The following is a 55671-nucleotide window of genomic DNA, read 5'->3' on the forward strand; positions in this document are numbered from 1 at the left end:
GCGACACGATGATCGCGGCGAGTTGCATTTCGGGGCTCCTCGGGCCTGCGAGGGGTCTTCGAGAGGATCGTCGAGAGGATCGGCCTCTCGAGACTACTAAGCGGTAACTTAGGTAGTCCGTTTGAGACTACCCCCATCTTCCGTCGCACTGTAGCCAGCCGCGGGGTGATCTGAGTCGCTGAGGGTTGCCTTAAGATCCGATCGTGTTATTCATCTCGTAATGGGGCATACGGCACTAACCTAGCTCCGTGCTGTACGGGATCGCCGCCGCCACCACCGCCCTCCTCCTCGCCGCCTTCCTTGCGGCGCTGTTCCGGCTGCCCGCGCTGCGCCTCGGCATCATCGACCGTCGGCGGCAGCGGCCGCTGCCGTTGCTCGGCGGTGCGGGTGTCGTCCTCGCGACCTGTCTGGTCGTCGCCGGCTGGGAGTGGGCGGGGGTGGCCCCGCTGGGGTACGAGATCAGGCGGCTGCTGATCGCCGGCGGCGCCGTCGCCCTCCTCGGGCTGATCGCCGACGTGCGGCGGGTGAAGGCGCGGTTCGTGGTCGGCGGTACGGCCGTGGCGGCGGCCTGCGTGGTGCCGTACGGCGAGACGGGCTTCCTGCTGGGGGTGCCGGCCGTCGGTTGGATCGTCCTCGTCGCCGTCGGCTTCAAGGCCCTCGACCATGCGGACGCGGTGGCCGGCACCGTCGGGGTCGTCACCGCCTTCGGTGTCGGTGTCCTCGCGGCCGCCGAGATGATGGACGAACTCGCCGTGCTGCTGAGCGTGCTGGCCGCCGCCCTGACCGGTTTCCTCATGCACAACTGGCCCCCCGCGCGGATCGGGCTGGGTGCGTGCGGGTCCCTGTTCGTCGGGTTCGTGCTGGCGTCGTCGGCCGTGATGACCCGTGCCGGGCACGATCCGGCGTCGAGCGCGGGCATCCTCTACTCGCTCAGCGCGCTCGCGGTCGCCGACGTGCTCCTCGTGACGCTGTCCCGCCGGCTGGCCGGACGGCCGCTGCTGCGGGGCGGACCCGATCACCTCGCCCACCGGCTGCGCCGGTTGGGCCTCACTCCGCAGGCGGTGACCGTCCTCCTGGGGGTGGCGGGGTCCGCCGGGGTGGTCGTCGGCGTCCTCGTGCACATGGCCTGGATTCCCGTGTCCGGGGTGTACTGGGTGGGGGTGGGCGCCCTCGTCGTCGTCCTCGGACTGCTGCGGATCAAGGTCCACGGGCCTCGGCGTCAACCCTCGTTTCCCGTGGGGGATCCCTTTCGGACGGTCGGCCACTCCACATCTACGCAGGTCAGCGCGCAGTTGCGTGTAAGGAACGGATAAGAGTTGAGTGCGGTCGACTCAGCTCTGTTGACCGGGCGTGGGGCGTCATGCACACTTGAGTCCGTTCCACTCAAGTCAGCTGGAGGAATCAACCATGGCACGTGCGGTCGGCATCGACCTGGGCACGACTAACTCCGTCGTCAGCGTTCTGGAGGGCGGCGAGCCCACCGTCATCACCAACGCCGAGGGCGCCAGGACCACGCCTTCCGTCGTCGCCTTCGCCAAGAACGGTGAGGTGCTCGTCGGCGAGGTCGCCAAGCGTCAGGCGGTCACCAACGTCGACCGGACCATCCGGTCCGTGAAGCGTCACATGGGCACCGACTGGAAGATGGAGCTCGACGGGAAGCCCTTCAACCCGCAGCAGATCTCCGCCTTCATCCTCCAGAAGCTGAAGCGGGACGCCGAGGCCTACCTGGGCGAGAAGGTGACCGACGCGGTCATCACCGTCCCGGCCTACTTCAACGACTCCGAGCGCCAGGCGACGAAGGAGGCCGGCGAGATCGCCGGTCTGAACGTCCTTCGTATCGTCAACGAGCCCACCGCGGCCGCGCTCGCCTACGGCCTCGACAAGGACGACCAGACGATCCTCGTCTTCGACCTCGGTGGCGGCACCTTCGACGTGTCCCTCCTGGAGATCGGCGACGGCGTCGTCGAGGTGAAGGCCACCAACGGTGACAACCACCTCGGTGGTGACGACTGGGACCAGCGCGTCGTCGACTACCTGGTGCAGCAGTTCAAGTCCGGTCACGGCGTGGACCTCGCCAAGGACAAGATGGCCCTCCAGCGCCTCCGTGAGGCCGCCGAGAAGGCCAAGATCGAGCTGTCCTCCTCCACCGAGACCTCGATCAACCTGCCCTACATCACCGCCTCCGCCGAGGGCCCGCTGCACCTGGACGAGAAGCTCACCCGGGCTCAGTTCCAGCAGCTGACGGCCGACCTGCTGGAGCGCTGCAAGACCCCGTTCTTCAACGTCATGAAGGACGCAGGCGTCTCCATCAACGAGATCGACCACGTCGTCCTCGTCGGTGGCTCGACCCGTATGCCCGCCGTCGCCGAGCTCGTCAAGGAGCTGACCGGCGGCAAGGAGGCCAACAAGGGTGTGAACCCGGACGAGGTCGTCGCCATCGGCGCCTCGCTCCAGGCCGGTGTCCTCAAGGGCGAGGTCAAGGACGTCCTGCTCCTCGACGTCACCCCGCTGTCCCTCGGTATCGAGACCAAGGGCGGCATCATGACCAAGCTCATCGAGCGGAACACCACGATCCCGACGAAGCGTTCGGAGATCTTCACCACCGCCGAGGACAACCAGCCGTCCGTGCAGATCCAGGTCTACCAGGGCGAGCGCGAGATCGCGGCGTACAACAAGAAGCTCGGCATGTTCGAGCTGACCGGTCTGCCGCCGGCCCCGCGTGGCGTCCCGCAGATCGAGGTGTCCTTCGACATCGACGCCAACGGCATCATGCACGTGACCGCCAAGGACCTGGGCACGGGCAAGGAGCAGAAGATGACCGTCACCGGCGGCTCCTCGCTGCCGAAGGACGAGGTCGACCGCATGCGCCAGGAGGCCGAGCAGTACGCGGAGGAGGACCACCGCCGCCGCGAGGCCGCCGAGACCCGCAACCAGGGCGAGCAGCTCGTCTACCAGACGGAGAAGTTCCTCAAGGACAACGAGGACAAGGTCCCCGGCGAGGTCAAGACCGAGGTCGAGGCCGCCGTCGAGGAGCTGAAGGCCGCGCTCAAGGGCGAGGACACCGCCGAGATCCGCACGGCCACCGAGAAGGTCGCCGCGGTCTCCCAGAAGGTCGGCCAGGCCATGTACGCCGACGCCCAGTCCGCGCAGGCCGCGGGCGGCCCCGAGGGCGCCACGGCGGGCGGCAAGGCCGCTGACGACGACGTCGTCGACGCCGAGATCGTGGACGACGAGCGCAAGGACGGTGTCGCGTAATGACGGAGGAGACCCCGGGCTTCGAGGAGAAGCCCGACGTCCCCTCCGGCGCGACCCCCGACGACGCCGAGTCGAAGGCCGCACCCTCGCCGAACAGCGAGGGGGCGGCCCCGGCCGGGGACGGCAGTGCAGACGCGGGCCTGGTGGCCCAGCTGGACCAGGTGCGTACGGCGCTCGGTGAGCGCACGGCGGACCTCCAGCGGCTCCAGGCCGAGTACCAGAACTACCGCCGCCGCGTCGAGCGCGACCGGATCGCGGTCAAGGAGATCGCCATCGCGAACCTCCTGACCGAGCTCCTGCCCGTGCTCGACGACATCGGCCGCGCCCGGGAGCACGGCGAACTCGTGGGCGGGTTCAAGTCCGTGGCGGAGTCCTTGGAGACCGTGGCCGCCAAGATGGGCCTGCAGCAGTTCGGCAAGGAGGGCGAGCCCTTCGACCCGACGATCCACGAGGCCCTGATGCACTCTTACGCGCCGGACGTCACCGAGACGACCTGCGTCGCGATCCTCCAGCCGGGGTATCGCATCGGCGAGCGCACCATCCGCCCCGCGCGGGTGGCCGTCGCCGAGCCCCAGCCGGGCGCGCAGACCGTCAAGGCCGAAGGGGCCGACGAGAAGGCCGCGGCAGCCGACGACAAGGAGAGCGGTGGCCCGGACGAGGGCTGAGCTTGACCCAACGAGGAACCACGGAAAGGGGGTACGTCGAGGATGAGCACCAAGGACTTCATCGAGAAGGACTACTACAAGGTCCTCGGCGTCCCCAAGGACGCCACCGAGGCCGAGATCAAGAAGGCGTACCGCAAGCTCGCCCGCGAGTACCACCCGGACGCCAACAAGGGCAACGCCAAGGCGGAGGAGCGGTTCAAGGAGATCTCCGAGGCGAACGACGTCCTCGGTGACCCCAAGAAGCGCAAGGAGTACGACGAGGCGCGCGCCCTCTTCGGCAACGGCGGCTTCCGTCCGGGGCCGGGCGGCGCGGGCGGCTCCTTCAACTTCGACCTGGGCGACCTCTTCGGAGGCGGCGCCCAGGGCCAAGGGGGAGCCGGCGGCTTCGGCGGCGGACTGGGTGACGTCTTCGGGGGCCTGTTCAACCGCGGCGGCACGGGCACCACGCGTACCCAGCCCCGGCGCGGCCAGGACATCGACACCGAGGTCACCCTCAGCTTCACCGAGGCGATCGAGGGCGCGACGGTCCCGTTGCGCATGTCCTCCCAGTCACCGTGCAAGGCCTGCGCGGGCACCGGCGACAAGAACGGCACGCCCAGGGTGTGCCCGACCTGTGTCGGCACCGGGCAGGTGGCCCGGGGCTCCGGTGGCGGGTTCTCCCTCACCGACCCCTGCCCGGACTGCAAGGGGCGCGGCCTGATCGCCGAGCACCCCTGCCTGGAGTGCAAGGGCAGCGGCCGGGCCAAGTCGTCCCGCACCATGCAGGTCCGCATCCCGGCCGGGGTGTCCGACGGGCAGCGCATCCGCCTGCGCGGCAAGGGCGCGCCCGGCGAGCGCGGCGGCCCGGCCGGCGACCTGTACGTCACCGTGCACGTCGACGCCCACCCCGTGTTCGGCCGCAAGGACGACAACCTCACGGTGACCGTCCCCGTGACCTTCACGGAGGCGGCCCTCGGCGGCGAGGTCAGGGTGCCCACCCTGGGCGGACCGCCGGTCACCCTGAAACTGCCGCCCGGCACGCCCAACGGCCGCACCATGCGGGCGCGGGGCAAGGGCGCGGTCCGCAAGGACGGCACCCGCGGAGACCTGCTGGTCACCGTGGAGGTGAGTGTCCCGAAGGACCTTTCGGGGAAGGCTCGTGACGCGCTGGAGGCGTATCGCGAGGCGACCGCGGGCGAGGACCCGCGGGCGGAGCTGTTCCAGGCCGCGAAGGGAGCTTGATCGAGATGGACGGCCGTCGACGCAATCCGTATGAACTGACCGAGGAGACCCCGGTCTACGTCATCTCGGTGGCGGCCCAGCTCTCCGGCCTGCACCCGCAGACGCTGCGCCAGTACGACCGCCTGGGCCTGGTGTCTCCGGACCGCACCGCGGGCCGGGGCCGCCGTTACTCGGCCCGCGACATCGAACTGCTGCGTACTGTCCAGCAGTTGTCGCAGGACGAGGGCATCAACCTGGCCGGCATCAAGCGCATCATCGAACTGGAGAACCAGGTGGCCGCGCTGCAGTCCCGCGTCGCGGAACTGCAGTCGGCCCTGGACGGCGCCGCGGCGGCGATGCAGCAGCGCGAGGCGGCGGTGCACGCGTCGTACCGCCGGGATCTGGTGCCGTATCAGGAGGTGCAGCAGACCAGCGCGCTGGTGGTGTGGCGGCCGAAGAAGGCCAAGGACTAGGCGGGCGCGTAGGTGTGCGAAGGGCCCGGAGGTGCGATCTCCGGGCCCTTCGCATGTCAGCGGCCGACGAAGAACTCCAGCGACGAGCTCTGCGTGCCCTGACGCCCATAGGCGTCCACGGCGTACACGGTGACCGCGCACGGGCCGTTCCACGGCGGGGTCCACTCGATGGCGCCCGTCGTGCTCAGGTGGACACCGCTGTCGCCGCAGGCCCCCGAGATCTCCCAGGAGTAGCCCTTCAGCAGACGGCTCTCGTCACCCGCGCCGGGGGCGGCCGTCACCTCGACCGGGGACCGGGCGGGAATGCCCGTCGAGACCAGCGTCAGCTTCGGCGCGGCCGGCCCGAACGCGGTGGCGGGCGTGAGCCGGTCCACGACGAACTCGGCGGAGGGCGCCGACTCGGTACCCGTGCCGTCCATGGTGACGACGTAGTAGTAGGCCCTGCCCGCCGGGGCGAGCCGGTCCTCCCACCCGTTGTCGCCCACGCTGCCGATGTGGGTCCAGGCGCCCGTGGCGGTGGTACGCCGGTACACGCGGTACCCGCCGACCTCGTCGGGCGACGCCGTCCACGACAGACGCGTCATCTCGTCGGAGGTCTCGCCCGCCAGTCCGGTCGGCGCCGCCGCGCCCGACGCCGCGGGCCGGCTCGCGGTCACCGCGCCGGACACCGGGGAGATGTTCTGCGCGGTGTCGACGGCGTGCACGGTGTAGGTGTAGGGCACGTTCACGTCGTCCTCGGGCACGACGTGCTGGTACGACGTCCCGGTCACGAGTTCGGGCCCGTCGGGGTCCGGGTCGCCGCCCCGCGAGGCCCACACCTCGTAGTGCTCGACGTCCTTCGACGCGGAGGCCTCCCAGGTCAGCGCGACACCGCCCGTGGTGCCGACCGCCGTGAGGCCGGTGGGCGCGTCGGGGGCGGTGCGGTCGACGGTGGTGACGAGCATGTCGGCGGTGCCGGCCGACTCGTTGCCTGCCTTGTCGACGGCGCGGATCTCGTAGTAGTAGGCATCGCCGGTCGGCCCGAGGGTGGCGTCCTTGTACGAGGTGGAGGTGGTCGTCGTGAGCGGCGTACTGCTGTACGGCGTTCCCTTGAGCCGCCGGTAGACGCGGTACCCGGCGAGGTCCATCTCCTTGTTCTTCGCCCAGGCCAGCTGGATGTTGGTGGACTCCGGGTCGTACGTGGCGGAGGCGCCGGTCGGGGCGAGGGGCTTGACGGTGTCGACGGTGGCCGCCGTGCGGGGGGCGTAGGTGAACTTGACCTTGGCGGAGCCGGTCCAGTTGACGTAGTCGACGCGGAGGGTGTGGCTGCCGGAGGGGATGGTGAGGTTGACGGTCTTGGCGACGGTCGTGGAGGTGTTCTTCCACAGGTCGATCTTGCGGGTGCCGTCGAGGTAGACGCGGATGCCGTCCAGTCCGGAGGCGGCGAGGGAGAAGGGGCCGCCGGAGCCGAAGTCCCGGGTCACGGACCACCGCACACCGAAGTAGTTGCTGGGCAGTCCGGAGGCCGGGGCGCCGGTGCCCCAGTTCTGGTCGATGACCGAGTCGCAGTCGGTCTTCTTCGGCGTTCCGGAGAAGGTGGTGTTCGCGAAGAACTGCCGCTTGAAGACCGGCGACGTGCAGGTCGTGGCGGCGGACGCGGGCACGGTCGCGAGCAGGGTGCCCGCGGTGGCGAGGACCACGGCGGGTGCCGTGGCCCGTACGACACGGGTCGTTCGCTTGGTCACGCTCAGTCTCCGCTCGGGGCGACCACGACGGGGGCGAGACCGGAGTAGGCCTCGGAACCGTCCGCGGCGACGAACGAGATGACGTAGTAGCTGGTGGTCCCGGCCGGCGTGGTCGCGTCGGTGTAGCCGCGGGCGTCGGCGGCCAGCGGCACGTCGGTCAGCCGAACGTACTGCTGCGCGGCGCGGTCCCAGCGGTACACGTGGACGCCGGTGATCGCGCAGCCGGAGCCGCAGCCCCACGACAGCGCCGCGTGGCCGGACTCGTCCGCCTGGGCGGAGAGGTTCGTGGCCGCGGTGTTCGGGGGTGTGTAGCCGGGGGTGAGGTCGAACTCGTTGACGCTCACGTTGGCGGAGACGCTCTCCGGGTAACCCCTCAGCGTGTAAAGGGAGTTGTGGCTCGTGTCCACCGAGTCCACGAAGTAGAACCAGTTCTCGTCGTTCGGGACGTTGAGGTCGGTGAACCGGGTCGTGCCGGGCTGGAGCGTGGCGAGGTGCTCGTATGTGGCGGTGTCACGGAGGTCGGTCGCCCGGAAGACGTTGTACGACTCCAGGTCCGGGGCGGGGTTCTCGTCCCACTCCAGGACCGTGCCGTACTCGGTGCTCGTGTGGGTCAGGCCGGTGACGGCGGGCGGCGGGGTGGTGTCCACGAGGCCCGCGTAAGCCGTGCGTGAGGGAGCCGACTCGCGGCCCGCGCTGTCGACGCTGGTAACGTAGTAGCCGTAACTCGTGCGCCGCTCGGCGGAGAAGTCGGTGCAGCCGTACTGCGGGTAGTAGTCGGCCTCGTTGCCCACCCGGTACGACTCGCAGGTCACCCGCGCGGGGACGGCGTTCGGGTCGGACTGGTCCCAGCGGTAGACGCGGAAGCTGGTCGGCGCCGCCTTCGACGTCGTCCAGCGCACCTCGATCCCGGTCTCCGCGTCGTTGGTGCGCGGGGTGTCCATGAAGGGCACGGCCAGCGGCCGGGCGAAGGCGAGGACCTGCGAGGTGGCGGTGTTGCCGGCGGCGTCCTTGGCGACGACCTTGTAGTACGAGGTGTCGCCGTAGGGCGCGGTCTCGTCGACGCGGCTCGACCCGTACGAGATGCCCAGCTTGACGAACTCCCCGTCGGCGGCGGCCGCCCGGTACACGTCGTAGGTCACGTCGTAGGTGTCGTCCTGCCAGTCGAGGCTGACCCCGCGCACGGGGTCGTCGCTCGCCGACAGCACCGGCGTCAGCGGGGCGGTGCGGTCGACGGTGGTGACGAGCTTGTCGGCGCTGCCCGTCGACTCGTTGCCGGCCTTGTCGACGGCCCGGACCTCGTAGTAGTAGGCGGCGCCGGTGGGCGCGAGCGTCTCCGTGAACGACGTCGTGGTCAGCGGGTCGAAGCCGCCGACCCTGCGGTAGTCGCCGGTCCCCTTGAGCCGCCGGTAGACGCGGTACCCGGCGAGGTCCATCTCCTTGTTCTTCGCCCAGGTGAGCTTGGCCTTGCCGGTGGCCGGGTCGTAGGTGACCGCGGCGCCGGTCGGGGCGAGGGGCTTGACGGTGTCGACGGTGGCCGCCGTGCGGGGGGCGTAGGTGAACTTGACCTTGGCGGAGCCGGTCCAGTTGACGTAGTCGACGCGGAGGGTGTGGCTGCCGGAGGGGATGGTGAGGTTGACGGTCTTGGCGACGGTCGTGGAGGTGTTCTTCCACAGGTCGATCTTGCGGGTGCCGTCGAGGTAGACGCGGATGCCGTCCAGTCCGGAGGCGGCGAGGGAGAAGGGGCCGCCGGAGCCGAAGTCCCGGGTCACGGACCACCGCACACCGAAGTAGTTGCTGGGCAGTCCGGAGGCCGGGGCGCCGGTGCCCCAGTTCTGGTCGATGACCGAGTCGCAGTCGGTCTTCTTCGGCGTTCCGGAGAAGGTGGTGTTCGCGAAGAACTGCCGCTTGAAGACCGGCGACGTGCAGGTCGTGGCCGCGGAGGCCGGGGCGGCGGAGGCGGTGAGCAGGCCGCCTGCGGTGGCGAGCACGACGGCGGCCGCGGCCGCGGCGGTCGTGCGTCTCGGTGGGTTCATTCGGTCCTCGGAGTCTGAGCAGGACAGCCGGGAGCAGGGCTGTCGTGATCACGACTCACGGGGGGCGGAGTTGGTTGTACGGGTCAGCGCACCGAAGTTCTCTCCGGTGTACTCACCGGTTCCGTCACCGTGACGTACGAGAAGTCCTCCTCGGTGTCGCGCTGCCGCCGCAGTTCTGGGCGCCCTCCGCGCCCACCGGTCTGACGGCCGTACCGGCCGCGGTCGCGGTGGTCGTGCGTCTGGCTGGGTTCATTCGATCCTCTGATCGATTAGGGGAGGGCGGGGCAGGCGGCCTTCGTGATCACGACTCGTAGGGATTGGGCTTGGTTGTGCGGATCTTGGCCGACTGTTCGATCAAGGTTCGACGGAGAGGGTGTAATGGGTGTTTGGAGAGGTTCCGTCATGTCTTCACATATGCTGCGGAGCGTGGTGTTGCGCACTCGTTAAGTGGTTCCGCTTGACGCTGGGGGCCGTCGGCGCGTTGGCTTTTCAGTCATCTGGGCGCAATGGCGCGCCCATGTCCCGATGGCACCAGAAGTGAGCTCCTCATATGCGTCCCATGCGCCCCACGCGTCGTATCGCCACCGCCGTGGCCGCCGCGTCCACGATGACCCTTTCGCTCGCCGCGTGCGGGGTGCTGGGCGTCAGTGGGGACAGCGCTGAGGCGAGCCCGACCAAGGGCAACGACCTCACGGTGGGGCTGCTGCTGCCGGAGACCGCGAACACGCGCTACGACAAGTTCGACTACCCCATCATCAGGAGCAAGGTCCTCGAGCTCACCGACAAGCAGGGCAAGGTCAAGTACCTGAACGCCGGCGCCAACGCGGCCAAGCAGGCGACCCAGCTGCAGCAGATGATCGACGACCAGGTCGACGTGATCCTGCTGGACGCCGTCGACTCGCACGCCATCGCCGACGGCGTGCAGAAGGCCAAGGAGGCCGGGATCCCGGTCATCGCCTACGACCGCCTGGCCGAGGGGCCGATCGACGCGTACGTCTCCTTCGACAACGAACTGGTCGGCGAGGTCCAGGGGCGCAGCCTCCTGGAGGCGATGGGCGAGGTCGACTCCTCCGACAAGATCGTCATGATGAACGGCTCGCCCACCGACCCCAACGCCAAGCAGTTCAAGGCGGGCGCCCTCTCCGAGCTCAACGGCGCGGTGGACATCGCCAAGTCGTACGACACCAAGGACTGGAAGCCGGAGAACGCCCAGGCCAACATGGCCCAGGCGATCCAGTCGATCGGCGTGAGCAACATCAAGGGCGTCTATGCCGCCAACGACGGCATGGCCGGCGGCGTCATCAAGGCCCTGGAGGCCGCGGGCGTCACCAAGCTGCCGCCGATCACCGGGCAGGACGCCGAACTGGACGCCGTCCAGCGGATCGTGACCGGCGAGCAGTACATGAGCGTGTACAAGTCGTACCCGCAGGAGGCCGAGAGCGCCGCGCAGATGGCGGTGGCCAAGGTCCAGGGCAAGGACATCCAGTTCGACTCCCTCACCCAGGACCAGGTCGACAGCCCGACCGACAAGGACATCCCGGCGCTGCTGGTCCCCGTGGTCGCCCTGACCCAGGACAACATCAAGAAGACCGTCGTCGCGGACGGCATCCACCAGCTGTCCGACATCTGCACGGCCGAGTACAAGGCCGACTGCCGGCGGATCGGGCTCAGCAAGTAGGCCGCCCTCCCGGTCAGGCCGCCCTCCCGTTCAGGCCACCCTCGTGAACTCCACCGTCACCTCCGGCGGCCCGCCCGGCACTCCCCGGTAGATGCCCTTGTGCGGGGTGACGTCGTCGTAGTCCCGGCCACGGCCGACCACGACGTGGGACTCGTCCGCCCGGGTGCGGTTGGTGGGGTCGTAGCCGCACCAGTCGCCCGCCCAGTACTCGATCCAGGCGTGGGACTGCCCGGCCACGGGGCGGTGCAGCTCCGCCTCCCGCTCGGGGTGGAGGTAGCCGGAGACATAGCGGGTCGGCAGCCCCAGGCCGCGCAGCAGCGCGATGGTGAGATGGGCGATGTCCTGGCAGACACCCGCCCCTTGCTCCCAGGCCTCGGCGGCGGAGGTGTTCACGCCCGTGGCGCCGGGGAGGTACCCGACCCGGTCGGCGACCAGCGCCGCCACCGCCACCGCCGTCTCGTGCGGGTCGAGACCGGCCGCCGCCTCGCGCGCCTTGTCGACCAGCGCGGCGGGGACGGTCGTACGGGCGGTGGCGCCCGCGAACTCCAGCAGGCGCGAGCCGGCGACGCTTTCGGCCACCTCGGCCCAGGTGGGCGCCGGGGGCGGCGGGCCCGGCGGGGACGTCTCGACCAGGCTGGACGCCGTGATGGTGAGGTCGGCGTGCGGGTCGATGAGGTCGAAGCCGGTGACCTGGGTGCCCCAGTAGTCCCAGTACGACCAGGTGGGCGTCGACGGGCTGACGGTGACCCGGGCGTCCAGCGTGGTCTGGCCCGGCAGGGTCAGCGGGGTCATGCGGACCTCGTTGTGGGACGAGGCCGCCGGCTGGGCGTACGAGACCTTCGTGACGTGCTTGATGCGGAGGCGGCGGGACACTGCGGTGGCCATGCTCACGCTCCTTCCTGGGCCCACTCGACGGGCCCCTGGTACGGGAAGAACCGGTCCGCCACGGCGTCCGCCGAGGTCATGCAGGCTTGCTGCAAGTCCCGCAGCAGCAGCGGCAGTTGGTCCTCCAGGGCGTGGGTGTCCAGGTATTCGAGGCGGGTGCGCATCCGGCCGATCGGCCGGCGCGCCGGGTCCTGACGGGGGCGGCCGAGGGCGGTGAGGCACTCCTCCGCCGTGGTCAGTGCGTGCAGTGCCGAGCGCGGGAAGTCACGGTCCAGCAGCAGGAATTCGGCCACCCGAGGGGTGTCGCCGAAGCCGCCGTACACCCGCGCGTACGCCTCGTCGGCGCCGGACGCGCTCAGCAGGGTCGGCCAGTCGGGCGCGTGAGCGGCGTCCAGCACCCGCACCGACAGCAGCCGTACGGTCATGTCCACCCGTTCCAGGCTGCGGCCCAGGACGACGAAACGCCAGCTGTCGTCCCGGCTCATCGTCGAGTCGGCCAGCCCGAAGAACAACGCCGCCCGCCTGCGCACCAGCTCCAGATACGCGTACGGGCCCGTCCGCCGGGCCGCGAGCCGCTGGTCGGCGAGGGCATGCCACGTCGAGTTCAGGCACTCCCACATCTCGGAGGAGACCGCCTCACGGGCACTGCGCGCATTGAGCCGGGCGGCACCCAGCGCGCCCTCGATCGACCCGGTCGAGCGGGCGTCGAAGGCCAGCTGGTCGAGCACCTGTTGCATGTCCACCGGTGCGCCGCCGGCGTCCATCCCGAGGATCGCGTACAGCGACCGGCAGGCCACGTCCTCGTCGCGCCAGGGGTCCTCCAGCATGCGGTGGAGATAGGCGTCGAGGATCCGGCCCGTGGCGTCGGCACGCTCGACATAGCGTCCGGTCCAGGTCAGGGCCTCGGCGATGCGGGAGAGGATCACGTCGTTCACTGCTGCTGCGCCCCTTCCTGTACGACGGTGGGGGTCCCGTCGGGTCCGAGCTGACGGGGGGCGACCGCGAGGGGATCGCCGGCGCTCAGCGGCGCGGGGGACTCCGCCGGCCCCTCGGCCAGCACCCAGGTGTCCTTGGAGCCGCCGCCCTGGCTGGAGTTGACGATCAGGTTGCCCTCCTGGAGGGCGACGCGGGTGAGGCCGCCGGGCAGCACCCAGACATCGTTGCCGTCGTTGACGGCGAAGGGGCGCAGGTCGATGTGGCGCGGTGCCATGCGTTCGCCCGCGAGGGTGGGGGAGGTGGACAGGGCGACGGGCCGCTGGGCGATGAAGCCGCGCGGGTCGGCGATGACGGCTTTGCGAGTGCGCTCGATCGTCTCGCGGTCGGCCCGGGGCCCGATGACGATGCCCTGGCCGCCGGCGCCGTCGACGGGCTTGATGACGAGCTGTTCGATCTGGTCGAGCACGGCATCCAGCTGACCTGGCTCGTCGGGGCGGTAGGACTCGACGTTCGGGAGGACCGGCTCCTCGCCGAGGTAGTACCGGACGAGGTCCGGGACGTAGGTGTAGAGGAGCTTGTCGTCGGCGATCCCGTTCCCGACGGCGTTCGCGAGTGTGACGTTGCCGGCCATGGCCGCGCTGAGGATGCCGGGGCAGCCGATCACCGAGTCGGGCCGGAAGTGGAGCGGATCCAGGAAATCGTCGTCCAGCCGCCGGTATACGACGTGGACGGGGACCTCGCCGCGGGTCGTCCGCATCCACACCCGGTTGCCGCGGCAGACGAGGTCGTGCCCCTCGACGAGCTGCACACCCATCAGCCGGGCCAGCAGGGCGTGTTCGAAGTAGGCGGCGTTGTTGGGCCCGGGGGTCAACACGACGACGCGCGGATCATCCGTCCCGTCGGGTGCGGCGGCGCGCAGGGCGGCGAGCAGCTTCTGCGCGTAGCCGTCGACCGGCAGGACGTGCTGTTCGGCGAAGAGGGAGGGGAAGATCCGGGTCATGGCCCGGCGGTTCTCGATGACGTACGAAACGCCGCTGGGCACCCGGACGTTGTCCTCCAGCACCCGGAAGTCGCCCGCCTCGTCGCGCACCAGGTCGATGCCGGCGACGTGGATCCGGACCCCGCCCGGTGGCTCGATGCCGTGGGCCGCCCGGTGGAAATGGGGGGAGTTGAGCAGCAGCCGCCAGGGCACGACGCCGTCCTCGAAGGCGCGGGCGTGTCCGTAGGCGTCGGCGAGGTAGGCCTCCAGGGCGCGCACCCGCTGAGCGACGCCGCGTTGTATGAGATCCCATTCGAGGGCGTCGAGAATGCGGGGCACGAGGTCCAGCGGCCAGGGCCGCTCCTCGCCCGCGAAGGCGTAGGTCACGCCTCTGTCGGTGAACGCCCGCGCCATCTGGTCGGCCCTGAACCGCAGTTCACTCGGCTCGATCGGCTGAAGCGCAGCCAGCACCGGCTCATAGGCGGTCCTGACCTCACCCGGCCGCTCAAACATCTCGTCCCACGCGTCGGCCAACGCGTACGCGTCAAATATGTCCGCCATGGGCTGACGTTAAGTGCGGGGTGTAACGCGGTGATCACTGGGGGATTTCCGGGAGATGCACGCGGAAGGGAGGCGTCCGGGGTGGTCGAGCCGCCGAACAGCCCAAGGGAGGGAGGGGGCGAGGTGCTTTGCTGCGCACACGGCAAAGGCCGGGCCGACACCCCCAGCTTGTTGCAACTCGGCGGACGGAGGCCAGGAAATAGCGGGAGTTATCGGTGGTTTACGACGCCCGTCCCGGCGGGAGCCGTGTTGCGGAGCACGGCCGGTCCGCGCATAGTTGCGCTGCGGAAGCGCGAGTGAACCGTAGGCCCGAAGGGTGTGCACGGTGGGTCCCTGGACCAGGACTGGGCCGGCGAATGAGGCGAGGACCGGGGGTGGATGGGCGATGGCCGGGCACGGGGCGGAGGAACATCCGCACGGTGCCGACCGGCTGTGCGAGGCCGGGGACCGCGTGTATTCCCGGGCCGTACGGCGTGGTCGTGTGCCGCGCCGGGACGCCGAGCCGGTGCCCTGCCTGCTGGAGCTGGCGCTGCTGCACCCCGACCCCGACGACATGGACTGGCTGGTGCCGACGTCCCCGCAGGAGGTCATGACGCGGCTGCTGCGCGGGGTGTACGACGAGGTCAGCGCGAGTCAGCGGCGGGTGGGGTCGGCGGTGGCGGCGTTCGAGTGGTACGCCGGTCTCGGTCCGCAGCAGCCGCAGGCGTCCGGCGCGGAGGGCACGGCGATCCGGGTGCTGGACGGCGCCTCCCGTATCCAGGGGGCCCTGGACGCGGCGACGGAGGCCTGCACGACGGAGGTGCTGACGGTGCAGCCCGGCGGCATCCGTCCCGAGCACGAGCTGACCGAGGGCCTGCACCGGGCGCTGGCGTTGCGCGGGCGGGGTGTGCGGATGCGGGACCTGTACACCCACGTGGCCCGGCACGGACAGGGCCTGCTCAACTACCTGGAGCTCATGGGCGATTCGGTCGAGGCCCGCACGCTCGACGAGGTGATCGACCGGCTGATCCTCTTCGACCGCACGGTGGCCTTCGTCCCGGCGAACGCGGACCGCACGATGGCCCTGGAACTGCGGCATCCGGCGCTGGTGCACTATCTGGTGACGGTGTTCGAGCGGCTGTGGCGGCTGGCGATCCCGCTGACGGCCCCGCTGCCGGACACGGGGATCGAGGGCATCTCCCATCGCGAACAGTCCATCGCCGCGCTGCTCGCCGAGGGGCACCAGGACGCCGTGATCGCGGAGCGCCTGGGGATAAGCGTCCGTACCTGCCGGGCGCACATCGCGCGGCTGTCGGAGACGCTGGGGGCGGCGAGCCGTACGCAACTCGGGGTCCGGATAGCACAGGTGGGCCTGGACCGGCCGCGGGCGTCGTCTTCCGGGGACGGGGTGATCACAGTGGCCGGGGTGCCTGGGGGGCCCGGAGCGACGGGGGTGCAGGGGATGCCGGGGCTTCCTGGTCAAGAATCCCCGACCGGCCGATGAGATAGCCGAGTTGGGCACGGCTCTCGCTGCCCAGCGTCGCGGCGAGTTTGGCGATGTGCACCCGGGCGGTGCGGATGTTCATGCCGAGGCGGTCGGCGATCACGGCGTCGGTGTGGCCTTCGACGAGGAGGCTCGCGATGGCGCGCTGGCGGGGGGTGATGCCGTTGAGAGTCGGGCGCTTGACGGTCTCGGGGTGCATGGGCGTGGCCAGGCGCCAGAGGCGGTGGAAGGTGGTGACGAAGTAGTCGACCAGAGCCGGGTTGCGGACGTCGAGGGCAAGCGTGCGGTCCTTGCTCGCCGGGATGAAGGCGACGGCGTGGTCGACGACGATGAGTCGTTCGGTGACCTCGTCGAGGGTCCGTGCCTCGACATCGCCCCTCAACTGCTCGTACCGGGCCATGACCAGGGGCGCGTGGCGTTGCGTGTGCTGGTACAGGGTGCGGATGCGACCGCCGCGGTCGAGGAGGGCCTGATCGCGTTCCAGGGCGACGGCCGCTGCGGCCTCGCTGCGTGCGTTGTTGTAGGGCTGGATGGAGAGCACTTCCTGCGTTGCGTCGGCCATGGCCTCGGTGATGACCTGGTTGATGCGCTCCATGCCGCTGAGCACCCTGATCGTCGCCGAGCCCTCGATCTCCGCGGGCCGGCCCTGGATCCGCATCAGCCCCGCGAAGGTCTCCGCCAGCCGTTCCTCCCGTCGCCGCTCTTCGGCGATCCGGTCCTCGGACGCCCTCAGCAGCCGGTGCAGGGCGACGGCGGGTGCGACCGGCTCCAGCCGGTTCAGGTCGTCGACGGCCGGGTGCAGCAGGCCGAAGTCGATCAGACAGGGCGCCGCGGCGGCCTCTTCGCCGGATACGCGGCCTTCGCGCAGGGCTCGTTCGTAGATCTGCGTCCCCGCATCACACAGTTCCTCCCTGTCGTGGCCGTGCCTCCGCGTGGTCACGGGCCGTTCTCTCCGCCCGATGACCGCTGGTCCTGGTCCAGGATCCCCGACTGGGCTATGAGGTAGCCGAGTTGGGCACGGCTGCCGCTGCCGAGAGCGGTGGCCAGCTTGGCTATGTGGGCCCGGCAGGTGCGGACGTTCATGCCCAGGCGGCGGGCTATGGCCTCGTCGACGTGGCCTTCGACGAGGAGCTTGGCTATGGAGTGCTGGATGTCGGTTATGCCGTCGGGGGCGGTCTCGTAGGGGGCGCCGGCGCTCAGCGGCACGGCGCGGTTCCACATGAACTCGAAGACTTTGATCAGGTAACGGACAAGGCCGGGGTGGCGTAGTTCCAGGGCGACCTGCCGGTCGTCGCGTGTGGGGATGAACGCGACCGTCTCGTCGCAGATGATGAGGCGCTCGACAAGTTCGTCGATGGTGCGGTACTCCGCCTTGCCGTCGGGGAAATGATCCACCCACGCGAGCCTCTCGGGGCTGTACCTGGCGGTGTGCTGATACAGGGTCCGGATCCGTACCCCCCGTTCGATGAGGGGCTTGTCACGCTCCAGCGCTTCGATGAGCCTGCGCTCCGGATGGCGGTGGCTCGGCTGAACCGTGAGCATCTCGTTCTGACACTGCGCCGTCGCCAGGTCGAGCGCCTCGTTGATGCGGTCGAGCCCTTCCAATACGGTGATCGAATGCGTGGACGCCGTCACCTGGGCGCTGAGCGCCATGAACGGCTCGAATGCGTTGGCCAGCTCGATGGACAACTGCCTGCGTTCGGTGATCTCGCGCTCTATGGGATTGAGCCGCTGGGCCAGGGCGACTGAGGGAAGAACCGGGCGCAGCAAGGTCGCGTCGTCAGGATCGGGGTGGAGCAGGGCCAACTCCATGAGGCAAGGGGCGGGCTCAACGTCCTCGCGGGCGATACGTCCCGTGCGGAGGGCGTTCGCATAAAGACGGCGACCTTCCTCACACAGCTCCGTAGCAGCATGGGGATGCGTCCCTTTTGCCTGATTCGTTGCCAAATCTCCACCCCCCAGGGTCCTGAACATGCAGGAACATGATGCATCGATTGTGTGGCCATGACGTGCCTGAATGAGCCATCGTCTTACTCGACGGGGGAAGAGGGGACCTTCAAGTGAGGACGAAGCCGACTATGCGTAAGAGAATGCTTCGCACGGTGCTTGTCGCCGCCTTCTCCGCCGTTGTGGCATTCGGATCCCTGAGTGGCCTCTCTGGCGCGAAGGGTGACGCTCGAGCGGACAGTGCCTGGTCGTTGGCGGCCGTCACCGAAACTGGAACTGGTGGGCCTGTCGCCCCGGATGACAGTGCATGGAGCTGACGTGACCACCCCACCCGACGACCGCTCCTTCCGCAGAGAAATGGCCACCGCCTACCGCTCCGGCTGGCACTTCATCGACCTGGTCACCGCGATCCCCCACCCCGGTGACTCGCTGATGGTGACCGTCTTCGGTGAGCCGGTCGTCGTCACGCGGGACGAGGAGGAGGACGTGCGGGCGTACCGGTGTCTGCGGCGGCCTCGGGGGGCGCCGCAGCCTGTGCGGTGTGCCATCCGGTACGGAATGATCTTCGTCAACCTCGATCAGCGCGACCACCGGCTGGTGGAGCCGGAGGCCCCGGCCCCAAGGACCATCTCAGCCACCCCCCGCAGTGCCTGACGCGATTCCCCCGTCGTAACAGATCGCTCAGGTGCTTCCCCCCGCAGCGGCGTCACCGTGACCTGAACACGGTGACGCCGCTGCAGTTTTCGGGGACATTTCCCGGTATCCGCCCGTTCCGCCGGTGGCTGAAACCGGGCGACCGGTATCCGGCCACTCGGCGGCCCCTCCGGGTCACCCACGCCCCATCGCCCGCGTCAGCTCGATCTCGATCACGACGCGATGCGGATTCGGCGAAGGGGTCCGCCCGTACCGCACCGCATACCGCCGCTCCGCCTCCCCGACCCGCTCCGGCTCCGTGCGGACGTACGCGAGGCCCTCCAGCGTCGCCCAGCGCCCCCCGTCGACCTGGCACGCGGCGACGCGCGCCCCGTCGGGCCCGGCGGCCAGCACGTTGCCCACCTTCTTGCTCGACTTGTTCGTGATCACCCGAGCCAGCCGCGCCTCGGGGTCGTATGTCACTCCGACGGGTGCGACGTGCGGGGTGCCGTCCGGGCGCAGGGTCGTCAGGGTGCACAGGTGCCGCTCCTCCCAGAAGGTGAGGTACGCGGGGTCGGGTGCGCCGGGGTCCTGAGGGTAAGCCGCCATGCCGGGAACCTAGCGGCAGCACGGTTCCCGGGACTACCTTGAGCGGAATAGACTCAACTTTGTGTACGCTGACTCAGTCAGTACTGGGAGACGCTGACGCCAGGAGGAGAACGGACACGTGGACGCCGAGCTGACCAACAGGAGCCGGGACGCGATCAACGCGGCAAGCAACCGGGCCGTGACCGAGGGGCACCCGGACCTCACCCCTGCCCACCTGCTCCTCGCTCTGCTCCAGGGGCAGGACAATGCGAACATCATCGATCTGCTGGCGGCCGTCGACGCCGACCAGGCCTCCGTGCGCGCCGGCGCCGAGAAGGCGCTCGCCTCGCTGCCCAGCGTGACCGGATCCACCGTCGCACCCCCGCAGCCCAACCGTGAGCTGCTCGCCGTGATCGCGGACGCCCAGGCGCGGGCCAAGGAGCTCGGGGACGAGTACCTCTCCACCGAGCACCTCCTCATCGGCATCGCGGCCAAGGGCGGACCCGCGGGTGAGGTGCTCGTGCAGCAGGGTGCCAGTGCGAAGAAGCTGCTGGACGCCTTCCAGAAGGCGCGCGGCGGGCGCCGGGTGACCACCGCCGACCCCGAGGGGCAGTACAAGGCCCTGGAGAAGTTCGGGACGGACTTCACCGCCGCCGCGCGGGAGGGCAGGCTCGACCCCGTCATCGGGCGCGATCAGGAGATCCGGCGGGTGGTGCAGGTGCTCTCCCGCCGCACCAAGAACAACCCCGTCCTCATCGGTGAGCCGGGTGTCGGCAAGACCGCCGTCGTCGAAGGGCTCGCCCAGCGGATCGTCAAGGGGGACGTGCCCGAGTCCCTCAAGGACAAGCGGCTCGTCGCGCTCGACCTGGGCGCCATGGTCGCCGGGGCCAAGTACCGGGGCGAGTTCGAGGAGCGGCTGAAGACCGTGCTCGCGGAGATCAAGGACTCCGACGGGCAGATCATCACCTTCATCGACGAGCTGCACACGGTGGTGGGCGCCGGGGCCGGCGGTGACTCCGCCATGGACGCCGGCAACATGCTCAAGCCCATGCTCGCCCGCGGTGAGCTGCGCATGGTCGGTGCCACGACCCTCGACGAGTACCGGGAGCGGGTCGAGAAGGACCCCGCCCTGGAGCGGCGCTTCCAGCAGGTGCTGGTGGCCGAGCCGACCGTCGAGGACACCATCGCGATCCTGCGCGGGCTCAAGGGGCGGTACGAGGCCCACCACAAGGTGCAGATCGCGGACAGCGCGCTGGTCGCGGCCGCCACCCTCTCCGACCGGTACATCACCTCCCGCTTCCTGCCCGACAAGGCCATCGACCTCGTCGACGAGGCCGCCTCACGCCTCCGTATGGAGATCGACTCGTCCCCCGTCGAGATCGACGAACTCCAGCGCGCCGTCGACCGGTTGAAGATGGAGGAGCTCGCGCTGGAGAAGGAGACCGACCCGGCCTCCCGCGAGCGCCTGGAGCGGCTGCGCCGCGACCTCGCCGACAAGGAGGAGGAGCTGCGCGGCCTCACCGCCCGCTGGGAGAAGGAGAAGCAGTCCCTCAACCGCGTCGGTGAGCTGAAGGAGCGCCTCGACGAGGTGCGCGGACAGGCCGAACGCGCCCAGCGCGACGGCGACTTCGACACCGCCTCCAAGCTGCTGTACGGCGAGATCCCGGCCCTGGAGAAGGAGCTTCAGGCCGCCTCGCAGGCCGAGGAGGCGCTGACATCATCCGCCTCCGGCGGGGGCGCCAAGGACACGATGGTCAAGGAGGAGGTCGGCTCCGACGACATCGCGGAGGTCGTCGCCTCCTGGACCGGCATCCCCGCCGGGCGCCTCCTGGAGGGCGAGACGCAGAAGCTGCTGCGGATGGAAGAGGAGATCGGCAAGCGGCTCATCGGGCAGACCGAGGCCGTACGGGCCGTGAGCGACGCCGTACGCCGCAGCCGTGCCGGGATCGCCGACCCCGACCGGCCCACCGGGTCCTTCCTCTTCCTCGGCCCGACCGGCGTCGGCAAGACCGAACTCGCCAAGGCGCTCGCCGACTTCCTCTTCGACGACGAGCGGGCGATGGTCCGCATCGACATGTCCGAGTACTCCGAGAAGCACAGCGTGGCCCGGCTGGTCGGCGCGCCTCCCGGGTACGTCGGCTACGAGGAGGGCGGGCAGCTGACGGAGGCGGTGCGGCGGCGGCCGTACAGCGTGATCCTGCTGGACGAGGTCGAGAAGGCGCATCCCGAGGTCTTCGACATCCTGCTTCAGGTGCTGGACGACGGGCGGCTGACGGACGGTCAGGGCCGTACGGTCGACTTCCGCAACACGATCCTCGTCCTGACGTCGAACCTGGGCAGCCAGTTCCTGGTCGACCCGATCACCAGCGAGGCGGAGAAGAAGGAGCAGGTGCTGGAGGTGGTCCGGACCTCCTTCAAGCCCGAGTTCCTCAACCGCCTGGACGACCTGGTGGTCTTCTCGGCCCTCGCGAAGGACGAGCTGGGCCGCATCGCGAAGCTCCAGATCGACCGCCTGGCCCAGCGGCTCGCGGAACGCCGCCTCACCCTGGAGATCACCGACGAGGCCCTGGCCTGGCTCGCCGACGAGGGCATGGACCCGGCCTACGGCGCCCGCCCCCTGCGCCGCCTGGTCCAGACCGCCATCGGCGACCGGCTCGCCAAGGAGATCCTCTCCGGCGAGATCAAGGACGGCGACACGGTCCGCGTCGACCGCTTCGGCGACAGTCTGCTGGTGGGCCCGGCCACCGGCAAGACCCTCTGACGGGCCGCGCAGACCCGCGGCGTCCAGGTCCCTTCCCCCCGGCCCGCCCCGTATCCCGGGGCGGGCCGGTTTGTGTCACGCAGGCGGTAGGGGTGATCAGTTCCGGCCAAACACAGGAGTCACTCGCGCAACTCCTGCCCTTCCACTTCACGGGATCTCCATGAATGGCGCAGCGGGACCGCAAGGTCCCGGCCCCCGCGCGGAGCCGTTCCGCTTCGGACGGCGATTCTCGGCCACGCCCCTAAATCCGCTGTCCGGCGTGTTCATGCGGTGCTTACAGTGACCCGGCGCCCGAGAAGCGGACCTGACCAGTCCGGCTGGGCGCACGCTTCACGGGGGAACGTTCACGCACATCGCCTTGCGCGGCTCCGCGCCCCCGCATGCCTGTTGTGACACTCCAGCAGAGAAGGAATGTGCATGCGCAAGATCATGACCGCAGCCGGTCTCGCCGCGTCCGCCGTCGCCGCGGGCGTCCTGATGGCCAGCCCGGCGGCCGCCTGGACCGCCAACTCCCAGTTCGACGTCACCTTCCCCAACCAGCGGCCGAAGACGACCTACATGGTCGAGCAGAACGGCGCGGTGAAGGGCGACATGACCGGAAAGTCGGTGGTCTACTGGCAGCTCGTCCCCGGCGCCACGCTCGGCGACGGGACCCGGTTCACCAGCTTCAAGATCACGACGCGGATCGAGGAGCGCCTCACCCCGGACGGCGAGGACCACGTCGCCACCAAGAAGACGTGCGACATGACCGAGATCATCAACAACTACTACAACTGGTCCTTCGACACCGCGCAGAACACCTGCGTCGCCCCGTCCACCACCTACGACGGTGAGCTGTACTGGTCCTCGGACGCCACGATCGTCTACGACATCGCGGGCGACGACAAGGGCGCTATCACCCAGGAACTCCAGGGCACCACGCTGATCCACGGCTGACCCACCCGCGTACGACCGGCCGGATCCTGTCAGCCGACGGCTGACAGGGCCCGTCTGGGGTTGCCACCCCCCTCCCCGCATGGGGGAGGATGGCGGAATCCGTACGAAGGGAAAATCACGGTGAGCATCGACCCGTCCTCGATTCCGAACTTCGGGGGCCAGCAGCCGCAGCCCGGGCCGCCGCCCGGCCCCGTAATCCCGGATCAGGACCTCGTGAAGCAGCTCCTCGACCAGATGGAGCTGAAGTACGTCGTCGACGACGAGGGTGACCTCGCGGCGCCGTGGGAGCAGTTCCGTACGTACTTCATGTTCCGTGGCGAGGGCGACCAGCAGGTGTTCTCGGTGCGGACGTTCTACGACCGGCCCCACAAGATCGACGAGAAGCCCCAGCTCCTGGAGTCGATCGACGACTGGAACCGCCGGACGCTGTGGCCGAAGGTGTACAGCCACACGCACGACGACGGCACCGTCCGCCTGATCGGCGAGGCCCAGATGCTGATCGGCACCGGCGTGAGCCTGGAGCACTTCGTCTCGTCGACGGTCAGCTGGGTGCGGGCCGCCATCGAGTTCGACAAGTGGCTCGTCGAGCAGCTCGGCCTCGAGCAGGAGGTCAACGAAGCGGAGAAGCCCGAGGAAGACGGCGAGTAGAGCCGCGCGGGACCAGGCGTCCCCGCACGCGGCAGCAGACGTACCTACAGCGGCGTATCGGCGATCACGACCAGATACGCGCCGTAGGCGAGGGAGAGCCCGGCCAGGGCACCGGTCACCACGGCCGCGTGCCAGGGCCGGGCTCTCGCCGTACGCACCAGCGCCCGCGCGAGCGGCAGGAGGAGGGGGAAGGCGGGGAGCAGGAAGCGGGGCTTGGACTCGAAGAAGCCCGAACCGCCGAGCACGATCAGCAGCAGGACGCCGCTGTGGACGAGGAGCGGCAGCGGGGCGCGGTCGGCGAGGAGCAGCCCGTACAGGACGACCGCCGTCGCGACGATCACCATCGTCATGGGGAAGACGAAACGGTCGCCGTGCAGCAGCACGTGCCGCACGAAGTGCGCCGAACCCCGGCCGAAGTCGAACGTCGATCCCCACCGGCGCTGCACCTCGAAGTAGCCGCCGAGCAGGTCGCCCTCGCGGCGGCCCACCCACAGCACGTAGGCCACCCAGCCGAGCGGCGCGAGCGCGGCGCCCGTCCACAGCCTGTGGGTAACCCCGCCGATCTGCCGGCGGTTCCGCCACACCTCGCATCCCGCCGCGGCCAGCACCGCCGCCGCGACCGCGAACCCGTTGGGCCGCGCCAGCCCCGCCAGTGCGGCCAGCGCCCCCGCCCACAGCCAGCGGCCGCCGAGCACGGCGTACAGCGACCAGGCGGCGAAGGCGGTGAGCACGGGCTCGGTGTACGCCATCGACAGCACCACCGAGTGCGGGAGGAGGCCCCAGAGCAGCACGAGTGCGGTGCCCACGGCCCGCCCGTGCAGCCGGGCCCCGACGGCGTAGATCCCAGCCGCCGCCACGCCGGCCGCCGACCACGACACGAGCAGTCCCGACGCGCCCGCGCCCAGCGGGGTGAGCGCGGCGACGACCCGCACCAGCGCCGGGTACAGCGGGAAGAACGCCAGGTCGCTCTGGACCACCTCGGGCCCGAAGTGCAGGGTGCGGCCGTATCCCCGGCCCGCGATCCCCAGGTACCACAGCGAGTCCCAGGACCGCGCCAGCAGCCCGAGCGGATGCCGGTCGTGCCGGCCGGTGGCCCAGGCGGTCAGGACCACGACGACGACGCCCAGCAGCCGGGCGGCAGCGAACACGCCGAGGGCGGCAGCCATCGCCGCCGTGGTCCTCGTCGGCCGGCCGGCGGGGCGTTCGGAGCGGGCCTTGGTGACGGGGCGGGGTACGAGGGTCCTTGTGTGGGCCACATGCGTACTGTGCGGCGAAGTGCCGGGGAGAGCGGGTATTGAGGGCCCCTGCGCGCGCCTTGTTCACCTGCCGGGTGGGGGCCCGCGCGAGGGCCGGGCGCCTCACATCGCCCGCAGCCGCTTCACCGCCTCCTCCAGCACCCCCGTCTGCTTGCAGAACGCGAACCGCACGAACGGCGCCCCCGCCTCCCGGTGGTCGTAGAAGACCGCGTTGGGGATGGCGACCACCCCGGCCCGCTCCGGCAGGGCGCGGCAGAAGGCGAAGCCGTCCGTCTCGCCGAGGGGGCGGATGTCGGTCGTGATGAAGTACGTGCCCGCGGGCTTGAAGACCTCGAACCCCGCCTCCGCCAGCCCCGCCGCCAGCAGGTCCCGCTTGGCGAGCATGTCCGCGCGGAAGGCCGCGAAGTAGCTGTCGGGCAGCGCGAGCGCCTCGGCGACCGCGTACTGGAACGGCCCGGACGACACGTACGTCAGGAACTGCTTCGCCGACCGTACGGCCGTGACCAGGCCGGCCGGCGCGGTCACCCAGCCGACCTTCCAGCCGGTGAAGGAGAACGTCTTGCCCGCCGACCCGATGGTCACCGTCCGCTCCCGCATGCCCGGGAAGGTGGCGAGCGGCCGGTGCTCGGCGTCGTCGAAGACCAGGTGCTCGTACACCTCGTCGGTCACCACGAGGAGGTCCCGTTCGACGGCCAGCTCGGCGATCGCGGCCAGCTCCGCGCCGGTGAGCACCGTGCCGGTGGGGTTGTGCGGGCTGTTGATCAGCAGCAGCCGGGTGCGGTCGGTGACGGCGGCGCGCAGCTCGTCGAGGTCCAGGCGGAAGCGTCCTTCGTGCGGGCGCAGGGTGACCGGCACCCGTGTCCCGCCCGCCATCGCGATGCAGGCCGCGTAGGAGTCGTAGTACGGCTCGAAGGCGATCACCTCGTCGCCGGGCTCCAGCAGCGCCAGCAGCGCCGCCGCGATGGCCTCGGTGGCACCGGCCGTGACCAGGACCTCCGTGTCCGGGTCGTACGACAGCCCGTAGCGCCGCTCCTGATGCGCGGCGACGGCGGTGCGCAGCTCGGGGATGCCGGGACCCGGCGGGTACTGGTTGCCGCGCCCGTCCCGCAGCGCCCGCACCGCCGCCTCCCGGACCTCCTCGGGTCCGTCGGTGTCGGGGAAGCCCTGGCCGAGGTTGATGGACCCGGTCCGCAGGGCCAGCGCGGACATCTCGGCGAAGATCGTCGTCCCGAACTCGGCGAGCCGGCGGTTGAGCAGGGGGCGGGAGGTGGAGGTCATGCCGGTCATCCTGCGCCCAAGCTCTGGAGTTCCTCAACTTACCTTCGGGGATGAGCACCTGCGCCGGCATCCAGGGCGCCGTATCTGAGCAGGGGAAGCGCTGTCGTGGACTGTCGTCATCTGTCGTCGTTGGCCGCCCTCGGACGGCCCACAGACGGCCCAGCCCGCTGGAGGGTGGGCCGTCCGTGGCGTGTGGCGTCCCTGCCATTGCCGTCCCGAGCCATGGCGCACACGGCTCCGGAGGGCGATTCAGTGCGAAGCGTATGCGCAGGTCACGGGCTTCTCAGTGCATCGCAGGGCGGTACTCGTCCGCAAATAGTCCACAGTCCTCGGCCGTGACGAGGTGGCGAGGATCAGCCGTCAGCTGTGGCGTTTTGTGCCCACGGTTCATTCGCCTTGCGGCGGTTCTCGTCGCAGCGTTTGAAGAGGTAGTAGCCGACCGTTTCCCCCTTGATCGCGACGTTCTGACCGGAGGACATGAACTTGTCGCGGCTCTGCTGCCCCTGCTCGACGAACACGAACGAGCCGTTGACCAGTTCCCACCCCTCATGGCAGACCGCGTTGAGGACGACCACCGGGTCGCTGGTTTTCTGCGCTGTGGTGCTGCCAACCATCGCGACGATGATGGCTTGTTGACTCATTACGTCTATTGAGCACTGGAACACAAGATCGCCGCGCTCGAATGACTGGCGAGCCTGCCCCACCGGCGTGTTCATGAACGTCTGTCGTTCGCGTTCGAGCTGATCAGCGCGCCGCTTGTCTTCGGCCTCTTGCTGCTTCCGTGCCTTCTCGGCGGCTGCTTGAGCTTGCTGCTCAGGACTCTTCTTCGAGATCAGTGCCACGCCTACCCCCAGAGTGTGATGCCGGTCACACTACCGCTCAATGGTGGGCCGTGAGAGCAGGATGCGTTCACCTCCGCAGCCGTGACCCCGCACGTCCACCCTTGAGGGAAACCCGTAAGGGGCTCTGACCTGGGGCTTCACTGCATGCGGCGGTGGTTCGACTGTCAATGCCGGTCGTCGTTGAGCGGCTTCGCGAGGCCTCGGACGGCCCCGAGATGATCGCTCCGAATCGAACTTCACTCGTCGAGCTCCCCTCGCGCGGGCGACGCCCCTGGACGTCTGGGCGTGGGCGCCTCGCATGGTCACGGGTTGATTCAAGGCTTTGACCTACGGTTACCAGCTCGCTGGCTAACGGAATCGTCGCTACAAATCCAGAGACGGGTGCCACAGGGCCAAAGCCTTGCGCTGCCCGCAGGAAAGCCATTTACTGCTGCAAGTGCGCACGGCTGGGCGGCAGCGACGCCGACCGGGCCCGCATGTTCGAGTTGCGCCCTCCCGGCGCTCCGTCACACTAGACAGTGAGGGGTAGTACACCTGCTGGAGGGTAGCCATGACCCAACCAGATAGTGGCCCCGACCTCGTAGCCGTCCTGGAAAAGCTGAGAGCCGACCTAACCGAGGCGAAGCTCAATGCAGAAGAGTCATCTGACGGCCCCATGCTCAGTCTCAGCAAGGCTGAGATTGAAATGGAAGTTGCCGTCCAGGATACGGCCGAGGGTGGCGGAGGAATTAAGTTCAGCGTGCTCACACTCGGAGCCAAGAAGTCCCGGTCGAAGGGCGCCACTCATAAATTGAAGATCGAGCTCAGCCCTTTGGGGCTAGTGGCAGTGGCACCCAGCGAAAGCGGCAGATTCGAGCCCCCGCCAGGAAGGTAAGAAGGATATATGACGGACGGCGACATGAAGAAAATAGTCCAGGCGATGCACCTCTGGGTGGAGAGGCATCCCAGCCCAGACAAACCCTTCATACAACTCGGCTTTGGTGAGGCACTAACACCACGCCAGATGGCCGATGCAGTCGCTGACCACTCAAACAATGAAGCCGGGCAGCTTCTCCTCAGAATGATAGAAGCAGGTGCAGAAAAGTACTCACTAGAGGACATATTGCACGATTTGGCACCTGAGGGGCAGGGCGATGTGTTCGATAGTGCTGGTGACGCCAGCAAATGACCTTTGGGCGGGGACGCTAGCCGCCTGGGCCGAAGACCTGCGCAGAAGAGCCAAGGGGCGGCACAATATGGTCTCTTCGGCGCTCTCTAAAGAACTGGCAGATCGAACGCGTCTCGAAAATTATCTTGAGACAGAAGAAAACGAAGCCTTCTTCTTCTTCGGTCACGGTTCATGGAGGAGCCTCGATGGTAAAGACCCTCTGCTTGATCAGCAGAACATCGGGCTCCTTTCGGGCAAGCCCGTCGTGGCCATAGCCTGTCGGTCGGCTCAGACTCTCGGCAAGGAAGCGGTTGAGCCCCCACTGGGGGTGCGCAGCTACCTGGGGTTCAGTGATGACCTGGCATGGCTACCCGAAAGGTCATCTCTATTCGGCAATGCCGTCGTGTCCGGGCTGGAGCCGCTGCTGAAGGGGCAGACGAGCGGCGCAGCCAGGGACCAGCTCAAGTCCAAGCTTGAGGGATTGGTCCATCGCTATAAGTACGATGAACCTCGGACGGATAAGTTCGGCCCTTTCATATGGCTCGTCGCTTTTTGGGACTCTGAACATGTGAGGCTTTGGGGTGACCCGTCCAGTACGCTGCATACCGAGGAATATTCGGAAGTAATCCAGTCTGCATCTGACGTGTAGATCAAAACAGAGTGCGGTTCGAGGTTAGCCCCGGTGAGCGTCACACCCCGCTGCAGTTTGCAGGAATCGCAAGGTCGGTGGAGCGGCTTTGGCCTGGAGCTGCTTTGGCGCGAGTGATCATGGCCCCGTAAGCTTCCGGTGCGTCGGGTGGACCTGCCCGCTTAAGCACGACGTTTGGGGCCATGATCGTCGAGGCTCGCGCCAAAGTGGCCGCTGTGGAGCCGAGCGCCCCAGCCACAGAGGCTGTCTCCCACTTCATGCCCGCAGCCGCCGAGCGCGCCGCAGAGGCGGCGCGCGCCCGCGCCGTGCGCGGGCCTTGATGAGGTGGGGAAATCTCAGAAGGACTCAGGGCGGGCTGATCCTCGCCCCGGCATCAGGTGCCGGGGCGGGGAGCAACGTCAGCTGGCATGAGTCGGCTCGTGAAGCCTCCGATGCACAGCCGCTCAAAGGCGGCTACAACGGTGTCTGGTACGTCCTGCTCGATGGCCAGCCCCAACCTCGGGAAGACGAGCACTCGTTGCAGGGCGCCTACGATCATGTCGATCACCATGCGAGCGTCTCCGATGGAGTCGGCGTACTCCTCCAGGCCCATCGGCGTGGACGCGCACACGACTTCGACCTCGGGCCACATCTTCCGCATCATGGCGTACGAGCGCCGCTCTTCGTACGGCTTGCTCACGAGCAGGACGGACGAGACCTTGACGTCGGCCTCCGCCAACACCGCTTTCGTGAACTCGATGTTCTCCCCGGTGTTCGTCGCACGCGGTTCCAGGAGTACCGCGGACTCGGGCACCCCTAGCTGCAATGCCCGCTCCCGGTAGTGCACAGCTTCCCCGCGCGGCATGCGCGCCCGGGTCGTGGGGCTGGTGGCCCCCGTGAAGACGATGACCGGCGTCATGCCCTGGTGGTACAGCTCCGCTGTCACGTCAGCCACACCAAGGTCGTGACTGCCCAGCCCCACCGCCACCGAACACGGCCGTGGGTCATGGTGCATGAAGTGGTAGTCCCACAGGAGTCGAGCATCCGCCCATGCCTGTGCCGAGATCATTCCTGCCCCTTCCTGCCCTGCGCCGAGTCGGGAACTTCGAAGTCGTACTCCCACGCGAAGCGAGAAGCCGCGTGGATGCCCACCGCGAACTCAACCACCGTGCCATCTGCGGTGTACGTGGTCCGGTGCAGCTCTACTACGGGCTCACCGGTGGGAAGCTGTAGGAGCTGCACCTCGGCCGCAGTCGGGACGCGGGCGAACAGTGCCTCTCGCATGTGGTCGATCTCGTATCCGGCGTCGTAGAGGACCCGGAAGCCGCCGCCGCGGCCGGCCGGGCCCGGGGTGGGGTCGACAATGCGTGTCCCCTCGACGTGCTCCGGCCTGTAGTAGCTGGTCAGGGTATGAGTCGGCTGCACCCCTTCCTTTACGAGTCGGGCGCGTGCGTAGACCTCGGCGCCAACTGGGACACCCAGTCCCTCCGCTACAAGGCTGTCCGCCTGCACGCGGCTCACAGTCTGCGTCTGCTCGTTGCGCTTGTACGCGCGTCCCGATGCGACGCGGTCAGCGATGAACGCGACCTCGTCACCGTCGCGCCACTTCGCTTTGTCGTACCGGGCGATGCCCAGCCGCTTGAGCGGCGTACGCGGACGCACGGCGGTGCCATGTCCGCGCGTCGACGTCACAAGCCCTTCGGTCTCCAGGGCCTTGTAGGCCTTGTGGACGGTCTCCTTTGAGCCTTCCCCCGCCTCAACCAGCTCTCTGATCTGGGGCAACTGGGCGCCCGGCGGATACTCACCGCTCTTGATCTGCTCCGCAAGCCTGTCCGCCAGCTCGCGCCACTTCGGTGCCACGCAGAACTCCTCTCGACACGCTCCAGTGAATCACAGTCCTAGGACTGTTGACAGTCCCAGGACTGCGTGCCATCTTCATCTCAGGTCGCCCGCAGTCCTAGGACAGCGGGTTGGAGGGGCCTTCTTTGGGCTGCCTTCGGGCCGTGGCGGTTCGGGATAGCTCGCTTACGCACGGGGCCCTGAGCTGCTGGTTCCTTGACAACTCAACAGCGCGCCGAGGAAGCCCGTCCCCCTCCGCAAGCAAGAGGGCGGGCGCGCACGGGTTCTGTCCCGTGCGCGGTACAGCGCAACCCGACCTTTCCGCAGCTCAACGGCTGCGGCCGGTTGCCTCCGCCGCTCGTCTCGTACGAGCGGCGCTGAGGGGAGCCGGACCTACCGACTTCAACGGCGCGCGGCCCCGGGTGGCTAGACCCGGGGCCGCTGTTCGGGCCGTTCACCTGTGGAAGGACCACGACCCTATGAGCCCCATCGTCACTGTTCAGGACGCTGTTACCGCGTTCGCCGATTGGATTGAACCGACGGATGCGGAGCTGGATGCGATCGAGCAGGAGATGCCCGCCATCCTCGCGGAGGTCGACCTGCTGGACGCGCAGATCGTCACCCTTGACCGCATCCCGTCCGAGCTTGACGCGCGGCGCATCCGCCGCGCGCACCGCCGGGTGCTGGCCGCGCGTCGGGCGCTGGCCAACCGCACGGCCGGTGTGACGCTGCCGGGGGGTGCCGCATGACCTCCCCGACCCCGACCCCGACGGGCCGCGCCCTGGCGCTGATCTGGACGGGCGTTGTTCTCGCGATCGCCGGTTCCATCGCCAGCATAGCGACCGGTCACCGGTCGCTGATGGGCATCGCCGCCGTCGGTTTCGCCCTGCAGGTCGCCGGATGGATGGCCAACCGGCGGAGTGCCGAGTCGTCTGCTGCGCTGGCGGTCGGGCCGGACCGCGGCGACACCGAGGAATGGATGGGGGAGCGGTTCACCTGGGAGCCGGGCGACCTCGACGACGAGGGAGCCGGCCGATGAACCGCACATCCCTGACGCGTGCGCAGAAGACCGTGCTGGGTGGCGCCTTCGGCATCATGGTGGCCGTTGGCGTGGCCGGCGGTATCGGCACGTTCAGCAACATCAACCACGCCTACGGCAAGGGCACGGCCCTGGGTGCGGTCGCGGCCGGTGAGGGTGCCACCGCTGTCCTGGCCCTGGTGCTGCTGGGGCTGACCATGCTGGGTCAGTCCTCGCCGTGGCCGGTGCGTGCCGGGTTGTGGGCGCTGCCCGCCGCCGCTGCCGTCATGGCCGCGATGGCCGGTCCGGACGCCAGCCGGACTGTCATCTACGCCGTGACCCCGATGGGTATGTGCGCGTCCGCTGAGGGCATGGCGTTCCTCGCGAGGCGGATCGTCGTGCACACCGACGGCCGTGACGCGGAGGCCGAGCGGCGTGCCGTCGCGGTCGTGCAGGCCCTGGCCTACCACCGGGCCCGCGCCGCCAACCACCCCGCCAAGGGCGCGCGGAAGCGGTCCGAGCGCAGGTCATGGCGGCTGGCCCGCAAGGTCGGTGTCGGCGATGCGACGCTCGGATCGAGGCTGCTGGACGTCCAGCGCGATCGGGTCACGATCGGCGCGGATGCCGCTCTGTCGGCCATGTTCACCGGGATCACAAATGTGGAGGAATCCACCGAGACCGAGAGGATTCGGTCTACGGCTGACCTGCCGGAATCGACCCCCGAGCCGATCACGGCGACGGTCGTACGCGTGCCCGATCCGGTGCCGGTCGACTTCGGGAAGTCGACCCTGCCGCTCAAGCCCGTCCCGGCGATTGCCGTGCCGATCGAGTCGGGCAAGCGGCGGACTGTGGCGGCCGATTCTCCCCGCCCGCGTAGTGCGACGGGTCGGGTGCCCGACGCGGCCCGATCGCCCCGAGTGAAGCGCACCCCGGATCAGTTGCTCGATGAGGCGCGCAAGGCGACGGCCGATTGGGCGGACACGAAGGTTACTGCTGAGGGCATCCGCCGTGCGATCCACACCTCTCCGGCGAACGCGCGGATACTGCGGGACACGCTGCTTGCGGAGCGGGCCCGCGCGGTCGCGGTGGGGGTGGCGGAATGACCACACCCACCACGGCTGCGGTGAAGTCGTTCAGCTTCGGCGGGGGTGTTCAGTCCATGGCGGCCCTGGTCCTCGCGGCCACGGGTGAGCTGGACTATCGCACGTTCCTGATGGCGAACGTCGGGGACGACTCCGAGCACCCCGGCACCCTCGCCTACCTGCACAAGTACGCCATCCCCTACGCCGAAGCGCACGGCCTTGAGCTGGTCGTGCTGGACCGGGTGATGAAGCGCTCGGGTGAGGTCCGCACGCTGTATCAGGACCTCACCCGGGAGGGCTCGCGGTCGCTGAAGATCCCGGTGCGGATGTCGAACGGGGCCCCCGGCACCCGCTCGTGCACGGCCCAGTTCAAAATCAAGGTCGTCGGGGACGAACTCAAGCGCCGTGGGGCGACGAAGGAAGCGCCGGCCACGGTCGGGATCGGCATCAGCCTCGATGAAATCGGCCGGGCCAACAAGCGGCGCTGCGAGCCGCACGAGCGCATCGAATACCCGCTGCTGGAACGCGGGATCCGCCGTATCGACTGCGCGCGCATCATCCGCGAGGCCGGTTTGCCGGTGCCGCCGAAGTCGTCGTGCTGGTTCTGCCCGTTCCACCGGCCAGAGACCTGGCACGACATGCGCCGCAACGAACCCGAGCTGTTCGAGCGCGCGTGCCAGCTCGAAGAACTCCTCAACCGCCGCCGTGACGAACTCGGCAAGGACCCCGTGTGGCTGACCCGGTTCAACCGGCCGCTGCGCGCAGCGATCCCGGACGGCGTGGACACACTGCCGTTCGACGACTGGGACTCCGGCTGTGATTCCGGCTGGTGCATGACCTGACCAGGCTCGCAGCCCCTTACGTCTCTCCAAGGAGTAACGGCGATGAGTAACGCCGACATCCGCCGCCTGGACAAGGAGATCCGGCGGACCACGAAGAAGCTGGAAGCCGTGCAGCGGGGCGAGTGGTGGCCGCTGACCAGCCGTGAACGGCTCGACATGACCCGTGCCATGGCCGGAGGCGCCCGCAACATCCACCGGGGCCGCAGCACGACTGGCGCGGAGGACCGGATGGACTCCATCGGTTCCGCCGCCGAGAGGCGGCTGAACGCGGAGCTGACCGCCCTGCACGGCGAGCGGCAGCGGCTCATCACGGAGGCCGCCCGCGCCAAGGCCGCCAAGAAGTCCTCGGGGTGGTGGTGACCATGGCCCACCGGGAGACGCCTCCTGGCCAGTGCCCGCAGTGCTGGCGGCACGCCCACGACCGGCGCGCACACCGCCACCTCAGGCCGCGCGAGGACTGCCCGCAGTGCGTGGACCACATGATCAACGGCCACCCCTACATCGTGCCCAAGAAGAAATCCCGCTGGTGGTGACCGCGCCCACCAGCGCCATTCCCGCCGCCTGACGCGCGGCTCGTACGTCTCGGCTGCCGGGGCGGCCGTCCCTGCCACGGATCCGGCCCCCCGGCAGCCCTTCCTCAACTCCCGCCCTACTTGGGGCAGTCAGGAGCACTCGCAGCATGTCCGAGAACGTCGTACGCCTCCACAAGGACCCCGAACCGCCCGCCGATGCGGGCACCGTGACCACGCTGACCGTGGTCCCCGACCCGGCACCGGCCCCGCCCGTGCCGTTGTGGGTGCGCTCCGGCCGCGCCATCAAGACCGCCGCCACCCACGAGCGCACAAAGACCACCGTCCGCGCTGTGGCGCGGCATGGCCTCTACACGTTCAACGGGGGCCGGATCGTGGCCCGTCGCACGTGGGACGGTCGGACCGGGGCCCGCTACGAGCGCATGATTCGTGCCGCTGAAGCCGCGGGGAACAACGAGCTGGCGGAGGAGTGGGAGGAGCGGTTGCAGCGCTTCCGCGAGGCCCGTCACCGCCGCCGCATGGACCTGTTGCACTCCCCCGTGGAGGTCGCCAAGGGAGTCGCGGTCGGAACCGGGATGGGCATCGGGACCCTGGTGGCCCTCGGGGTCGTGATGGCCATCAACAACGGTGACGTCAAGGACGTCATCACCCCGCTCGCGGCCACCATCGACTTCATCGGCCTGCTGATCCGGATCGTGCAGGTCGTGTGGGGTCCGGCCCTCACGATCGGCCCGTTCCTCGCCCTGCTCGCCCTGTGGGCCGTCGGCAGCAAGCAGCAGGCCGCCCCGCAGTGGGCGCTCCCGGCCAGTGCCCGATCGAGCGAGGGTGAGCCGATCACCCCGTCGATCGTGGTCAAGGCCCTGCGTGACCTCGGTATCGCGCCGCTGAAGAACGCCATCAAGGAGATGGGGGATGCCGGCGCGTCGATGCTCGGGCCGATCACGATCGCCGGGTGTGGCGTTGAGGTCGATGTGACCCTGCCGTCGGGGGTGTCGACGATCGAGGTGCAGAAGCGGCGGCGCAAGCTGGCGGAGAACCTCACCCGGCATGAGCACGAGCTGTTCATCACCATCCCCGAAGCGGCCCGCACCGTGCGGCTGTGGATCGCCGACAGTGGTGCTCTCGATGAGCCGATCGGGCCGTCCCCGCTGGTCACCGACGAGACGCTGACCGCCAACTACAAGACCGGCAAGGCGCCGTGGGGTCAGGATCTGCGTGGGGACGCCGCAGCGCTGAGCCTGTATCAGCGCCACCTGCTCATCACCGGCCTGTCCAACCAGGGCAAGACCGCCGCCGTTCGCTCCCTCGCCCTGTGGGCCGCACTCGACAAGACGGTGGAGTTCCGCATCGCCGACCTCAAGGGCGCCGGCGACTGGAACATGTTCGACGGCCTGGCCACGGTACTGATCCAAGGGCCGACCGATGAACACGTCATCGAGGCGACCGAAATGGTCGAGGGCCTGGTCGCGGAGATGGAACGCCGTATGGACCAGCGCCGCCGCGACCCGAACACCGTCTTCACGCCGCTGATCGGGATCGTGGACGAGGCACAGGTCGCGTTCATGTGCCCGGCCAAGGACGAGGACAAGCGCCCGTATGGCGGCTCCGCGGCTACCTCCCGCTACTTCATGGCCGTGCGCAAGGTCCACAACCAGGGCCGCGTGGTCGACGTGCTGCTGTGGGAGGGCACCCAGGACCCCACCGACCAGAACCTTCCCAAGCTGGTGCGCGAGGGTGCCCACACCCGCGCCTCGCTCGTGGTGGGCACCGAATCGCAGGCCAAGATGGCGCTCGGGGACAAGGCCGTCGACGGTGGCGCCGCCCCGCACCTGCTGCGCCAGGGCCTGGACAAGGGCACCCTGGTCGTCGCCTCCGACGGCATCGCCATCCCCGCCGGGCAGACCTCCATCACCGTGCGCACACACTTCATCGACGATGACGAGGCCACCGCCATCGCGGAGCGCGCCAAGGCGCTGCGCGACGGCGTCACCACCCTGCACGCCATCGAACGCGGCGAGAAGCGTGACCCGCTCGCCGACATCGCCAGCGTGCTCGGGGACGCCGCCCGGCTGCGCACCCAGGAGGTCATCAACCGGCTCGCCGCGCTCAACGCGGACGCCTACGGCAAGTGGTCGTTCCTCGACCTCAAACGCGTCCTGGACGGTACCGGAGCCGAGCCCTACAAGTCCGACGGCGTCATGGTCGTGGGCCGTGACCGCCTCGCCCGCGCCCTCGCCGACCGCGACGCGGATGGTTCCGCTTCCGCCTCCTGACGCAGGGAGGCGCACCCCCGCCGGGCCAGGGAGGCAGGGAGAACTCCCTAAACCCCTCCCTGACCCGCCTCCCTGCCCTTGACCTGCACGAATAATCGTTCAGGGAGGCAGGGAGGCCCGCACGTCAGCACCCCCGAAACCCCCTCCAGACGCCTCCCCACAGGGGGTGCCTCCGCCTCCCTGACCGACCGCGTGAAGGGATTCCGCATGTCCCACCGCACACACCGCGACCCGCCGGGGATCATCGCCCCGCACATCCCCGCCGACGCCTACCGCCGCGCCGAAACCACCGGACAACCGGTCGTCATCGTCGTCCACACCACCGACCCCGCCGGCCGCCCGCTGCGCAGCTACCTGTACCCGATCGTCGTCGCCGGGGCGGGCGCCTTCGGGATCTTCGCCACCGTGGCCGCCCTCCTCACCCTGCTCGACTTCGCCGTGCACACCGCCGCATCCATCGCCGCGGCCACCGGCCCGATCAGCGTCGGTGGGATCAGCCTCAAACTCGCCCGCTCCAAGCACTGATCCGAAGGGACCACCACGTTGGAGATCCGCATCCTCTGCGAGCACCGGGACGTGCCCCGCATCGCCCAAGCCATCCTCGCCACCGTCGACGCAACCGCCGTACGCCGCCTCCCCACCAGGGACGGCACCCGCGCCCGCCTGTACATCGAGGCCGACCACCGCACCAGCCACGACGACTGCACCATCTGCGACGAGGACGGCACGGTCCTGTGGGCGCTGCCCGACGGCAGCGAGCAGCGCCACCCCTGCACCGGCATCGACTACGAGGACCTGCTCGCCGCCGGGCTGCTGCACCACTCCCCGTACCGCCAGCCGTGGCGGCGCAGCATTCACCACTAGCTACGCCAAGGGCGGCCCCCACTCTCGCCAAAGAATCCGGGGCCGCCCTTGCTCGCCAGCATCCATCCAAGGAACTGGAGACATCCAGCATGACCCAACCGACCGACATCCGGCGAGACGACCAGCAGCCGTTACTGCTGGACGTCCGAGTACATCGGCCGCGCCTTCCTCGTCTCCCGCGTCGGCCTGGGGGTGGCGGCATGAACGAGCACCTGCGCACCGCCGTTGACCTAGCCGCTTCCGGGGTTCCACCCCTGCCGTTGCGCGTCGGGAAGGTGCCGTTCGGCAACTGCCGCGCTTGCGCGAAGAACGCGTGTGGTGGCCGACCGAACATGAAGACAGCGGGCCCTTGCTGCTGCCCGCGGCCCTGCCACGCATGGGCAGCGGCCACCACAGACCCGAGCGTCCTCACCTCCCGAGCGTGGGCGACAGCGTGGCGCGACGCGGCAGCGGTGGCCTACCACCCCGGCGGCGCCGGGCTCACCGTCGTCGACCTCGACAACGCGGACGCCATCGCCTGGGCACGCGAGAAGCTGCCAGCCACGCAGACCGTGCCCACCACGCGCGGAGAGCACTGGATCTACCAGGGCGCGATGCGGTCTGTGAATGGCGTTCGGCCCGGCGTGGACATCAAGTCGTCCATGGCCTACGCCCGTTGGCTCGGTCCCGGCACCGGCACCATCACGGCGCTGCCGGACATCGTCCGCGCGATGGCCGTGAAGGAATCCGACTCCGTCCGGCCCGCGTCGCAGGCCCTCGCCCTGCCCGCACCGGCCGGTGGCGGGGAGTGCCGTCACCGCACGCCCGCCTACCTGGAGCGGGGCATCGCCATGGCAGAGCAGCGCATCGCCGAGGCCCGCAGCGCGGTTCACACCACCGTCTACCGGACGTTCCTTGCCGTGCTGTCCACGCACGGCCGGTGCGGCTGCCTCACCGACGCCCACATCGGACGGCTGTTCACAGCCGCGCAGGCCAAGGGCGAATCACCCCGACACTGCACCGACGCGTGGACCAACGCCCGCACCAGGTTGGGACTGTAGCCATGTCCGAGGACGAAAAGAACCCTGCCCGGCAGGTCATCACCGACTACGCGCAAGCGCATTTCCGCTACTTCCGCACCGTCGACGGCACCGTGTACGCGCAGCGCAACGGCCACCCCGTCGCCCGCCCGATCCGCTCCCAGGGCACCACCGGCAGCCACCGCCAAGAACTCATGGTCGGCCTGTTCAGGGACGGACTGGGTGTCTTCAACGGGACCGCGCTCAAGGAGGCGCTCGACTTGATCGAAGCACTCGCACTCACCGAGGACGTACAGCCCACCCACATCCGCGTCGCCCCTGGATTCGACGGCGCGACCTGGCTCGACCTGGGCCGCGACGACGGCACGTCCGTCCGCATCCACCCCGGCGGCTGGGACATTGCCGTCCCCGATCCGCAGGAAGTGTGCTGGCGGCGGACCCAGCTCACCGGTGAACTCCCCTTGCCCGCCAAGGACACCGACGGCAAAGGCATCGATCTCCTGCTGCGCCTGTGTAACTTCGCCAGCGCTGAGACGGAATGCCTGGCTATCGCGTGGCTGGTCGGCTGCTTGGAGCCGTCCGTGCCCGTGCCGGCCCCGTTTCTCACCGGTCCCCAAGGTGCGGGCAAGTCCACCGGCGGCCGGATGCTCGTGCGGATCATCGAGGGCATGAGCGGTGACCTGCGCCGGGCACCGAAGGACGAGGAGAACATGATCACGGCCGTGGCCGCGGGCTGGGTCACCGCCTTGGACAACCTCTCTCACCTGTCCCCGGACCTGTCCGACCTGATGTGCTGCATCGTCACCGGCGCCGAGAGCATCAAACGGGCGCTCTTCACCGACGGCGACGTCGTCCGCTCCCGCTACCGGCGCCCCATGCTCCTGACCGGTATCGACGTCGGCGTCATCCGCCCCGACCTCGCCGAACGCCTCCTCCCGCTCCGCCTCGTGCGGCCCCGGGTGCGGCGCACCGAGGCGGAACTGTGGGCGGAGTACGCGGAGATCCTGCCGGTTGTTCTCGGTTCCCTGCTGGATCTGACGGTGAAGGTGCGGGCCGCTGAAGCGGAGACACCGACCGACCTGCGCATGGCGGACTTCGCGCACCTGTGCGCGCAGCTGGATGCGGCAACCGGCCTCGGGGCACTGGCCGCGTACCGGGCCAGCTTGGACGACCTGAATGACGATGTCATTGAGGGCGACCTTCTGGCGCAGACCGTGTTGCAGCACGCAGCGGGCATGGAAGAGGGAGCCGAGCAGCAGATGACGTCCACGCAGTGGCTGCACTGCCTCAGCAGCGTCTACATCGGGGAGGACTTGCGCCCGCTGCCCAAAGGCTGGCCGACCACCGGCAAAGTGCTCTCTGACCGCCTCAAGAGGCTTCAGCCGACTCTGGCGGCCCGCGGCGTCCTCATCGACTTCGGACGCACCCGAGAGGGCCGCTACACCGTCATGACCCGCCAAGCGGCCCCATCCGCGCACGAGCAGCAGCGCTTCCCTGGCTCCTGACCGCACATGCAAGAGGAGCACCCCGCCCAATGGGTGCTCCTCTTGCTGTTCGGCGGCGGCGCCGCCCTGCGATGGACGTGCCGCGAAGCGGCTCCTTCTTCACGTTCTGAGCCGCACCACACCACCAACAAACGCCCCCTCTTTTTTCCTAAGTAAGGAAGCGCTGCGTCACAGCGTCACACGATCATGAAAAGCGCCCCGTGACCTGCGCAGACGGGCGTGACGCAGACGGCGGATTCTGCGTCACGCCTGCGTCACCGCGTCACGCGTGACGGACAGCGTGCGTCACGCGTGTCGCACTCCGAGCGCCCTGCGTCACGCAAACCCGCAGGTCAGGCGCCTGAATGACGCAGGTGACGCTGTGACGCAGAAATCCCAGCCTCGGACAGACGCAGGCTCCCGCCGCCTGCACGCAACCCGCGGCACCAGAACCCACCGCAGGACACCTCACCCAACCCCGAGACGGACATGAGGAGTCACCACACCATGGCCACCGAAGAGCCGACCGACCCGCGCGCCCTCCTGCGCGGCGGCCTCCCGGACCGCTACCTCACCCCTGAAGACCTGGTCACCATGTTCAGCCTCCCGAGCGTCGAGACCGTCTACCAGTGGCGACGCAAGCGCATCGGTCCCGCCGGCTTCCGCGTCGGGCGCTATCTCCGCTTCAACCCCGCCGCCGTACAGGCGTGGGAGGCCGAACGCACCTCCCTAGAAGACGCGGCCTGAGGCTGCCGCACTCCGTACCACCCAACTCCCCGGGGAGGGCCACACCGTGGCCCTCCCCGTCCCATGCTCCGAAGGGACCACGCCCCACATGGCAGGCCACATCCAAGACCGCTGGTTCAAGACCGAGACCAACGCCGCAGGCAAGTCCGTCCGCGTCAAGAGCGACCGCCACGGCTCCGGCCTGCGTTACCGGGCCCGCTACGTCGGCCCCGACGGCACCGAGAAGTCCAAGAGCTTCCCCGACGGCAAGAAGCGCCTCGCGGAGAAGTGGCTCAGCGCTATCGAGACGGATATGACGCGCGGCCAGTACACCGACCCCAAGTCCATGCAGATCACGTTCCGGCAGTACGCCGAGAAGTGGTTGGACACCAAGACACCCAGTCCGATGACCCGGAAGGAACTCGGCCGGCGCCTGCGGTTGCACGTCTATCCGGTGCTCGGCTCCCGTCCGATCGGGACCTTCCGGCCGGAGCACATCAGGGAGTTCGTCGCCGCCCTGGAAGCGAAGCCCGGCATTGGGCCGTCCTACGCCCGGAACATCTTCGCGGACGTTCAGTCGGTCCTGTCTGCCGCTGTTGACGACACGCTGTTGTCGCGTAACCCGTGCGGTGCCCGGACCGTCCGGCGGCCCAAGCCTGACCCGCATCCGGTAGTCCCCTGGGTGCCCGACCAGGTGTTCGCTGTTCGCGCGGCCCTCCAGCATCGGTACCAAGCGATGGTCAACGTCGGGGCCGGATGCGGCCTGCGCCAGGGCGAGGTGTTCGGGCTCGCTGAGGACGCCATCGACACCAACGGACGCACGCTCCACGTGGTCCGGCAGATCAAGCACGTGGAAGGGCACCCGGTGTTCGCTCTCCCCAAGGGCGGCAAGAAGCGGGACGTTCCGCTGCCCGGCTCCGTGGCGGAAGCCCTCCGGGCGCACATGGACGCCTTCAAGCCCGTGGAGATCACGTTGCCGTGGGACGTGCCGGAGGGCCCGAAGGCGTCCGCCCGGCTGATCTTCACGGCTGAGCAAGGGGGCATGGTGTGGCGGAGCAACTTCAACGGCAAGGAGTGGAAGCCCGCTCTCGCGGTCGCTGGGCTCATCCCGGAGGCAGACGACGACGGCAAGTACGAGTCGGCGCGCGAGCACGGCATGCACGCCCTCCGGCACTTCTACGCGTCCGCGCTCTTGGACGCGGGCGAGAACATCAAGGCCGTCAGCGAGTACATGGGCCATGCTGACCCGGGGCTGACGCTGCGGGTGTACGCCCACCTGATGCCCGACAGCCGCCAGAGGGCCCGCCGCGCCATCGACACGGTGTTTCAGCGCGTCTCCGAGGAAGATCACGGCCCACAGACGGCCCAGTGACCCACGGACGGCCCCTGATCTGCCTTTCTGTGCAGGTCAGGGGCCGTTACCCCGTGAGAAGGCTCTGAAGTTCCTCAACTCTGCTTTGGGCCGCGAGACCGCCGGGCATCTGACTCGCACGCACCGAGCGGGAGGCGCCCACGGGGGGACGCCTCGGTCCGCTTCGGGGGAACGGAAGGAGGCTGACGCCATGGCCACAGTCTTTGTGGGGGCGCTGGTCGCAGTGGTGTTCGTGGTGATCGTCGTGTCCGTGTCGCGCAGGAGCGGACGTCCGGTCCACCGCACGCACAGCCGCAGGGGGCGTTCGTACGACAGCGGCGGCGGTGGCTGGTGGGCCGGCGGGGGCGACTCGGGGGGTTCGTCCTGCGGAGGTGGCTCGTCCTGCGGGGGTGGCTCGTCATGCGGAGGCGGGTCGTCCTGCGGGGGCGGGGGCGGATGTGGTGGCGGAGGCAGCTGACACGGGGCAGCTGAGCTCTCCGAGGGGGAACCGCATCCGGACGGAGCGGGGCCGGTGCCTGGGACCGGCCCCGCTTTCCTGTTCCTTTTCCTGTCTCCCGTGCGTTCGCCTGTGCGCCCCGGCGCACGCCGGAGTTGAACAGTTGAGCTGATAAGCCCTCTGAGGGATGGAAACCCTACGAACTTGGGTAAAAACGCTGTGGCGGCGCCACCGTTCATGATTCAGTAATTTTCACCAACGCAGCCCCTCGGACGTCCCGCGGACACCCCTTCTGACCGGCCGACTGGGCTGACCGGGCCGACTCCCGGTGTCGGCCGGGGGGCGCCGGAGACCGACACCTCCCCTTTCTTTGCGTGCTAGCGGAGCCGACCCATGCTCACGACCCTGAAGACCTCCTATACCGACACGCGCGCGGCCGACCTCGCCTGGGCCCTCGGGCGGGAGCCGCTGCCCGCACTGGCCATGCTGGACCTCGAACTTCCTGGAGCGAAGCTCCAGTTGCGACTGCTCGGTGCGTCCCATCAGGTGCTGCTGGAGGAGGACCGGGGTGACTGCTCGGAGACGGTGGCCTGCATGCCCGGCAGCAGTACGCCCCTTCCGCTCGGGGTGGCCAAGCGGGTGGGCGACTGGGAGTACGAGTTCGCTGCCCGGGTGGAGATCCTGTCACCGGGTCAGTTCGCGGGCCGCGCCCAGGAGTTGCTGGCCCTGGTCGCCGACCATCCGCACGGCCTCGCCGGCGTGTTCCCCGGCAGCCCGCACGCCTTCACGGCGATGCTCGCCCAGCACCACGAGGGCCAGGTGCACTGGCGGACCTGGCACGCCTACCCGCAGGACGGGCAGTTGGTGGCCACGCGCACGAAGGTGGGGGTGAGGGTGACCGGAAGTGCCGCCCAGGGGGCGGAGGTCAACCTCGGCCCGTCCCGCGTTCGTGGACACAAACGTCTCCCGCCTCAACAACACACGTGTGGGTGACGAAGCGTGCCCGTGCCGTAACGTACCGTCGGCAGCGTGATCGAGCCGCACGCGCCCGCCCCGCCCGGTGCCCCGCCCCCCTGGGCCGGCCCCCCGCGGCTTCCGGTGCGGCCGGGCACAGGCCGATTCCTGGTCCTCCTGGGCGTCTTCGTCTGTGCCGCCTGCGGACTCGTGTACGAACTCGAACTCGTGGCCCTGGCCTCCTACTTGGTCGGCGACTCGGTCACCCAGGCCTCCGTCGTCCTGTCCTGCATGGTCTTCGCGATGGGCATCGGCTCCCTCGTCGCCAAGCGCCTGCGCCCGCTCGCCGCGGCCGGCTTCGGCGCCATCGAGGCCGTCCTCGCCCTCGTCGGCGGCTGCAGCGCGCTCGCCCTGTACGCCGTCTTCGCCTGGACCGGCGACTGGGGCGGCATGTGGGCCGACGGCCCCCGCGCCCTCCTCGTCGCCTTCTCCCTCACCATCGGCCTGCTGATCGGCGCCGAGGTACCGCTGCTGATGGAGCTGATCCAGCGCATCCGGCGGCAGGACGCGGGCGGCGCGGTGGCGGATCTGTTCGCCGCGGACTACGTGGGCGCACTGGTCGGCGGCCTGGCCTTCCCGTTCCTCCTGCTGCCCCTGCTGGGGCAGTTGACCTCGGCTCTGATCACCGGCGCGGTCAACGCCGTCGCGGGCGGCGCGCTGGTCCTCGGCCTCTTCCGGGGGGACCTCACCCGCCGCACCCGCTGGCTGCTGGTGATCGCCAACCTCACGGTGCTCGGCCTCCTCGCCTCGGCCGCCGTACTCGTCGACGACTTCGAACGAGCGGCACGGCACGCGGTGTACGGGCGGGACGTACGGGTGGCGGTCCAGACGGACGTCCAGGAGGTCGTCATCACCGGCGGCACGCACGGCCGCCCGCTCGCCCTCTTCCTCGACGGCCGCCTCCGCGTCGGCGGCCGCGACGGACGCCGCTACCACGAGGCCCTCGTCCACCCCGCGATGAGCGGCGAGCACTCGCGCGTGCTCATCCTCGGCGGCGGGGACGGGCTGGCGGCGCGCGAGGTGCTGCGCCATCCCGGGGTGCACCGGGTCGACATCGTCGAGGCCGACGCCGGGGTGGTGCGGCTGGCGCGCCGGGATCCTCCGCTGGCCCGCCTCAACGGCCATGCGTACGACGACAACCGCGTCCACGTCATGACGGGCGACGCGTTCCGCCGGCTGCGGGCGGCGCCGCCCGCGACGTACGACGTGGTGATCTCGGACCTGCCCGACCCCGGCATCACGGCCAGCACCAAGCTGTACTCCCAGGAGTTCTACGGCCTCGTCCGCCGCGCCCTGACGCCGCACGGCCGCCTGGCGGTCCACGCCGGGCCGGTCTCCGCCCGCCCCCGTGTCTTCTGGACGGTCGACGCGACACTGCGCGCGGCGGGCCTGCGCACCGCCCCGTACCGCGTCACGGGCCACGACTCCGGCTTCACACCGGGCCCCGACCGCTCGGCGGGCCCGACGCGCACGCCGCACGACTGGGGCTTCATCCTGGCCGGCCGCGGTCATCGTCCGGCGCTGCGGCCGGGGGAGGGGCGGGGGGCGCCGCGGCTGAGGACGCTGACGCGGGAGGGGCTGGCGGCGGATGCGCGGGCGGCGGAGGGGATGCGGGTCGGGGGAGTGGGGGCGTCGACGCTGGTGCATCCGCGGTATTGAGGCAGGAGGGGGCGGGGAGGGCTGGGGAGGATACGCCCGGCGTGGCGCGGGGCGGTGAGAATCGCCGGATGTGCGGGTGCACTTCACGCCATGCTGGGTAGGCTCGCTCAGCATGGAGCATGAGGTGTTCGTTCCGGTTCCGGCCGAGCGGCTCAGGGAGGTGCTGGCCGATCCCGTGCGGGTCGCCCGGGCGGTCCCCGGGCTCCAGCAGGACGCCGGCGCCGAGCCCGTCGCGGGGCGGCTGAAGCTGCGCATCGGCGGTCACACGATCACGTACCGGGGGCTTGTACGGCTCACCGCGCAGGACGACGGTGCGTACGCCATCGAGGGCGACGCGACCGAGGCGCGCGGCACCGGCTCGGTCAAGCTCGCGCTCACCGTGCGGCTCCTGGACGCGGACGGCGGCACCACGGTGCGGTTCGAGGGGTCGGCCTCCGCGGACGGACGCGTGTCGGAGCTGCCGGGGGACGCGGTCGGGACGGCCGTGACGCGCCTGCTGAACCGCTTCTCCGAGAACCTGGGGGCGGCGGCACAGGAGCAGGCTGAGGTCACGGAGGAGGGTCTGGCGCCCGGAGAGTTCGAGGCGCGGGTGACCAGTGACTTCGAGACGACGCCGGACGCCGATGACGCGCCGGCGCCGGAGCCCCGGCACGAGGCGGGCTCCGCGGAGAGCACGGACTCCGCGTCCGTCTTCGACACCGAGGTACCGCCGTCGTCGCTGGACCCGGTGCCGGAGGAGAACGAACCCGCGCCGAAGGAGACCGGGGACGAACCGCCCGTCGCCGAGGCGGCCCACGCCCGCCGGACGATGATCGGCCGCAGCGCGGAGGAAGTGGACCACGCGCCCCCGCGCGGGCGGTACGCACCGGTCCCCGCCCCGCAGACGGTGGTCCCCGGCTCCACGCTGCGCTGGGCGGCACCCGCGGCGGCGCTGGTCCTGGCGTCGGCGATCGTGGTGGGGCGGATGCTGCGGCGGCGACGCTGAGCTTGGTTCGGCGCGGGTGCGGCCGCGCTGAGTTCTGGGCGTCTACGGCACCCTGCGCCGCACCGGTCGTCCCTCCAGTGGTGGTGCTGTCACGCCACCGTGGGTGCGGCACTCGGGGCGGGTGCAGTCCGGTGGCGGGCGCCGTACCGTCGCGAAGGCGAGCAGCGATCCGGCCGCCAGCGCACCCGCGCACAGCAGCATCGCCCGGCCGAACGCGTCGTCGAAGGCGTCGGGTGAGCGGTACGCCTCCGGGCCCATCCCGGTGAGCAGCGGCAGCGCGGCCACGGCGACGAGCCCCGCCGCGCGGGCCGCCGCGTTGTTGATGCCGCTGGCCAGGCCCGCCCGCGCGACGTCCACCGAGGCGAGGACGGTGGCGGTCAGCGGGGCGACCAGGGTGACCAGGCCGAAGCCGAGGACGAGCACGGCGGGCAGTACGTCGGCGACGTACGAGGCGTCCGGGCCCACACGCAGCATCAGCAGCATGCCGGCCGCGCACAGCAGGGGCCCGACGGTGAGCGGGATGCGCGGTCCGATGCGGTCGGCGAGGGCGCCGGAGCGGGCGGACAGCAGCAGCATCAGGACGGTCGTCGGGAGCAGTGCCGTACCGGCGCCGAGGGCCGAGTAGCCCGAGACGACCTGGAGCTGGAGCGCGGCGAGGAAGAAGAAACCGCCGAGGGCCGCGTAGACGCAGAGGGTGACGAGGTTGACCGCCGAGAACTGCCGGGACGCGAAGATGTCGAGCGGCATCATCGGGTCGGGGCGGCGCTTCTCGACGACCACGAAGGCGATGCCCGCGGCCACCCCCGCGACCGCGGTCAGCACGACGGCGAGGGAGCCCGAGCCCGCCTCGATCAGCGCGTACGTCACCAGGGCGAGGGCCAGGGCCCCCAGGGTCGCGCCGAGCACGTCGAAGCGGCCGTGCTTGCGTCCGTCCCCCGACTCGGGGACATGGCGCAGAGCGACGGGGACGCAGAGCAGCGCCAGCGGGACGTTGAGCAGGAAGACCCAGCGCCAGCCCGGGCCGTCCACCAGCCAGCCGCCCAGGAACGGGCCGACCGCCGCACCGATGCCCCCGAACCCCGACCACAGGCCGACCGCCCGCCCCCGGTCGTCGGGATGGAAGGACGCCTGGATCAGGGCCAAGGACCCCGGTGTGAGCAGGGCCCCGCCGACCCCCTGGAGCGCCCGGGCGGCGATGAGCACCCCGGCGCTCGGGGCGACGCCGCACAGCAGGGAGGCCGCCGCGAACCAGATGACGCCCACGACGAAGATCCGGCGCCGCCCGTACCGGTCCCCCAGCGAACCGCCCAGCAGGATCAGCCCGGCCAGCGTGAGCATGTACGCGTTGACCGTCCACTGCAGCGCGGCGAGGTCGGCGTCCAGATCGCGGCCGATGCGTGGGAGGGCGACGTTGACGACGGTCGAGTCCAGCATCGCCATGCTGGAGCCGAGGACGGTGGTGAGCAGGATCCACTTGCCCTGCGGTGAGGCCAGCCGGACGTCGGGCATGCCCCCAGGTATACAGCGAGCCGGGTGCTGTGGCACCCGGCTCGCGGAAGACGGCTGTGGGGCCGTCGGCTGCCGTCGGTTACTTGATCTTCGTGCCGGCCGAGCGCAGGTTCGAGCAGGCCTCGAGCACCCGCGCGGCCATGGACGCCTCGGCGAGCTTGCCCCAGGTGCGGGGGTCGTAGGTCTTCTTCGACCCGACCTCACCGTCGACCTTGAGGACACCGTCGTAGTTCTTGAACATGTGGTCGGCGACCGGACGCGTGAAGGCGTACTGCGTGTCGGTGTCGATGTTCATCTTGACGACGCCGTTGTCCAGCGCGGTCGCGATCTCCTGCTCGGTGGAGCCGGAGCCGCCGTGGAAGACGAAGTCGAACGGGGACGCCTTGCCGTACTTGGCGGCGACGCCCTCGTTGAGCTCCTTCAGCAGTTCGGGACGGAGCACGACGTTGCCCGGCTTGTACACGCCGTGGACGTTGCCGAAGGAGGCGGCGAGCAGGTAGCGGCCCTTCTCGCCCAGGCCCAGGGCCTCCGCCGTGCGGATGGCGTCGTCGACCGTCGTGTACAGCGAGTCGTTGATCTCGTGCGAGACGCCGTCCTCCTCGCCACCGGTCGGGGTGATCTCGACCTCGAGGATGATCTTCGCGGCGCGGGCGCGCTCCAGCAGTTCCTGCGCGATGGAGAGGTTGTCGGCGAGGGTCTCGGCGGAGCCGTCCCACATGTGCGACTGGAACAGCGGGTTCTCGCCGCGGGCGACGCGCTCCTCCGACACCGCGAGCAGCGGACGCACGTACCCGTCGAGCTTGTCCTTCGGGCAGTGGTCCGTGTGCAGGGCGACGGTGATGTCGTACTTCTTGGCGACGATGTGCGCGAACTCGGCCAGGGCGACGGCGCCCGTGACCATGTCCTTGCTGTGCTGACCGCCCAGGAACTCGGCGCCACCCGTGGAGATCTGGATGATGCCGTCGCTCTCCGCCTCCGCGAAACCGCGCAGGGCCGCGTGCAGGGTCTGGGAGGAGGTCACGTTGATGGCCGGGTAGGCGAACTTGCCTGCCTTCGCCCGGTCGAGCATCTCGTTGTAGACCTCGGGGGTTGCGATGGGCATCTGTCCGCTCCTTGAGTGTGCGGGTTGACGTACAGCGTTACTGCGTTTTTCTTACGGCCCTGACCTAGACCTATGGGGGGTGTGACGTCGTCGTCGGCCCCATCTTTCCAGACTTGGCCGGATGGTCCCGCCCCCGTGTCCAACCTGTGGATAACTCAGTCGAGGCCCAGGTCATCCTTGGAGTACGCGAACACGTACGGCACCCCGGCCTGCTCGGCGATCGCCTCGGCGGCCCCCGTCGCCCGGTCCACGATCGTGGCGACGGCGACGACCTCCGCGCCCGCCTCGCGCAGCGCCTCCACGGCGGTCAGCACCGAGCCGCCGGTGGTGGAGGTGTCCTCGACGGCGAGCACACGGCGGCCCTTGACCTCGGTGCCCTCGATGCGTCGCTGGAGGCCGTGGGCCTTGCCCGCCTTGCGTACGACGAAGGCGTCGAGCACCTTCCCGCGGGCGGCGGAGGCGTGCAGCATCGCGGTCGCCACCGGGTCCGCGCCGAGCGTCAGACCACCGACGGCCTCGTAGTCGATGTCGGCGGTCAGATCGAGCATGACCTGACCCACCAGCGGGGCGGCCACGCCGTCGAGGGTGATGCGCCGGAGGTCGACGTAGTAGTCGGCCTCCTTGCCCGACGACAGGGTCACCTTGCCGTGCACCACGGCCTTGTCCTTGATCTGCTGCAGCAGCTCGCCGCGTACGTCAGTCATGCCGCCCAGCTTAGAGGCGCCGCCAGCTCCAGACGGTCGTGGCCTCGAGCGGCTCCAGCGGCGTGACCAGGCGGGGCATGCTGTTCAGGCCGTTGGGCGGCCCGCTCTGCGGCTCGACGCACACGGCGGCGTCCTGCTCGTCGTAGACCACGACCCACTCCTCCCGGCTGGCGACCTTCAGCTCCAGCTGCCCCGGCCAGGTGAGCGTGACGTCGACGCCGCCGGGCATGCCGAAGCAGTCGTCCCAGGGGCCGGGCCGCGGGTCGATCCGGTTGCCGGTGGGCAGGTGGTCGTCGCCGCGCTCCTCCTGCCATGCGGGGCTGAAATCGAGCTGTACGTCCTCTGCGCCGAGGTTCCGGTTGAACCACGGGTGCCAGCCGATCTGGGCCGGGAAGGACGTCTCGTACGTCTCGACGGACATGGTGAGGGTGAGACTGTCCTCGGCGAGGCGCACGATCTGCGTGACGCGGCCGGGGTAGGGCCAGGGGTCGACCAGGTCGTACGTGATGACCGCCTCGTCACTCGTGACCCGGGCGACCTTCCAGGCGCCGTCCCGCGCGGTGCCGTGAATGGCGTGCGGCGGGGCGTTGAGCGGCATCTGCCGGACCACGGCACCGTCCAGGAACCGCCCGTCCCGGATCCGCCCGCACCAGGGCACCATCGGGAAGCACCCGAACCGATCCCCCTGCCGCAGCACCTCCGTCCCCGCGACGCGCAGCCCCCCGACCCGCCCGCCGTTCCCCGGCAGCACGACCGCCTCCGCGTCGCCCGCGGTCAGCGTGATGTCTTCGTTACTCACGGGACGACCCTACTGGCGCGATCAAGGGGGCCGGTGCCCCATGGGCCAGACTGGGAGGCATGGGAATTCACGAAAACCTCCTCGGGGGCCCGCCCCCGACCCACCTCCCCGACGACCCCGAGCCGCGTGAGCTGCTCGCCGGCGGGACCGCCCCGGCCGATGTCGCCGCGCAGTACCCGACGTCCTCGCTGGCCTGGGCCCAGCTGGCCGACGACGCGTTCGAGCGGGGCAGCGTCGTGGAGTCGTACGCCTATGCCCGTACGGGCTACCACCGCGGCCTGGACGCCCTGCGCCGAGGCGGCTGGAAGGGCCACGGCCCCGTCCCCTGGGAGCACGAGCCGAACCGTGGCTTCCTGCGTGCCCTGCACGCCCTCGCCCGCGCCGCGGGAGCGATCGGCGAGCAGGAGGAGTACGAGCGCTGCACCCAGTTCCTGAAGGACTCCTCGCCGACGGCGGCCCAGACGCTGGGCTAGCCGGAGCGTCCCGGAGTGTCATCGTGGCCCGCCCCGGTCGATGCGTTCGATGCGATCGATGTGACCAGGGCGGGCCTTGCGATGTCCGGGGCGATCCCGGAATATGCCGGGTGGGGACCGGGGCCCCTTTGCCGATAACGGCAGGGCGGACCGCTACCCGGAGTTACACAGGAGACAGCAATGTCCCAGCAGGCTCACCAGGCCGTGGGGACGTCCGAGGAGACGTCCGCGGCGACCCAGGAGCCCGAGACCCCCAATCTCGACTTCGCCGGCACGACGCCCTACGAGGACTACGTCAAGGCGGACGTGCTCACCCACCTCCAGCACACCCTCTCCGACGACCCCGGCGAGATGGTCTTCCTGGTCACGACCCAGGTGATGGAGCTGTGGTTCACGGTCGTCGTCCACGAGTGGGAGACCGCGGCGCACGCCCTGCGGGAGGACCGCGTCGGCGTCGCGATCGACGCCCTGAAGCGTTCCGTGCGGGAGCTGGAGGCCCTGAACTCCTCCTGGAAGCCGCTCGGCCAGCTCACGCCGGCCCAGTTCAACGCCTACCGCAGCGCCCTCGGCGAGGGCTCCGGCTTCCAGTCGGCGATGTACCGGCGGATGGAGTTCCTGCTCGCCGAGAAGTCCGCGTCCATGCTGGTCCCGCACCGCGGCGCCCCGCGGGTCCACGCGGAGCTGGAGAAGGCGCTGCACGAGCCGAGCCTGTACGACGAGGTGCTGCGGTTCCTCGCCCGGCGCGGCTGTGCGATCCCCGCGGCCGTGCTGAAGCGCGACGTCTCGCAGCGGTACGAGCCCTCGGAGGCGGTCGAGGCCGCCTGGACCGCGATCTACTCCGGCGACCAGAACTCCGAACTCGCCCGCCTGGGCGAGGCGTTGACCGATGTCGCGGAGCTGGTGTGGCGCTGGCGCAACGACCACCTGGTCGCCACCCGCCGCGCGATGGGCGCGAAGGCCGGCACGGGCGGTTCGGCCGGGGTGGCCTGGCTGGAGAAGCGCGCGCAGAAGAACGTCTTCCCGGAGCTGTGGACGGCGAGGTCCCATGTCTGAGTTCGCGTCGAAGGCCGGGGCGCTGGACGCGGCCGACGAACTGGCCGCGGTCCGCAAGCAGTTCGTGCTCGACGACGTTGTTTACCTCGACGGGAACTCGCTGGGCGCGCTGCCCGCGAACGTCCCCGGCCGGGTCGAGGACGTCGTGCGCCGGCAGTGGGGCGAGCTGCGGATCCGCTCCTGGGACGAGAGCGGCTGGTGGACCGCGCCCGAACGGATCGGTGACCGCATCGCCCCGCTGGTGGGTGCCGCGGCCGGGCAGATCGTGGTCGGCGACTCGACAAGCGTCAATGTCTTCAAGGCACTTGTCGCGGCCGTGCGGATGGCGGGAGAGGGCCGGGACGAGATACTCGTCGACGCGACCACCTTCCCCACGGACGGCTACATCGCCGAGTCGGCGGCCCGGATGACCGGGTGCACGCTCAGGCCGGTCGTGCCCGGGGAGGTGCCTCGGGCGCTGGGCGACCGTACGGCCGCCGTGCTGCTGAACCACGTCGACTACCGCACCGGCCGGCTGCACGACCTGCCCTCCCTCACGGCCGCCGTGCACGACGCGGGCGCGATCGCCGTCTGGGACCTCTGCCACAGCGCGGGCGCGCTGCCGGTGGGGCTCGACGAGCACGGCGTGGACCTGGCCGTCGGCTGCACCTACAAGTACCTGAACGGCGGCCCGGGTTCACCGGCGTACCTGTACGTCCGCCACGGCCTCCAGGACCGCTTCGACTCCCCGCTGCCCGGCTGGAACTCGCACGCCGAGCCCTTCGGCATGCGGGCTTCCTTCGAGCCGGCGACGGGCGCGCTGCGCGGTCGCGTCGGCACGCCGGACATCCTCTCCATGCTCGCCCTGGAGGCGGCGCTGGAGGTCTGGGAGGGCGTGTCCATCGAGGCGGTGCGGGCCAAGTCCCTCGCGCTGACGGACTTCTTCCTGGAGTGCGTCGAGGCGTATGTGGGTCAGGGGCGCGTGGAGTCCCTCACTCCGGTCGCCCATGACGAGCGGGGGAGTCAGGTGGCCCTGCGGTGCGACGATGCCGGGGACGTCATGAAGCGGCTCATCGGGCGGGGGGTCGTGGGCGACTTCCGGCAGCCCGATGTGCTGCGGTTCGGCTTCACGCCGCTGTACGTCGGGTTCGCGGACGTGGAGCGGGCGGCTCGGGTGCTGGGGGATCTCCTGGGCTAGCGCCACGGTGGCGCCGGGCGGTCTCCATGTGTCCATGGGCACCGCCCGGCTCAGTACCCGGACGGCCGCACCAGCCCCGACTCGTAGGCGAACACCGCCGCCTGCGTCCGGTCCCGCAGCCCCAGCTTCACCAGGATGCGGCCCACGTGGGTCTTCACGGTCTGCTCGGCGACGACGAGGCGTTCGGCGATCTCCGCGTTCGACAGGCCCTGCGCGATCAGGGCGAGGACCTCCGTCTCGCGTTCGGTCAGATCGCCGACGCGGTCCTTGAGCGGGGCGCGGGGCCGGTTGTCCAGCCGGGAGAACTCGGCGATCAGCCGCCGCGTGATACCGGGCGCCAGCAGCGCGTCGCCCCCTGCCACGATCCGTACCGCCTCGGCCAGTTGGTCGGCGGAGGCGTCCTTGAGGAGAAAGCCCGAGGCGCCCGCGCGCAGCGCCTCGTACACGTACTCGTCGAGGTCGAAGGTGGTCAGCACCAGCACCTTGATGTGGGGTGTCGCGGTGGTGATGCGGCGGGTGGCCTCGATGCCGCCGAGTTCGGGCATGCGGATGTCCATCAGGACGACGTCGGGGGTGAGTTCGGCGACCTTCGCGACCGCGTCCAGGCCGTCGACCGCCTGGCCGATCACATCGATGTCGGGCTTGGTGTTGAGCAGCACGCTGAATCCCTGCCGGACCATCTGCTGGTCGTCGGCGATGAGCACGCGGATGGGGCTGCTCGTCATGGGGTCGGTTCTCCTGTCAGGGTGGTGAGGCGTCGGGAGGCGTCAGGGGTGGGGAGCGGCCGGGGTGTCGTCCCGCGGGAGGAAGGCCGAGACCGCGAAACCGCCGTGCTGGGTCGGGGCCGCGGTGAGATGGCCGCCGAGCATAGCCGCACGCTCACGCATGCCGAGCAGACCGTGCCCCGCACCTGGGGAGCGCGGAACGCGTTGCTGGGGACGGGAGTTGACGACCCCCAGATGCAGACCGTGGTAGTCGTGCGAGATCTCGACGCGCACCTCGGAACCCGGTGCGTGCCGCAGCGCGTTGCTGAGCGCCTCCTGGATGATCCGGTACGCGGACAGCTCCACGCCCGTCGGGTACGAGTGAGCCTCGCCCCTGATGTCGGTGACGACGTCCAGCCCCGCGGCACGGGTGTTCTCGATGAGGGCGCCGAGCCGGTCGAGCATGGGCTGGGGGGCGTCCGGGGCGGCTCCGCTGCCGATTTCGCCGAGGCCGTAGGGGTCTGCGGGACTCCCGTTGCTCTCGGAGCGCAGGACGCCCAGCACGCGGCGCAGTTCGGTGAGCGCGTCCAGGGCGTTCTGCCGGATGCCGGCGAGGTTCTCCCGCAACTCCTCCGAGGGGTTCTCCACCAGGTGCGGGGCGACCTGCGCCTGGATGGAGATCACCGACATGTGGTGGGCGACCACGTCGTGCAGCTCACGGGCGATACGGCTGCGCTCCTCCAGCAGGGTGCGCCGGGCCCTCTCCTCGGCCGTCAGCGTGGCCTGCTGCCTCAGCTCCGCGCGCGCCTCGCGACGGCCGCGCAGAGCGATGCCGAGGAGCACGACGACCGCGGACAGGATGATCGCGAGCACCCCGGTGGGCTGGTAGCCGCCCGCCCCCCACAGTCCCTGGATGACGTAGGTGACGAGCGCGGTCAGGGCCAGCGCTTCGAGGGACACACGGGTGCGCACCCGCAGGGCGAGCAGGAGCAGCACCGCCATCTGCCCGATGATCCCGGCCGCCGACCAGGGCCAGGTGAAGTCGTGCGCGCTGCCGGCCAGCAGGTGACGGCGCACCTCGACGGCACCCGCCACCATGGCCGCCATCGACAGCCACCACCCGGGCACAGGCCGCCACAGCGCGAGGACCACCGCACCGCCCTGCGCGAGCCCGATCAGGAAGGCGAGCTGGCCGCCCACCCCGCCGTTGTCCCTCAGTTGTGCCACGGCGCCCAAGGTGACCCCGAACGCGACGATGCACAGCACTCCGTGCGGCAGCCAGCGCAGCCACGTGGAGGGCGGCAACGGATCCGACCGGGCGGTCCACAGGTCCTCGCGCAGTACCCGCAGCCAGCGCCGGACTCGCCTCGTGAACGCGTGCTGGATCCCCGTTTCCGTCACAGGGCCAACCCTAGGCATGGTGGTGCGCCTCCGCTTCGGTGCTGCGCGGGGCCGGCCGTGACCGGACCACGCGGGACGGGCGGCCGGTCGGGCGCCGCGGGCCCTGTTCGTAGCCGCGGAACGTCGTCCAGCACAGCGCCAGAGCTGCTGTGAACACCGGGAGCCAGGCCAGGCGGGCCGCCACCCAGAGCAGGTTGTCGGGGAGGGTGTGCAGGCCCGGGAGCCGGCCCACGAGCAAGCCCGTGGCCGTGGTCGCCATCAAGGCCGTCTGGTGCCAGAGGAAGATCGTCATGGCGGAGAGGTTGAGCAGGGCCACCGCGGCCCAGGCCACGGGGCGGCGCATCGCGCGGCGCAGTGGCTCGCGCAGGAGCAGCGCCAGGCCGCACTGGGCGAGGCCGAACGTGACGGCGGCCAGCGTCGGCGGGTTCAGGTTGGAGATCCCCGCGCCGGGGACGCCGACCATGGCGGCCGGGTAGCCCGCCCAGGCGACCAGCGCGGCCGTCGCCGCCGCCCCGCCGGTCAGCAGGATCCAGCCCGCGCGCCGGCGCTCCAGTTCGCCCCGGGTCCAGGCCGCGCCCAGGGTGTACGGCACGAGCCAGCCGGCCGCCACGTTCACCCAGCCGAGCCAGGCGGGCGCGCCCAGGCCGAAGCGGAGAAGGTCCACGTGGAGGACGACGGCCAGCGGCCAGAGGGGGTTGAGGCGCACCAGGAGCGGCGTCGCCGCCGTCAGCGCGGCGAAGACCAGGAGGAACCACAGCGGGGACAGGGCCAGTTTGAGCAGCGTGTGGACGGTGTCCGTGCTCGTGCCGGAGAGGAGCAGCAGGACCGATGCCACCGTCCACAGGGTGAGGACGGCCGCCACCGGCTTTAGCAGGCGGGACAGACGGGACGTCAGCCACCGCCCGTAAGTCGTGCCGCGTGCTCGCGCCGAGGTGTAGCCACGCGTCGCCACATGACCGCCGACCAGGAAGAACACGGCGAGCGTCTGGAAGACCCAGGAGATCGGGGCCAGCCAGGGCATGGAGTGGAGCGGGCTCGCGGTGTGCAGGTCCGCTCCGCCGCCGTCCGAC

Annotated in this window: 54 protein-coding genes (2 of these 54 cut by a window edge); 33 read left to right on the top strand and 21 right to left on the bottom strand. The window is 70.0% G+C overall.

What is annotated here, in order from left to right:
- Nucleotides 1-28, bottom strand: partial view of a heterodisulfide reductase-related iron-sulfur binding cluster gene (locus ACIBU0_RS07815; RefSeq protein ID WP_398813211.1) — the 5' end (the start) only. The gene continues 2267 nt to the left of window position 1, outside the view; only the first 28 of its 2295 coding nucleotides appear in the window; it begins with the start codon at nucleotides 26-28; its stop codon lies beyond the left edge, outside the window.
- Nucleotides 29-248: 220 nt separating this feature from the next.
- Here ACIBU0_RS07815 and ACIBU0_RS07820 point away from each other — a divergent pair, with 220 nt between their 5' ends.
- The 5 genes from ACIBU0_RS07820 (at nucleotide 249) to ACIBU0_RS07840 (ending at nucleotide 5593) form a co-directional block, all read left to right on the top strand.
- Nucleotides 249-1313 carry an MraY family glycosyltransferase gene (locus ACIBU0_RS07820; protein ID WP_398813214.1) on the top strand — a complete coding sequence of 355 codons (1065 nt, stop codon included), beginning with the start codon at nucleotides 249-251 and terminating at the stop codon, nucleotides 1311-1313.
- Nucleotides 1314-1407: 94 nt separating this feature from the next.
- Nucleotides 1408-3255, top strand: coding sequence for a molecular chaperone DnaK (gene dnaK / locus ACIBU0_RS07825; RefSeq protein ID WP_398813217.1), 1848 nt, complete (start codon nucleotides 1408-1410; stop codon nucleotides 3253-3255).
- On the top strand, nucleotides 3255-3920 hold the full coding sequence (gene grpE / locus ACIBU0_RS07830) for a nucleotide exchange factor GrpE (protein ID WP_398813219.1): 666 nt from the start codon (nucleotides 3255-3257) through the stop codon (nucleotides 3918-3920). The genes dnaK and grpE overlap by 1 nt, the downstream gene beginning before the upstream one ends.
- A 42-nt stretch (nucleotides 3921-3962) precedes the next feature.
- Nucleotides 3963-5141 (top strand): molecular chaperone DnaJ, encoded by a 1179-nt coding sequence (gene dnaJ / locus ACIBU0_RS07835; RefSeq protein ID WP_398813222.1) that lies wholly within the window; start codon nucleotides 3963-3965, stop codon nucleotides 5139-5141.
- Between the two features lie 5 nt (nucleotides 5142-5146).
- The gene (locus ACIBU0_RS07840) at nucleotides 5147-5593 is read left to right on the top strand and encodes a heat shock protein transcriptional repressor HspR (RefSeq protein ID WP_385073133.1); all 447 of its coding nucleotides are present in this window, start codon (nucleotides 5147-5149) and stop codon (nucleotides 5591-5593) included.
- A gap of 56 nt (nucleotides 5594-5649) precedes the next feature.
- Here ACIBU0_RS07840 and ACIBU0_RS07845 read toward each other — a convergent pair whose 3' ends face one another.
- Together ACIBU0_RS07845 and ACIBU0_RS07850 are read right to left on the bottom strand one after the other, a co-directional pair.
- A complete protein-coding gene (locus ACIBU0_RS07845; protein ID WP_398813225.1) occupies nucleotides 5650-7317 on the bottom strand; it encodes a fibronectin type III domain-containing protein in 1668 nt (555 codons plus the stop codon).
- 2 nt (nucleotides 7318-7319) lie between these two features.
- Nucleotides 7320-9350 carry a fibronectin type III domain-containing protein gene (locus ACIBU0_RS07850; protein ID WP_398813228.1) on the bottom strand — a complete coding sequence of 677 codons (2031 nt, stop codon included), beginning with the start codon at nucleotides 9348-9350 and terminating at the stop codon, nucleotides 7320-7322.
- 550 nt (nucleotides 9351-9900) lie between these two features.
- Here ACIBU0_RS07850 and ACIBU0_RS07855 point away from each other — a divergent pair.
- Nucleotides 9901-11028 (top strand): sugar ABC transporter substrate-binding protein, encoded by a 1128-nt coding sequence (locus tag ACIBU0_RS07855; protein WP_398813231.1) that lies wholly within the window; start codon nucleotides 9901-9903, stop codon nucleotides 11026-11028.
- 30 nt (nucleotides 11029-11058) lie between these two features.
- Here the strand turns inward: ACIBU0_RS07855 and ACIBU0_RS07860 are convergent, their stop codons facing one another.
- Genes ACIBU0_RS07860 through ACIBU0_RS07870 form a run of 3 tightly spaced genes read right to left on the bottom strand, consistent with a single transcriptional unit; the run spans nucleotide 11059 to nucleotide 14389 of the window.
- Complete coding sequence (locus ACIBU0_RS07860; protein WP_398813234.1) at nucleotides 11059-11913, bottom strand: transglutaminase domain-containing protein; 855 nt, start codon at nucleotides 11911-11913, stop codon at nucleotides 11059-11061.
- Nucleotides 11914-11915: 2 nt separating this feature from the next.
- Nucleotides 11916-12848: an alpha-E domain-containing protein gene (locus ACIBU0_RS07865; protein ID WP_398813237.1), complete on the bottom strand. Its 933-nt coding sequence runs from the start codon at nucleotides 12846-12848 to the stop codon at nucleotides 11916-11918.
- Nucleotides 12845-14389, bottom strand: a complete 1545-nt coding sequence (locus ACIBU0_RS07870) for a circularly permuted type 2 ATP-grasp protein (RefSeq protein ID WP_398813240.1) — start codon at nucleotides 14387-14389, stop codon at nucleotides 12845-12847. Before ACIBU0_RS07870 ends, ACIBU0_RS07865 begins: the two co-directional genes overlap by 4 nt.
- Nucleotides 14390-14774: 385 nt before the next feature.
- Here ACIBU0_RS07870 and ACIBU0_RS07875 point away from each other — a divergent pair, with 385 nt between their 5' ends.
- A complete protein-coding gene (locus ACIBU0_RS07875; protein ID WP_398813244.1) occupies nucleotides 14775-15872 on the top strand; it encodes a LuxR C-terminal-related transcriptional regulator in 1098 nt (365 codons plus the stop codon).
- Here the strand turns inward: ACIBU0_RS07875 and ACIBU0_RS07880 are convergent.
- Both ACIBU0_RS07880 and ACIBU0_RS07885 read right to left on the bottom strand, forming a co-directional pair.
- A complete protein-coding gene (locus tag ACIBU0_RS07880; protein ID WP_398813247.1) occupies nucleotides 15781-16812 on the bottom strand; it encodes a LuxR C-terminal-related transcriptional regulator in 1032 nt (343 codons plus the stop codon). The genes ACIBU0_RS07875 and ACIBU0_RS07880 overlap by 92 nt on opposite strands.
- Complete coding sequence (locus tag ACIBU0_RS07885; protein ID WP_398813250.1) at nucleotides 16809-17846, bottom strand: helix-turn-helix transcriptional regulator; 1038 nt, start codon at nucleotides 17844-17846, stop codon at nucleotides 16809-16811. The genes ACIBU0_RS07880 and ACIBU0_RS07885 overlap by 4 nt, the downstream gene beginning before the upstream one ends.
- A 291-nt stretch (nucleotides 17847-18137) precedes the next feature.
- On the opposite strand from ACIBU0_RS07885, the gene ACIBU0_RS07890 reads away from it, so the two are divergent.
- On the top strand, nucleotides 18138-18473 hold the full coding sequence (locus ACIBU0_RS07890; protein ID WP_250088631.1) for a hypothetical protein: 336 nt from the start codon (nucleotides 18138-18140) through the stop codon (nucleotides 18471-18473).
- 174 nt (nucleotides 18474-18647) lie between these two features.
- Here ACIBU0_RS07890 and ACIBU0_RS07895 read toward each other — a convergent pair whose 3' ends face one another.
- Complete coding sequence (locus tag ACIBU0_RS07895; RefSeq protein WP_398813253.1) at nucleotides 18648-19061, bottom strand: pyridoxamine 5'-phosphate oxidase family protein; 414 nt, start codon at nucleotides 19059-19061, stop codon at nucleotides 18648-18650.
- Between the two features lie 118 nt (nucleotides 19062-19179).
- On the opposite strand from ACIBU0_RS07895, the gene clpB reads away from it, so the two are divergent.
- The 3 genes from clpB (at nucleotide 19180) to ACIBU0_RS07910 (ending at nucleotide 23385) form a co-directional block, all read left to right on the top strand.
- On the top strand, nucleotides 19180-21801 hold the full coding sequence (gene clpB, locus ACIBU0_RS07900) for an ATP-dependent chaperone ClpB (RefSeq protein WP_398813256.1): 2622 nt from the start codon (nucleotides 19180-19182) through the stop codon (nucleotides 21799-21801).
- A gap of 417 nt (nucleotides 21802-22218) precedes the next feature.
- Entirely contained in the window at nucleotides 22219-22737 is a 519-nt protein-coding gene (locus ACIBU0_RS07905) for a hypothetical protein (protein WP_398813259.1), read from the top strand.
- A 120-nt stretch (nucleotides 22738-22857) separates the two neighbouring features.
- A complete protein-coding gene (locus ACIBU0_RS07910) occupies nucleotides 22858-23385 on the top strand; it encodes a YbjN domain-containing protein (RefSeq protein ID WP_398813262.1) in 528 nt (175 codons plus the stop codon).
- Nucleotides 23386-23429: 44 nt separating this feature from the next.
- Here ACIBU0_RS07910 and ACIBU0_RS07915 read toward each other — a convergent pair whose 3' ends face one another.
- From ACIBU0_RS07915 to ACIBU0_RS07925, 3 genes are all read right to left on the bottom strand, one after another.
- Nucleotides 23430-24641, bottom strand: coding sequence for a hypothetical protein (locus ACIBU0_RS07915; RefSeq protein WP_398813265.1), 1212 nt, complete (start codon nucleotides 24639-24641; stop codon nucleotides 23430-23432).
- Nucleotides 24642-24743: 102 nt separating this feature from the next.
- A complete protein-coding gene (locus ACIBU0_RS07920; protein ID WP_398813268.1) occupies nucleotides 24744-25928 on the bottom strand; it encodes a pyridoxal phosphate-dependent aminotransferase in 1185 nt (394 codons plus the stop codon).
- Nucleotides 25929-26272: 344 nt separating this feature from the next.
- Nucleotides 26273-26761 carry a hypothetical protein gene (locus ACIBU0_RS07925; RefSeq protein ID WP_398813271.1) on the bottom strand — a complete coding sequence of 163 codons (489 nt, stop codon included), beginning with the start codon at nucleotides 26759-26761 and terminating at the stop codon, nucleotides 26273-26275.
- A gap of 550 nt (nucleotides 26762-27311) precedes the next feature.
- Between ACIBU0_RS07925 and ACIBU0_RS07930 the strand changes: the two genes are divergently transcribed.
- The 3 genes from ACIBU0_RS07930 to ACIBU0_RS07940 are packed head-to-tail and all read left to right on the top strand — an operon-like array spanning nucleotide 27312 to nucleotide 28557.
- Nucleotides 27312-27635, top strand: coding sequence for a trypco2 family protein (locus ACIBU0_RS07930; RefSeq protein WP_398813273.1), 324 nt, complete (start codon nucleotides 27312-27314; stop codon nucleotides 27633-27635).
- A 9-nt stretch (nucleotides 27636-27644) separates the two neighbouring features.
- Nucleotides 27645-27929, top strand: a complete 285-nt coding sequence (locus ACIBU0_RS07935; protein ID WP_398813276.1) for a hypothetical protein — start codon at nucleotides 27645-27647, stop codon at nucleotides 27927-27929.
- Complete coding sequence (locus tag ACIBU0_RS07940; RefSeq protein ID WP_398813278.1) at nucleotides 27913-28557, top strand: hypothetical protein; 645 nt, start codon at nucleotides 27913-27915, stop codon at nucleotides 28555-28557. The genes ACIBU0_RS07935 and ACIBU0_RS07940 overlap by 17 nt, the downstream gene beginning before the upstream one ends.
- A 373-nt stretch (nucleotides 28558-28930) precedes the next feature.
- Here ACIBU0_RS07940 and ACIBU0_RS07945 read toward each other — a convergent pair whose 3' ends face one another.
- Both ACIBU0_RS07945 and ACIBU0_RS07950 read right to left on the bottom strand, forming a co-directional pair.
- Nucleotides 28931-29605 carry a YdcF family protein gene (locus ACIBU0_RS07945; RefSeq protein ID WP_398813281.1) on the bottom strand — a complete coding sequence of 225 codons (675 nt, stop codon included), beginning with the start codon at nucleotides 29603-29605 and terminating at the stop codon, nucleotides 28931-28933.
- Nucleotides 29602-30396, bottom strand: a complete 795-nt coding sequence (locus tag ACIBU0_RS07950; RefSeq protein WP_398813284.1) for a GntR family transcriptional regulator — start codon at nucleotides 30394-30396, stop codon at nucleotides 29602-29604. The genes ACIBU0_RS07945 and ACIBU0_RS07950 overlap by 4 nt, the downstream gene beginning before the upstream one ends.
- Before the next feature lie 458 nt (nucleotides 30397-30854).
- On the opposite strand from ACIBU0_RS07950, the gene ACIBU0_RS07955 reads away from it, so the two are divergent.
- From ACIBU0_RS07955 to ACIBU0_RS08030, 16 genes are all read left to right on the top strand, one after another.
- Nucleotides 30855-31124: a DUF6284 family protein gene (locus ACIBU0_RS07955; RefSeq protein WP_398813287.1), complete on the top strand. Its 270-nt coding sequence runs from the start codon at nucleotides 30855-30857 to the stop codon at nucleotides 31122-31124.
- The gene (locus tag ACIBU0_RS07960; RefSeq protein WP_398813290.1) at nucleotides 31121-31414 is read left to right on the top strand and encodes a hypothetical protein; all 294 of its coding nucleotides are present in this window, start codon (nucleotides 31121-31123) and stop codon (nucleotides 31412-31414) included. The genes ACIBU0_RS07955 and ACIBU0_RS07960 overlap by 4 nt, the downstream gene beginning before the upstream one ends.
- Complete coding sequence (locus tag ACIBU0_RS07965; protein WP_398813293.1) at nucleotides 31411-32496, top strand: conjugal transfer protein; 1086 nt, start codon at nucleotides 31411-31413, stop codon at nucleotides 32494-32496. Before ACIBU0_RS07960 ends, ACIBU0_RS07965 begins: the two co-directional genes overlap by 4 nt.
- Nucleotides 32493-33317, top strand: a complete 825-nt coding sequence (locus ACIBU0_RS07970; RefSeq protein WP_398813296.1) for a phosphoadenosine phosphosulfate reductase — start codon at nucleotides 32493-32495, stop codon at nucleotides 33315-33317. The genes ACIBU0_RS07965 and ACIBU0_RS07970 overlap by 4 nt, the downstream gene beginning before the upstream one ends.
- 42 nt (nucleotides 33318-33359) lie before the next feature.
- Nucleotides 33360-33677, top strand: coding sequence for a hypothetical protein (locus ACIBU0_RS07975; protein WP_398813299.1), 318 nt, complete (start codon nucleotides 33360-33362; stop codon nucleotides 33675-33677).
- Between the two features lie 2 nt (nucleotides 33678-33679).
- The gene (locus ACIBU0_RS07980) at nucleotides 33680-33850 is read left to right on the top strand and encodes a pRL2-8 (RefSeq protein ID WP_398814007.1); all 171 of its coding nucleotides are present in this window, start codon (nucleotides 33680-33682) and stop codon (nucleotides 33848-33850) included.
- 146 nt (nucleotides 33851-33996) lie between these two features.
- Nucleotides 33997-36120 carry an FtsK/SpoIIIE domain-containing protein gene (locus ACIBU0_RS07985; RefSeq protein WP_398813301.1) on the top strand — a complete coding sequence of 708 codons (2124 nt, stop codon included), beginning with the start codon at nucleotides 33997-33999 and terminating at the stop codon, nucleotides 36118-36120.
- A 207-nt stretch (nucleotides 36121-36327) separates the two neighbouring features.
- A complete protein-coding gene (locus tag ACIBU0_RS07990; protein ID WP_398813304.1) occupies nucleotides 36328-36645 on the top strand; it encodes a hypothetical protein in 318 nt (105 codons plus the stop codon).
- 18 nt (nucleotides 36646-36663) lie between these two features.
- Nucleotides 36664-36984, top strand: coding sequence for a hypothetical protein (locus tag ACIBU0_RS07995; protein ID WP_398813307.1), 321 nt, complete (start codon nucleotides 36664-36666; stop codon nucleotides 36982-36984).
- A 200-nt stretch (nucleotides 36985-37184) separates the two neighbouring features.
- The gene (locus ACIBU0_RS08000) at nucleotides 37185-38024 is read left to right on the top strand and encodes a bifunctional DNA primase/polymerase (RefSeq protein WP_398813309.1); all 840 of its coding nucleotides are present in this window, start codon (nucleotides 37185-37187) and stop codon (nucleotides 38022-38024) included.
- Nucleotides 38025-38026: 2 nt separating this feature from the next.
- Nucleotides 38027-39508 (top strand): ATP-binding protein, encoded by a 1482-nt coding sequence (locus tag ACIBU0_RS08005; protein WP_398813312.1) that lies wholly within the window; start codon nucleotides 38027-38029, stop codon nucleotides 39506-39508.
- 486 nt (nucleotides 39509-39994) lie between these two features.
- Nucleotides 39995-40234, top strand: coding sequence for a helix-turn-helix transcriptional regulator (locus ACIBU0_RS08010; RefSeq protein WP_398813313.1), 240 nt, complete (start codon nucleotides 39995-39997; stop codon nucleotides 40232-40234).
- Nucleotides 40235-40322: 88 nt separating this feature from the next.
- Nucleotides 40323-41585, top strand: a complete 1263-nt coding sequence (locus ACIBU0_RS08015) for a tyrosine-type recombinase/integrase (protein WP_398813316.1) — start codon at nucleotides 40323-40325, stop codon at nucleotides 41583-41585.
- A gap of 829 nt (nucleotides 41586-42414) precedes the next feature.
- On the top strand, nucleotides 42415-43014 hold the full coding sequence (locus ACIBU0_RS08020; protein ID WP_398813319.1) for a DUF2617 family protein: 600 nt from the start codon (nucleotides 42415-42417) through the stop codon (nucleotides 43012-43014).
- Nucleotides 43015-43050: 36 nt separating this feature from the next.
- Nucleotides 43051-44694, top strand: coding sequence for a polyamine aminopropyltransferase (locus ACIBU0_RS08025; RefSeq protein WP_398813322.1), 1644 nt, complete (start codon nucleotides 43051-43053; stop codon nucleotides 44692-44694).
- A 112-nt stretch (nucleotides 44695-44806) separates the two neighbouring features.
- Entirely contained in the window at nucleotides 44807-45679 is an 873-nt protein-coding gene (locus ACIBU0_RS08030) for an SRPBCC domain-containing protein (RefSeq protein WP_398813325.1), read from the top strand.
- 42 nt (nucleotides 45680-45721) lie between these two features.
- Here ACIBU0_RS08030 and ACIBU0_RS08035 read toward each other — a convergent pair whose 3' ends face one another.
- From ACIBU0_RS08035 to ACIBU0_RS08050, 4 genes are all read right to left on the bottom strand, one after another.
- Nucleotides 45722-47188, bottom strand: coding sequence for an MFS transporter (locus ACIBU0_RS08035; RefSeq protein ID WP_398813328.1), 1467 nt, complete (start codon nucleotides 47186-47188; stop codon nucleotides 45722-45724).
- A 79-nt stretch (nucleotides 47189-47267) separates the two neighbouring features.
- Nucleotides 47268-48290, bottom strand: a complete 1023-nt coding sequence (fbaA, locus tag ACIBU0_RS08040; protein WP_398813331.1) for a class II fructose-bisphosphate aldolase — start codon at nucleotides 48288-48290, stop codon at nucleotides 47268-47270.
- 155 nt (nucleotides 48291-48445) lie between these two features.
- Nucleotides 48446-48994 carry an orotate phosphoribosyltransferase gene (gene pyrE, locus ACIBU0_RS08045; RefSeq protein ID WP_398813334.1) on the bottom strand — a complete coding sequence of 183 codons (549 nt, stop codon included), beginning with the start codon at nucleotides 48992-48994 and terminating at the stop codon, nucleotides 48446-48448.
- Nucleotides 48995-49004: 10 nt separating this feature from the next.
- Nucleotides 49005-49793: an aldose 1-epimerase gene (locus ACIBU0_RS08050; protein ID WP_398813337.1), complete on the bottom strand. Its 789-nt coding sequence runs from the start codon at nucleotides 49791-49793 to the stop codon at nucleotides 49005-49007.
- Nucleotides 49794-49852: 59 nt separating this feature from the next.
- Here ACIBU0_RS08050 and ACIBU0_RS08055 point away from each other — a divergent pair, with 59 nt between their 5' ends.
- From ACIBU0_RS08055 to kynU, 3 genes are all read left to right on the top strand, one after another.
- Nucleotides 49853-50266 (top strand): DUF3151 domain-containing protein, encoded by a 414-nt coding sequence (locus ACIBU0_RS08055; protein ID WP_398813340.1) that lies wholly within the window; start codon nucleotides 49853-49855, stop codon nucleotides 50264-50266.
- A 180-nt stretch (nucleotides 50267-50446) separates the two neighbouring features.
- On the top strand, nucleotides 50447-51319 hold the full coding sequence (locus tag ACIBU0_RS08060) for a tryptophan 2,3-dioxygenase family protein (RefSeq protein ID WP_398813342.1): 873 nt from the start codon (nucleotides 50447-50449) through the stop codon (nucleotides 51317-51319).
- Nucleotides 51312-52496, top strand: a complete 1185-nt coding sequence (gene kynU / locus ACIBU0_RS08065) for a kynureninase (protein WP_398813344.1) — start codon at nucleotides 51312-51314, stop codon at nucleotides 52494-52496. The genes ACIBU0_RS08060 and kynU overlap by 8 nt, the downstream gene beginning before the upstream one ends.
- A gap of 50 nt (nucleotides 52497-52546) precedes the next feature.
- On the opposite strand, the gene ACIBU0_RS08070 is transcribed toward kynU, so the two are convergent.
- The 3 genes in view from ACIBU0_RS08070 to ACIBU0_RS08080 are tightly spaced (at most 42 nt apart) and all read right to left on the bottom strand, a layout consistent with a single transcriptional unit that may run on beyond the window.
- The gene (locus ACIBU0_RS08070; RefSeq protein ID WP_398813347.1) at nucleotides 52547-53221 is read right to left on the bottom strand and encodes a response regulator; all 675 of its coding nucleotides are present in this window, start codon (nucleotides 53219-53221) and stop codon (nucleotides 52547-52549) included.
- 42 nt (nucleotides 53222-53263) lie between these two features.
- The gene (locus ACIBU0_RS08075; protein WP_398813350.1) at nucleotides 53264-54619 is read right to left on the bottom strand and encodes a sensor histidine kinase; all 1356 of its coding nucleotides are present in this window, start codon (nucleotides 54617-54619) and stop codon (nucleotides 53264-53266) included.
- Nucleotides 54612-55671: the 3' portion of an acyltransferase gene (locus ACIBU0_RS08080; RefSeq protein WP_398814010.1), read on the bottom strand. The gene runs 125 nt beyond the window's last position; only the last 1060 of its 1185 coding nucleotides appear in the window; its start codon lies off the right edge, out of view — the gene reads right to left on this strand; the stop codon is at nucleotides 54612-54614. The genes ACIBU0_RS08075 and ACIBU0_RS08080 overlap by 8 nt, the downstream gene beginning before the upstream one ends.

It is taken from the genome of Streptomyces sp. NPDC049627, from assembly GCF_044465645.1.
Taxonomy (GTDB): domain Bacteria; phylum Actinomycetota; class Actinomycetes; order Streptomycetales; family Streptomycetaceae; genus Streptomyces.

Excerpts from the sequence above, each read along its gene's own strand:
- dnaK (WP_398813217.1), top strand. The coding sequence starts at position 1,408 with ATGGCACGTGCGGTCGGCATCGACCTGGGCACGACTAACTCCGTCGTC.
- grpE (WP_398813219.1), top strand. The coding sequence starts at position 3,255 with ATGACGGAGGAGACCCCGGGCTTCGAGGAGAAGCCCGACGTCCCCTCC.
- dnaJ (WP_398813222.1), top strand. The coding sequence starts at position 3,963 with ATGAGCACCAAGGACTTCATCGAGAAGGACTACTACAAGGTCCTCGGC.
- ACIBU0_RS07840 (WP_385073133.1), top strand. The coding sequence starts at position 5,147 with ATGGACGGCCGTCGACGCAATCCGTATGAACTGACCGAGGAGACCCCG.
- ACIBU0_RS07850 (WP_398813228.1), bottom strand. The coding sequence starts at position 9,350 with ATGAACCCACCGAGACGCACGACCGCCGCGGCCGCGGCCGCCGTCGTG.
- ACIBU0_RS07855 (WP_398813231.1), top strand. The coding sequence starts at position 9,901 with ATGCGTCCCATGCGCCCCACGCGTCGTATCGCCACCGCCGTGGCCGCC.
- ACIBU0_RS07860 (WP_398813234.1), bottom strand. The coding sequence starts at position 11,913 with ATGGCCACCGCAGTGTCCCGCCGCCTCCGCATCAAGCACGTCACGAAG.
- ACIBU0_RS07870 (WP_398813240.1), bottom strand. The coding sequence starts at position 14,389 with ATGGCGGACATATTTGACGCGTACGCGTTGGCCGACGCGTGGGACGAG.
- ACIBU0_RS07875 (WP_398813244.1), top strand. The coding sequence starts at position 14,775 with ATGGCCGGGCACGGGGCGGAGGAACATCCGCACGGTGCCGACCGGCTG.
- ACIBU0_RS07885 (WP_398813250.1), bottom strand. The coding sequence starts at position 17,846 with ATGTTCAGGACCCTGGGGGGTGGAGATTTGGCAACGAATCAGGCAAAA.
- ACIBU0_RS07895 (WP_398813253.1), bottom strand. The coding sequence starts at position 19,061 with ATGGCGGCTTACCCTCAGGACCCCGGCGCACCCGACCCCGCGTACCTC.
- ACIBU0_RS07905 (WP_398813259.1), top strand. The coding sequence starts at position 22,219 with ATGCGCAAGATCATGACCGCAGCCGGTCTCGCCGCGTCCGCCGTCGCC.
- ACIBU0_RS07920 (WP_398813268.1), bottom strand. The coding sequence starts at position 25,928 with ATGACCGGCATGACCTCCACCTCCCGCCCCCTGCTCAACCGCCGGCTC.
- ACIBU0_RS07930 (WP_398813273.1), top strand. The coding sequence starts at position 27,312 with ATGACCCAACCAGATAGTGGCCCCGACCTCGTAGCCGTCCTGGAAAAG.
- ACIBU0_RS07935 (WP_398813276.1), top strand. The coding sequence starts at position 27,645 with ATGACGGACGGCGACATGAAGAAAATAGTCCAGGCGATGCACCTCTGG.
- ACIBU0_RS07945 (WP_398813281.1), bottom strand. The coding sequence starts at position 29,605 with ATGATCTCGGCACAGGCATGGGCGGATGCTCGACTCCTGTGGGACTAC.
- ACIBU0_RS07955 (WP_398813287.1), top strand. The coding sequence starts at position 30,855 with ATGAGCCCCATCGTCACTGTTCAGGACGCTGTTACCGCGTTCGCCGAT.
- ACIBU0_RS07960 (WP_398813290.1), top strand. The coding sequence starts at position 31,121 with ATGACCTCCCCGACCCCGACCCCGACGGGCCGCGCCCTGGCGCTGATC.
- ACIBU0_RS07965 (WP_398813293.1), top strand. The coding sequence starts at position 31,411 with ATGAACCGCACATCCCTGACGCGTGCGCAGAAGACCGTGCTGGGTGGC.
- ACIBU0_RS07970 (WP_398813296.1), top strand. The coding sequence starts at position 32,493 with ATGACCACACCCACCACGGCTGCGGTGAAGTCGTTCAGCTTCGGCGGG.
- ACIBU0_RS07975 (WP_398813299.1), top strand. The coding sequence starts at position 33,360 with ATGAGTAACGCCGACATCCGCCGCCTGGACAAGGAGATCCGGCGGACC.
- ACIBU0_RS07980 (WP_398814007.1), top strand. The coding sequence starts at position 33,680 with ATGGCCCACCGGGAGACGCCTCCTGGCCAGTGCCCGCAGTGCTGGCGG.
- ACIBU0_RS07985 (WP_398813301.1), top strand. The coding sequence starts at position 33,997 with ATGTCCGAGAACGTCGTACGCCTCCACAAGGACCCCGAACCGCCCGCC.
- ACIBU0_RS07990 (WP_398813304.1), top strand. The coding sequence starts at position 36,328 with ATGTCCCACCGCACACACCGCGACCCGCCGGGGATCATCGCCCCGCAC.
- ACIBU0_RS08000 (WP_398813309.1), top strand. The coding sequence starts at position 37,185 with ATGAACGAGCACCTGCGCACCGCCGTTGACCTAGCCGCTTCCGGGGTT.
- ACIBU0_RS08005 (WP_398813312.1), top strand. The coding sequence starts at position 38,027 with ATGTCCGAGGACGAAAAGAACCCTGCCCGGCAGGTCATCACCGACTAC.
- ACIBU0_RS08010 (WP_398813313.1), top strand. The coding sequence starts at position 39,995 with ATGGCCACCGAAGAGCCGACCGACCCGCGCGCCCTCCTGCGCGGCGGC.
- ACIBU0_RS08015 (WP_398813316.1), top strand. The coding sequence starts at position 40,323 with ATGGCAGGCCACATCCAAGACCGCTGGTTCAAGACCGAGACCAACGCC.
- ACIBU0_RS08020 (WP_398813319.1), top strand. The coding sequence starts at position 42,415 with ATGCTCACGACCCTGAAGACCTCCTATACCGACACGCGCGCGGCCGAC.
- ACIBU0_RS08030 (WP_398813325.1), top strand. The coding sequence starts at position 44,807 with ATGGAGCATGAGGTGTTCGTTCCGGTTCCGGCCGAGCGGCTCAGGGAG.
- ACIBU0_RS08035 (WP_398813328.1), bottom strand. The coding sequence starts at position 47,188 with ATGCCCGACGTCCGGCTGGCCTCACCGCAGGGCAAGTGGATCCTGCTC.
- fbaA (WP_398813331.1), bottom strand. The coding sequence starts at position 48,290 with ATGCCCATCGCAACCCCCGAGGTCTACAACGAGATGCTCGACCGGGCG.
- pyrE (WP_398813334.1), bottom strand. The coding sequence starts at position 48,994 with ATGACTGACGTACGCGGCGAGCTGCTGCAGCAGATCAAGGACAAGGCC.
- ACIBU0_RS08055 (WP_398813340.1), top strand. The coding sequence starts at position 49,853 with ATGGGAATTCACGAAAACCTCCTCGGGGGCCCGCCCCCGACCCACCTC.
- ACIBU0_RS08060 (WP_398813342.1), top strand. The coding sequence starts at position 50,447 with ATGTCCCAGCAGGCTCACCAGGCCGTGGGGACGTCCGAGGAGACGTCC.
- kynU (WP_398813344.1), top strand. The coding sequence starts at position 51,312 with ATGTCTGAGTTCGCGTCGAAGGCCGGGGCGCTGGACGCGGCCGACGAA.
- ACIBU0_RS08070 (WP_398813347.1), bottom strand. The coding sequence starts at position 53,221 with ATGACGAGCAGCCCCATCCGCGTGCTCATCGCCGACGACCAGCAGATG.
- ACIBU0_RS08075 (WP_398813350.1), bottom strand. The coding sequence starts at position 54,619 with ATGCCTAGGGTTGGCCCTGTGACGGAAACGGGGATCCAGCACGCGTTC.